We start from the raw sequence: 51,939 nt of genomic DNA on the forward strand, positions 1-51,939 counted from the left end.
CGGGCGCGGTTGTAGCGATACGACAACCTGGGCAGCAGGCCAGCGCGACCGATCGCCAGGTTTTCGAGCCCGGCCTCGCGCTCGGCGATGGAGCCCTGCCAGGTGGGATCGTTGCGCAGCGCCAGGGCATAGGCGTCACCCAGGTCCAGGGCCTGCGCCGACAGGCTCGTGAACAACAGCAGCGGGCAGGCGGCACGCAGTAGCACGGACATCCCCTTATTCCTCGGTCAGCGCGACATGCACCCGGTCGGCCAGTGGCTTGAACAGGTAGTTGAGCAGCGAGCGCTCGCCAGTCCGCACGAAGGCCTCCACCGGCATGCCTGGGCGGATATCCAGGCCGGCCAGTTGGCCGAGGCCCTGGTCGCTGACCTTGATGCGCACCTGGTAGTAGGGCTGCTGGGTCTTTTCGTCGATCAGGCGATCGGCCGAGACCAATGTCACCTCGCCATCCACTCGTGGCGTGGTGCTCTGGTTGAAGGCGACGAACATCAGCTCCACCGGCAACCCAGGGCGCAGGCGGTCGATCATGTCCACCGAGGCGCGGGCTTCGACCAGCAGCGGCGCATCGCGCGGCACGATCTCCATCAGTTGCTGGCCCCGGGCGATGACGCCACCGTCGGTGAACACGCTCAGGCCCACCACGGTGCCGGCCACGGGGGCCCGCACCTGGGTATGGGCCAGCTCGAACTCGGCGCTGCGCAGGCGGTTGTCCAGGTCCTCTGCGCTGGCCTGCAGCTCGGTGAGCTGCTGACGCACTTCGTTCTGGTACTCCTGCTGGCGCTGGCCGATGCGCAGCTTGAGTTCCAGGACCTGACGCCGGGCGCGGCCGATGCTGCCGAAGTCCTCGGCAATCGAGCCGTTGACCTGGGCCAGCAGGCGCTCACTGTCGAGCAGGCGATTGCGGGCGATGTAGCCATCCCGAGCCAATTCGCGCAGGCCGCGCAACTGTTCGTCCAGCGCGTCACGCTGGGCCTGTTTGCTGGCCAGCGAGCCTTGCAGGCCCTGCAGCGAGGCTTCGGCGCCAGCGATGCTCTCGCGCAGGCCGCCAAGCTCCATCTCCAGCGCCTGGGCGCGGCTGCTGCGCAGTTGCCGCTGGCTCTCCAGCACCGTGGCCACCCAGGCACTGGCGGCCTGGTCACGCAGGCCTTGGGGGAAGTCGATCGAAGCCCTGCCATCGCGCTCGGCCAGCAGGCGCGCCTCGGCGGCGCGGGCGTTGACGTACTGTACCCGTAGCGAACCGACCTGGGCCTGGGCCTGGGTCGGATCCATGCGCAGCACGACCTGGCCGGCGCTCACCGTGTCGCCGTCACGCACCAGCAACTGCTCGATCACCCCGCCCGTGGGGGGCTGCACGGCCTGTCGGCTACCGGCGACCATCACGCTGCCGCTGACCGGCACGCCTTTGTCCAGCGGCGCCAGCGCGGCCCACAGGAGGAAACCGCCGAAACCTGCCAGCACCAGCCAGCGGCCCACCCGGCCCGGGCGGTGTTCGTCGAGGCTGAGCAGGCTCGCCTCGGTCTTTTGCGTGGAGAGGGCGTGTACGCTCATGGTGTCAGGCTCTTGGCTGGCCGAAGGTGACGCTCAGGCCGATGGGGTTGCGTGTGGAGGATGGCGCGACGGGGGCGGGCGCCGGCCGAGCGGCCCGCTGTGCGTCCTGCAGCACCCGGGCGGTGGGGCCGAAGGCCTGCAACTGGCCGCCCTTGAGCATCAGCAGGTTGTCCAGGCCGGCCAACAGCGAGGACTTGTGGGTGATCAGGATCAACGTGCGCTTGTGCTCGCGCAGCCTGGCAATGGCCTCGACCAACGCCTGCTCCCCGGCCTCATCGAGATTGGAATTGGGCTCGTCGAGCACGATCAGCGCCGGCAGCCCATACAGCGCCCGCGCCAGGCCGATGCGCTGGCGCTGGCCGCCGGACAGGCCCAGCCCGCCCTCCCCCAACAGCGTGTCATAGCCGCCCGGCAGCTTGAGGATCATGTCGTGCACACCCGCCAGCTGCGCCGCGGCCACCACTTGCTGGGCATCCACCGCGCCGAGCCGGGCGATGTTATCGGCGATGCTGCCGGCGAACAGCTGCACATCCTGGGGCAGGTAGCCGATATGCTGCCCCAGCGCGCCACGGTCCCAGACCCTCAGGTCCGCGCCATCCAGGCGGACCTTGCCGCTCGCCGGAACAACGGCGCCGACCAGCAGCCGCGCCAGGGTCGACTTGCCCGAGCCGGACGGGCCGATGATTCCCAGTGACTCGCCCGCCGGCAGTTCGAAGCCCAGGTTGTTCAGGCACAGACGGCTGCTGCCCGGCAGCGTCGCGCCCACCTGCTCGACCGCAAGCTTGCCGAGCGGCGTCGGCAACGGCATGCCCGCCGGGCGCGGCGGCTGGGCCTGCAGCAGCGCATTCAGGCGGTGGTAGGCCAGGCGCGCACCACTCCATTGGCGCCAGGCGCCGATCAACTGGTCGATCGGTGCCAGCACCCGGGCCATGAGAATGGAACCGGCGATCATCATTCCTGGCGTGATCAATTGCTCGATGGCCAGCCAGGCGCCCAAGCCGAGTACCAGCGACTGCAGAGCCAGGCGCACGGTCTTGGTCAGCGCGGTGACTGCCGCGGTGCGCTCGCTGCCCAGGTTCTGCCGGGCCAGGAAGCCGTGGTGCAGGCGCGCCCAGCGCTGGCGCACCGCCGCCAGCATGCCCATGGCCTCGATCACCTCGGCATTGCGCAGGTTGGCGCTGGCCTCCAGGCCGGCCTGCTGCGACAGCTGGCCGGCCTCGGCGAACGGCGCCTGGGTCAAACGTTCGTTGACCCAGGCCAGCAGCGTCAGCAGCACCGCCCCCAGCAGCGCCATCAGGCCGAGCCATGGGCTGAACAGAAACATCACCAGCAGGTACACCGGGAACCACGGCGCGTCGAAAAATGCGAACAGGGCCTGGCCGGTGGCGAACTGGCGCAGCGCGGTCAGGTCGGCAAGCATCTGCCCCGCCGCGCCCCGGTGCCCGGCCAGGCTGGCCTCGTAGGCGGCCTCGAACACGCGTGGGTTGAGGTTCATGTCCATGCGCGTGCCCAGGCGGATCACCACCTGGCTGCGCAGCCACTCCAGCAGACCCATGAAGGCGAACACCCCAAGCACCATGAGGCTGAGCATCAGCAAGGTCATCTCGTTGCGCGACGACAGGACCCGGTCGTAGACCTGCAGCATGTACAGCGCCGGGGCCAGCATCAGCACGTTGATCACCGCGGTGAACAGCGCAACGTTGCCAAGCCCGGCACGGCAGGCCCTGAGCGCCCGCAGCACTTCGTTGGCCGCGGTGGGAGCGGTTCGCATTGGTTGGAAACCTCGTAGAAGGCGCCGACCGGCGATTGCATTCGCCCTGTCGTCGCCACAGAATTCGCACCGCCGCAGCCTGGGCCCGGCAAAGACACGGGCTGCGGGGTAAGTGCATCAGATCAGCGATTGGCGGGGTAACCTTCCATTCGCTTTTTCATGCCTGTGCTCAGGCCGCCAGGGCCAGGTCCTCGGGCAGCGCCTGCACGCCGACCGCTTCGGCGGCAGCGGCGTGAGCCGGGCCGGCGGCCAGGGCCGCACCAATCTCGGCGAACGTGTTGTTGGTGGAGACGCCATAACCGGCCAGCAGGGTGTCCAGCACACCTTCCAGGGCCGAGGTGTTGCCCTGCATCAGGCCGTAGATCACACCCTGTACTTCGTTGCCGGCACGCCCGGCGCCCTGCGCGGCATCCAGGTCCAGGCCGTTGAAGCTGACCACGTAGTTGCCCAGGCTGAAGTCGCTGCCGCTACCACCACCGAGCACTTCGCCCAGGGAGACGTTGTCCAGCGAGCCCCACAGGTAGTGGTTGAGGTTGTCGCCCGGGGCCTTGGACGGGTCGAACACATAGTGCAGACCGTTGGCGCTGTCGCTGTCGGCGATGAAGGCGTAGTCCGAGTTGTTGCGACCGTGGGTGGCGTACTGGTCGCCATCGAAGGTGCCGTTGCTGAAGCCACCGGTGTTGCTGTAGCCATGGCCGGCAGTGACGAAGCCGGCACTCCAGAAGGCCAGGTAGTCGTCGACGGTCGAGCTGGCGAAGGCGGCGTCGTAGTTAACGGAAAGGGTCATGACGGTTCCTCGTTGTTGCACAGTGATGACGAAGGCGCGTTCCGTGCCTTCGCGTCGCCCGGAATGGGCAAACCCGGTTGATTCAGAAGCGGTACTCGAGCATGCCGCTCAAGGTACGGCCGCGGGCCAGCGACAGGTTGTTGCCGTCGCCCATGGCCACGAAGTAGGCCTCGTCGGTGGCGTTCTCCAACGACAGGGCCAGGTTCAGGCTGGGGGTCATCCAGTAGCTGGCGTAGAGGTCGTAGACCGTGTACTGCGGCCACTGGGCCTGGTCGATCTGGTTGTAGGTATGGCTTTTGAGGTTCTCGCCGTTGCCTTCGCTGTAGCGCACCCGCATGCCCACATCCAGGGTGCGCTCGAGCAGGCGCATGCCCAGGGTCAGGGCGCCACGGTCGGCGGGCATGTACGAGGCGTTGCCCATGATGTCGCCGCAGCTGACGATGTTGTTGGTGTCGCTGGCGCCCTCGGCGCGTGAGACCCGCACCGGCAACATGATGATGCGGCTGCCCACCCGCACCGGGCGCATGACGGTGCCAGCGCTGACCAGGCGCTGTGCGCCCCCCATGTAGAACTGGTTGGAACAGAACTCGTTGCTGCCGATCATGTGGGTGTAGCTGAGCTGGCCGTAGTAGGCGCCGGCGTCGTAGTCCAGGCTGTACTCCACCCCACGAAAGCGCGTGGTTTCCAGGTTGTTCTGGTAGGCCGAACGCCCCAGGGCAATACCCGCCACGCTGCTGCCGGGCAGCGAGACGTTGGTGTCGAGGAACGAGAAGTTGTCGATGCGTGTGTCGAAGTAGGCGACCTTGGCGCCGAAGCGATCCCCGTCGCGCAGCAGCGACTCCTTGAAGACGTTCAGCCCCAGCTCCCAGTTGTGCGACTCCTCGGCCTTGAGGAACGGGTTGGGGTAGACCATCTCGGCACTGCCGCCGGCATGCGGGCGGCCGCTCATGAACACTTCGGTCACCGCTGGCGGCCGCCAGCCACGGCCCCAGCGGGTGTAGACCTGCAGCCAGTCCGGTCCGGGCTTGAGCGCGATGCCGAAGGTCGGCGAAAAGCGCCCCTCCTCGGTGTCCTCGTCAAAGATCATGTGGGTCTGCTGGCGGGTAAGGCCGACCTCGGTGACGCCTTCGGGGTACATCCAGGTGGTGACCCCGGTCTTGCCGCTCAGACGATAACGGTCGTAGCGCAGCCCGGCATCCAGGGTGAGCCAGTCGTCATGCTCATAGGTGAGCTTGCCGAACAGGCTGGCCATCACCCGCTTGCCCTTGGGATTGGCACCCTGCACGTAGGGTAGCGACTCCACCTCGTTTGCCGCAGCGATGCGCTCGGTGCTGGGGCGGAAGCTGTCCTGGAACAGCTCGGTGCCGTAGTTGAAACTCAGGGTGTCAGCCTGTCCCAGGTGCCAGCGCGAGGTGTTCTGCAGCTGCAGGCCCCAGGTGTCGGTCTGGAAGCGGTCGGTGTAGGCCTCGACGCGGTTGCCGGTGGCGGCGCTGGACAGGTTGTCGGCGTTCCAGCGGTCCTGGCGGGTGGTCACGTAGTACAGCTTGACCTTGAAGTCGATCAGGTCGTTGTCCGGGGTGAAGCTGTAGTCCAGTGCGGCATTCTTCGCATTGATGTCGTTGGTGCCGGTGACCCGGTAGTAATAGCGGTTGGCATTGCTGTCGTTGTAGGTCCAGGCGTCCTTGCTGTCGGTGTCGGTCTCGATGTAGCTGAACTGCAGGCGCTGGTCGTCGGCGAGGTTGAGGCCGAGCTTGAACAGCTGCGAACGGGTCACGCTGTCCATCGCCCCCACTTCGCCGTGCAGCCAGCTCTTCCAAGCCTCGCGGTTCTCCAGCTTGCCGCGGATCTGCGTGCCCAGGTTGTCGGCGTTCTGCGTACCGCTGCGGTAGTTGCCGAAATGCCGCTCGCTGTGGCCAAGCAGGATATCGCCGGCTTCATTGCCGACGGCGAACAGCGCACTGCCATTGAAGTAGGTGCCGTTGCCCAGCTCGCCGATACCGTGGCCGGCGCGCAGGCGCCCCCCCAGTTCCTTGCCCGGACCGAGCAAGTCGCGGGCATCGACGGTGTTGAAGCTGGCGATGCCGCCGATCACCCCGGCACCGCCCATGCCGGCCGAGGTGCCCTTGTCGATCTCGACACCCTGGATGAACTCCGGGTCGATGAACATCACGCCGTTGCGCTGCTGGTGGCCGTTGACGTTGAAGTTCTGGCGCATGCCGTCGATGTTCATGTTGACCCGACCATAGTCCTGCACGCCGCGGATGTTCACCGACAGTCCGGGGTCACGCTGGTTGACGGCGGTGTACACGCCCGCGGTCTGTTCGAGCAGGTCGGCGGCATGGCGAGGGGCGCGCTGCTCAATCTGCTCACGGGTAATGACACTCACCGATCGCGGGGCCTGGTACACCCAATCGCCATCACGCTGCGAATCGATATGGGTCGCGCCCAACTCAAGGGCCTCGCCGTCCTGAACGAGACGCTCCAGGCCGACCTGGCCGGCGGCGCTGAAGTGGTAACGCACCGGCGTGCCGCGCAGCAGCTGGCGCAGGCCCTCTTCGGCCGGGTAGCTGCCGTGCAACCCTTCGCTGCGCAGACCGGCCAGCTTGCGGCTGTCGAAGAACACCTGCACACCGGACTGCTCGGCATAGGCCAGTACGGCGCTGTCGAGCGACTGGGCCGGAATATCGAAACGAACCAGGTTGCGGCTGGCGGTGCTTGGCGAATCGGCGGCGTGTGCCTGGCCGATCCCCATCGGCAATGCACAGCTGCCCAGGACCAGGCTGCCGGCCAGGGCGAGGCGGCCCAGAGGGCGCAGGGGTTGTAGTCGTGGCGTGCTCACTGCGATTGCTCGTCCGTTGTTGATGTTTTCTAGTAATGAAAATCAATCTCAACAGTCAGACGCGCGATGCAGAAGAAGTCAGTAAATAAAATTGAAAGTTTTTTTGCCGAAGCCGGGTTCAGTAGAGCACGGCCACGCCTGGAAGCTCGATCAGCCGGGCCTTGAGCTCTTCACCGAGCACCACCGGGGCGGTGCCTAGCTGGTCGAGGCGGAAGACGCCGCTGACCTCACGCCGAGCCAATACGTCACTGGCGACCACTAGCTGACCTGCGCGGTAGCGATTGAGCCGGGCGACCACCTCGGCGAGCGGCTGGCGTTCGAACACCAGCACCCCGCGCTGCCAGTCCGTGGCCCGCCGCAGGTCGTGACCCGGCCAGGGCCGCACCCCCTTGCGCTGGTCATAGCGCAGACTGTCGCCCTGCTCCAGCACCTGGCCGGCCTGCCCTTGCAACGGCGGCGCCTGCAGCTCGACCGCAACACTGTGCTCCAGCATGCCGACCCAGCCCCCTTCGCCCGCAGCGCCAACCACGAAGCGAGTGCCGAGGGCGCGGCTGGTAGCCCCGGCGTACTCGACCACGAACGGGCGTGCGTCCTGGGCCGTGACCGGTGCGGCAGTGAAGATGGCTTCACCGGCCAGCAGACGCACGCGCCGTTCCCGCTCATCGAAGGCAAGCTGGAGGGCGCTGCGGCTGTCCAGTTCCACCTGACTGCCATCGGGCAGGGTCACCCGGCGCACTTCGCCGATCCCCGTGAGGTAGTCCGCGCGCCAGCCCAGCCATGCCTGCGGCCCCTGTTGCACGGCCAGCACTGCCAGCAACAACGCCGCCGCGCTGGCAACAGCCCGGCGCAACCGAGGTCGCCGTCGCCGCATCGGGCTGCCCTGGAGGGGAGTCGTGGGGCGAGCGCTCGAGACGGCGGGCAAGCGTGCCAATTGCCCAAGGTCAGCCCAGGTGGCCTGGGCAAACCCATAGGCACGGGCGTGCCGGGGATCGCTGGCGCACCACTGGTCCAAGGCGTGCTGCTGCGCCGGGCTCAGGGGACCGGCCTGCTGCAGCACCACCCACTCGGCGGCCTGCTCGCGGATGGCTTGCTCGTTCTGGCTGCTCACACGGTTCTCTCGCGATCTGGTTATGTCTGGGCTGACGTCTGAAGCGGCATTTGTCAGTAAACCGTTGGTCATTCGGTTTCCTGCAGGCACTGCATCACATAGGCCAGGGCCTTGGCCAGATGCTTTTGCACCGAGCTGTCGGAGATCCCCAGGTGCCGGGCGACCTCGGCGTGGGTCATGCCCTCCAGGCGGTTCAGGCGAAAGATTTCCCGGGTGCGCTCGGGCAGCTCACCGAGGATCGCCTGCAGGCGGCGCAGGTGCTGTTCGCGCACGGCCTGCTCCTCAAGCCCAGGGGTGTCCTCGACGATCGCCTCGAAGGCCTCGTGGGGCACCGTGTCAGTCTTGCGTCGCTGCTGCTGGCGCACGTGATCGATCATCAGGTTGTGCGCCGTGCGGTACAGGTAGGCCTGGGCGTTTTCGATGGGCTCGTGACGCTGCTGCTCGGCCAGGCGCAGGAAGCTGTCCTGCACCAGGTCGGCCGCCAACTGCGGGTCGCGCACCTTGCGCGAGAGCAGGCCCTGAAGGTTTTTCGCGTGCTTTGTGAACAGCCGCTTGAGGTCGAACTCCGCCACACGCTCTCCATGGGGTGGTCGCAAGGTGGCGGTATGCTACTGGTTATTGAGAATCACTTGCAAGAAACGGCATCACTCGAAGAGTGCATCCAGCGCCTGTTCCAGACGGGTCACGGCAATCACCTGCAAACCGGCGGGTGCCTCCTTTGGCGCGTTGCCCTTGGGCACGATGGCGCGCTTGAAGCCATGCTTGGCCGCCTCCTTCAGGCGCTCCTGGCCACTGGGCACCGGCCGCACCTCGCCCGACAGGCCGATCTCGCCGAATACCAGCAAGCCATGGGCCAGCGGACGGTTGCGCAAGCTCGACATCACCGCGGCCAGCAACGCCAGGTCGGAGGCGGTTTCCAGCACTTTCACACCACCGACGACGTTGAGGAATACATCCTGGTCATGGGTGGGGATGCCGCCGTGCCGGTGCAGCACCGCCAGCAGCATGGCCAGGCGGTTCTGGTCCAGGCCCAGGGTCACCCGGCGCGGGTTGGCCAGGTGACTGTCGTCGACCAGCGCCTGGACCTCCACCAGCATCGGCCGGGTCCCCTCCCAGGTGGCCATGACCACGCTGCCGGGTACTTCTTCCTGGGTGCGGTTGAGGAAGATCGCCGAGGGGTTGGAGACTTCCTTGAGGCCGCGGTCGGTCATGCCGAACACGCCCAGTTCGTTGACCGCGCCGAAGCGGTTCTTCACTGCCCGCAGCAGGCGCAGGCGACCATCGGACTCCCCCTCGAAATACAGCACGGTATCAACCATGTGCTCAAGCACCCGGGGCCCGGCCAGCGAGCCTTCCTTGGTGACGTGGCCGACCAGGAAGATCGCCGTGCCGCTCTGCTTGGCGTAACGCACCAGCAACGCCGTACTCTCGCGCACCTGGGCGACGCCGCCCGGGGCCGACTGCAACTGCTCGGTGAAGATGGTCTGGATCGAGTCGATGACCATCACCCGCGGCTTTTCCTGGCGCGCGGTGGCGATGATGGTCTCGATGCAGGTTTCGGTCATGACCTTGAGCTGGTCCTGGGGCAGGCCCAGGCGCCGGGAGCGCATGGCCACTTGCTGCTGCGACTCCTCGCCGGTGACATACAGCGCCGGCATCTGCGTGGCGATGTTGCACAGGGTCTGCAGGAGGATGGTGGACTTGCCGATCCCCGGATCACCGCCGATCAACACCACCGAGCCGTCCACCAGGCCACCGCCGAGCACGCGGTCGAGTTCGGTGCTGCTGGTGGTGAAGCGCGGAATCTCCTCGACACTGACTTCGGCCAGGGTCTTGATCTGTGCCTGCTGCCCGGTCCAGCCGGCCCGCCCGCTCGGCGCCGCGGCGCCGCCGCTTTCGATCATGGTCTCGACCAGGGTGTTCCAGGCACCGCAGTCACCGCACTGGCCGGCCCATTTGGGGAAGGTCGCGCCGCACTCTGTGCAGCCATACAAGCGCTTGGCCTTGGCCATGGGCGGGTCTCCTGGGAAAAACCGCCATGATAGCCGAACACGGACGTGTCCCGGAGGCAGCGGCAGGCGACAAAACTATTCGCTCTAAACACAGTCTGTAGCTGCGAACGTCACGCATGAAGCGTTTTAGTGGCTTACACTGCGGTTACCTCTCCATTCGTAACAAAGGAATACAGCATGGGCATGCTCAGTGAATTCAAGGCCTTCGCGGTCAAGGGAAATGTCGTCGACATGGCGGTAGGTATCATCATCGGCGCGGCGTTCGGCAAGATCGTCTCTTCCTTTGTCGGCGACGTGATCATGCCCCCCATCGGCCTGCTGATCGGCGGGGTGGACTTCAGCGACCTGGCCATCACGCTCAAGGCCGCCGAAGGCGATGTGCCCGCAGTGGTGCTGGCTTATGGCAAATTCATCCAGACCATTCTCGACTTCATCATCGTCGCCTTCGCCATCTTCATGGGCGTGAAGGTGATCAACCGCCTCAAGCGCGAAGAAGCCGTGGCCCCGACCGCACCGCCGGTGCCAAGCGCCGAGGAAACCCTGCTGACCGAGATTCGCGACCTGCTCAAGGCGCAGAACCGACAGCCCTGAAGCACAAAACGACTGGGGCCGCTTCGCGGCGGCCCCAGTGACGACGATCCTTAAGGCGCCGTTGATCCTTACCAGTAGTTCTCCACCGCCACCTGCCCCGGTCGCTTGCTCAGGCTCAGCTGCAGGTCGCGCGCCTTGAGCACCTTGCGTGTCTCGTCGATCATTTCCGGGTTGCCGCACAGCATGACCCGCGAATGCTCCGGCGACAGCGCCAGCCCCGCCGCCTTTTCCAGCTCACCGTTCTCGATCAGCGTGGTGATCCGCGCATTCAACGCGCCCGGGTGTTGCTCTCGGGTCACCACCGGGATGAACTGCAGCTTGCCCGCAAACTCCGCCAGGTAGTCGCGCTGCTCCAGCGCGGCGATCTCGTCCACATACGCCAGCTCCTTCGCCTCGCGCACCGAGTACACCAGCTTGATGTTGTCGAAGCGCTCCCAGGCCTCGAAGTCCTGCAGGATCGACATGAACGGCGCAATGCCGGTGCCGGTGGCCAGCAACCACAGGTCGCGCCCCCCCACGAAACGGTCGAGGGTCAGGTAGCCGAAGGCCTGACGGTCGATCAGCAAGGTATCGCCTTCACCCAGGCGGCTCAGTTCGCTGGTGAATTCACCGCCCGGCACCACGATGGAGAAGAAGTCGAGGAACTCGTCATGGGGCGCACTGACCATGGAATAGGCACGCCAGGCCACGCTGCCATCGGCCTTGCTCACCCCGAGGCGGGCGAACTGGCCGGCGCGGAAACGGAATCCGGCATCGCGAGTGACACGCAGGGAAAACAGGTTGGGCGTCAGGGGCTGGACGTCGAGCAGAGTCTGGCGGGTGAATTTGTCGGCGCTGGCGGTCATGACGGGCTCCATGGATCAGATGCGCACAGTTTCGCGCAAAGTGCCCCAGATAAACACCGTCGGTTTGTAAGGTATCGCTTATGAGTGATCGCAATCAGCTAAAAAAGCGTAACAGCTATAGCAAAAAAAACCAGCGCAGACTTAGGAGATTTCCTACACTTCGTTCCGTGAAATGCCGATATTGGATCCAGCGCCAAGCGACGGGAGCTTCATCGATGCCACATTGGAAAAGCGAGCAGCTCCAGCAACTGCTGGATGAACAAGAACCGAAGGAGCTGTTCGGTCAAGCGGTGAAACTGGCCCAAGCGCTCAACATGGAGTTCGTTGGTTTGGCACTGCACCTGCATGTGGCAGCCCGTGGCCCACAGGTGATCCTCTACAACAACTATCCCGGTGCCTGGAATGAGCGTTACCAAGCTGAAGACTTAATCAAGATAGACCCAACAGTATCAAAATGCCACCATACAACACTGCCACTGGTCTGGAACGACGATCTCTACTGTGAGGTGCCACAACTGCGCGAAGCCGCCACCGCGCTTGGCATGACCCATGGCTGGAGTCAGTCGGTACATGACCAGCAGCACAACGAGAGTCAGTTGAGTGTCTCCAGGCCCCTGGGGGTAGTCACCCGCGAGGAACTCTTCGCGAAGAGTGCCCAGGTAATGTGGCTGTGCAACACCTTGCACGCCGTGCTCAGCACACATCATCTGCAGAAGTTCAGCCCGGTGCCGCAACTGAGCGAACGCGAACTCGAAGTGCTCAAGTGGTCCGCAGCGGGCAAGACCGCCGCCGACGTGGCGATGATCCTCTCGCTGTCGACCAGTACCGTGAATTTCCATATCCGCAGCGTGATCACCAAGACCAACGCCTCCAACAAGGCCGGCGCCATCGCCATCGCCGCCCTGCGCGGCCTGCTCTGACAGCCCGTCCCCCACCCAGGCGCAAAGCCCTGTAGAATCACCCGCCGCAAGCCCGCCGCGCAGCGCGCCGGGCAGGATTCGCAGCAGAGCCCCACGTCATGCCCCTGTTCAACAGCCCCTTCGCCGACCTCGACCTGATCCGCCAGCCGGCCCAGGCCAATGACCCGCTGCTGGCCTTCGACGCCGCCGACCAGTACCTGCTGGAACACCTGGCCGCCCAAGTGCCACAGGCGAGCTGCAGGGTGCTGGTGCTCAACGACAGCTTCGGCGCCCTTGCCGCGAGCCTCGCGGGGCATGTGCAGGTGACCAGCAGCGGCGACTCGCACCTGGCGCACCTGGCCCTGGAGAAAAATCTGGCGGGTAACGGCAGGCCGTTCGACAGCGTGCCTTTCATCCCCGCCAGCGAGACCTTCCCTGGCCCGTTCGACCGCGTGCTGGTGCGCGTGCCCAAGACCCTGGCACTGCTCGAGGAACAGCTGATCCGCCTGCAGGGCCAACTGGCGCCCGGCGCCCAGGTGATCGCCGGGGCCATGATCAAGCACCTGCCCCGCGCCGCCGGCGACCTGATGGAAAAGTACATCGGCCCGGTCCAGGCCTCGCTAGCGCAGAAGAAGGCGCGTCTGCTGATTGCCAGCGTCGGCGAACGTCCGACCGCACGCTCGCCCTACCCCAGCCGCTACCGCCTGGACAGCCCGGCCCTTGAGTTGGTCAACCACGCCAATGTGTTCTGCCGCGAAGGCCTGGACATCGGCACCCGCGCCTTCCTGCCGCACCTGCCACGCGACCTGGGCCGTGCCCGGATCGCCGACCTGGGCTGCGGCAATGGCGTGCTGGCGATCGCCTGCGCCCTGGCCAACCCGGATGCGCAATTCACCCTGGTCGACGAGTCGTTCATGGCGGTGCAGTCGGCGCGGGAGAACTGGCAGGCGGCGCTGGGCGAGCGCGAGGTCACGATCAGGGCCGCGGATGGCCTGGCCGGCCAGGAGAAACAATCGCTGGACGTGGTGCTGTGCAACCCGCCGTTCCACCAGCAGCAGGTGGTGGGCGACTTTCTTGCCTGGCGCATGTTCCAGCAGGCCCGGGAGGCGCTGGAAGTCGGTGGGGCGCTGTACATCGTCGGCAACCGCCACCTGGGCTATCACAGCAAGCTGGCGCGGTTGTTCCGAGGGGTCGAGCAGGTGGCGGCGACACCGAAGTTCGTGGTGCTCAAGGCCCGGAAATAAACATCCAGTAGAAAACGAGAAAAGCCCGCTCCTACTGGTCCTGTAGGAGCGGGCTTGCCCCGCGACCGGGCTGCAACGCAGCCCTCGCAACCTAGTGGGTACTAAGGCCGGCAGCACTCATGAACATGCGCATGCCATAAGCCACCACCCCAAGCGCCGCCACGCTCAGCCCCCAGATCAGCACCAGCCAACCCAGGCGTTGCCAGAGCGGCTTTTTTTCTTCGACGTTCATCACGATGCGCTCCTAGTGATAGCCATCTTCATGGGTCACCTTGCCGCGGAACACGTAGTAGCTCCAGTAGGTGTAACCAAGAATGAACGGCAGGATGAACAGCGTGCCCACCAGCATGAAGCCCTGGCTCTGCGGTGGCGCCGCAGCGTCCCAAATGCTGATGGACGGCGGGATGATGTTCGGCCACAGGCTGATGCCCAGTCCGCTGTAGCCCAGGAAGATCAGCACCAGGGTCAACAGGAACGGCGTGTAGTGGGCATCGCGTGCCACCGCCCGCAGCAGGCCGTAGAACGTCACCAGCACCAGGATCGGCACGGGCATGAACCAGACCAGGTTGGGCATGCTGAACCAGCGCTCGGCGATCTGCGGGTAAGCGATCGGCGTCCACAGGCTGACCACACCGATGACCGCCAGCAGCACCAGCGCCAGTGGCCGAGCGATGTCATGCATCTGCTTCTGCAATGGCCCTTCGGTCTTCATGATCAGCCAGGTGCAGCCCAGCAGAGAGTAGGCGACGATCAGGCCCAGTCCACTGAACAGCGTGAACGGCGTCAGCCAGTCCAGGGTGCCGCCGACGAACTTGCGGTCGACCACCTTGAAGCCCTCGATGAACGCGCCCAGGGCCACGCCCTGGAAGAAGGTCGCCACCAGCGAACCCCAGATGAACGCCTTGTCCCAGATGTGGCGTTTGTTGGCCCGGGCCTTGAAGCGGAACTCAAAGGCCACGCCCCGGAAGATCAGCCCCACCAGCATCAGGATCAACGGCAGGTACAGTGCTTCGAGCACTACTGAGTAGGCCAGCGGGAAAGCGCCGAACAGTGCCGCGCCGCCCAGCACCAGCCAAGTCTCGTTGCCGTCCCATACCGGGGCGACGGTGTTCATCATCACATCGCGGTCATGCTCGTCCTTGACGAAGGGGAAGAGCATGCCGATGCCCAGGTCGAAACCATCCATCACCACGTACATCATGACGCCGAAGATGATGATCACGGCCCAGATCAGCGGAAGATCGATACCCATCTCAGTTCCCCTTGCTCAGGCTGGCGGAGTCGGCCTCATGGCCGTCATCGGCGGCGGACAGCGGCCGCGCTGGCGTGCGTTTCTGGCCAGGGCCTCCGGGGGGCTGCGTGTCGCCCTCGCCTGTGTGCGGACCTTTGCGCACCAGACGCATCATGTAGCCGAGCCCGGTGCCGAACAGGGCGAAATAGACCACAACGAACATCACCAGGGTGAAGCCGAGTTGCGCATAACTGTGGTTGGACACGCCGTCGGCGGTACGCATCAGGCCGTAGACAACCCAGGGCTGACGACCGACCTCGGTGGTGAACCAGCCGGCGAGGATGGCGATCAAGCCAGACGGGCCCATCCACAAGGTCAGGTAGAGGAACGGACGCGAGCTGTACAGCGTGCCGCGCTTGCGCAGCCAGAGGCTCCACAGGCCAACGAAGATCATCAGCATGCCCAGACCGACCATGACCCGGAACGACCAGAACACGATGGTCGAGTTGGGCCGGTCCTCGGGCGGGAAATCCTTCATCGCCGGGACCTGCTTGTCCAGGCTGTGGGTGAGGATCAAGCTGCCAAGCGCCGGGATCTCGATCTTGAAGCGGGTGGTCTCGGCCTGCATGTCGGGAATGCCGAACAGGATCAGCGGGGTCGGCTCGCCGGGCTTGTTCTCCCAGTGGCCTTCGATGGCGGCGATCTTCACCGGCTGGTGCTTGAGGGTGTTCAAGCCATGGAAGTCACCGATCACCGCCTGCACCGGCGCGACGATCAGCGCCATCCACATGGCCATCGACAGCATCTTGCGCACCGCCGGGTTGTCGCGCCCGCGCAGCAGGTGCCAGGCCGCCGAGGCGCCGACGAAGAACGCGGTGGCGACGAAGGCCGCGGTGGCCATGTGCATCAGCCGGTAGGGGAACGACGGATTGAAGATCACCGCGAACCAGTCCACCGGGATCACCTGGCCGTTGACGATCTCGTAGCCCTGGGGCGTCTGCATCCAGCTGTTGGAAGCGAGGATCCAGAACGTCGACACCAGCGTGCCGAGCGCCACCATGCACGTGGCGAAGAAGTGCAGGCCACGCCCGACACGGTTCCAGCCGAACAGCATGACGCCCAGGAAACCGGCCTCGAGGAAGAAGGCGGTCAAGACCTCGTAGGTGAGCAAGGGACCGGTGATGGAGCCGGCAAAGTCGGAGAACTGGCTCCAGTTGGTGCCGAACTGATAGGCCATGACCAATCCCGAGACCACGCCCATGCCGAAGTTGACGGCGAAGATCTTCGACCAGAAGTGGTAGAGGTCACGGTAGGTGTTGTCGCCGGTCTTAAGCCAAAGGCCTTCGAGGACCGCCAGGTAGCTCGCCAGGCCAATGGTGATGGCCGGGAACAGGATGTGAAAGGACACGGTAAAGGCAAACTGGATTCGGGCGAGCTCTAAGGCTTCCAATCCGAACATGGTGCTTCCTCTTCAGGTAATCCGGCGACCGGGCTCATGGCCTGTCGCCCACTGCCCCCACGGGTATCGAGTGCGGCGCGTTGGAATTGTTCTGTTCGATCGCGGGGATTCCGGCCCAAGGGCCAAGATCGTTGCATCTGGAACGATTGATCCAGATCAACGACTGAATGGAAGCATAGTCCCGAATGACCCATCCGGATGTGTGGTTGATTGCCGCGTGACCGGTTGCCTCACCCTCTTTCTTCGTAGGTGAAACGTTGATCCACGCCGCTTTCAGCAACCATTTGTTACAAACAGATGTTACGCTGCAGCCCCCTCTATTTCCGAGGTCGCAGGCCTAGCGATGTCCGATTCCGCCCCGCAACTGCTGCGCCATCACCGCCCCTTCCTCGCCTTCTGGCTGGCCCGCGTATTCACCGCCAGCGGCTTCCAGATGCTCACCGTGGCCATCGGCTGGCACCTCTACCAGCTCACCGGCAATGTGCTCGACCTGGGCCTGGTCGGGCTGGTCGAGTTCGCCCCGCGGGTACTGTTCATGCTGCACACCGGGCATGTCGCCGATCGCTATGACCGACGCAAGGTCGCCGCCCTGTGCCAGACCCTGCAGGCGCTGATCGCCCTGGCGCTGGCCGTGGGCAGCTTTACCGACAACGTCAGCCGTGAACTGATCTTCGTCCTGGCCTTCCTGCTGGGTGCCGCCCGCTCGTTCGAGATGCCGGCGACCCAGGCGCTATTGCCCAACGTGGTGCCGCCCGGACTGTTCCCCCGCGCGGTGGCGGCCTCGGCCTCGGCGACCCAGGCGGCGACCATCGTCGCCCCGGCGGTGGGCGGCCTGCTCTACGCCCTCGGCAGTACCTGGGTGTACGGTCCGACCGTAGCCCTCTATCTCATTGCCTGCCTTTTGACGCTGAGCCTCGATGCCCGTCGGCAGCAGCCGCAGCCAGGCAGGGCCAACCTCGACTCGCTGCTGGCCGGGATCCGCTTCATCCGCAGTCGTCCGGATATCCTCGGCGCGATCTCGCTGGACCTGTTCGCCGTTCTGCTCGGCGGCGCCACCGCGCTGCTGCCGGTGTTCGCCAAGGACATCCTGCTCACCGGCGCCTGGGGCCTGGGCCTGTTGCGCTCAGCGCCCGCCGTCGGGGCATTGCTGATGTCGCTGTGGCTGGCGCGCTTCCCGGTGGAACGCAAGGTGGGTCTGACCATGTTCACCGCAGTGGGCATATTTGGCGTGGCGACCATCGCCTTCGGCCTCTCGACCTCGTTCTGGTTATCATTGGCGGTGCTAGTGGTGCTGGGCGCGGCAGACATGATCAGCATGGTCATCCGCAGCGCATTCGTGCAGTTGGAGACGCCGGACGAGATGCGTGGCCGGGTGAGCGCGGTGAACGGATTGTTCATCGGTGCCTCGAACCAGCTCGGCGAGTTCGAGTCGGGCGTTACCGCGCACTGGTTCGGCACAGTGCCGGCGGTGGTGCTCGGTGGCGTGGGCACGCTGGTGGTGACCGGGGTGTGGATGAAGCTGTTCCCGACGTTGACTCACCGCGACCGGATGCATAACGGCTGATCGGTTGCCTGTGCCGGTCTATTCGCGGGCTTGCCCGCGAAAGGGCCGACACAAGCTACAGAAAGCCCTCTCCCCAATGGCCATAGGCCCCCGCCATCCTTGCTGGTATGATGCGCGGCTTTTTTCCGCCCCACACAAAACCACGGTATCCGGTACGGTCTGTGCTTTGCTGTTGGGGTCGATACATTCACGGCGCGAGGGCGCCCGGGGAGCAGGCATGCTGGAAAGGCTGTTTCAACTAAAAGCACACGACACCAATGTGCGCACCGAGATTCTCGCGGGCGTCACCACCTTCCTGGCCATGGCCTACATCCTGTTCGTCAACCCGAGCATCCTCGGCGAGACCGGCATGGACAAGGGCGCGGTGTTCGTCGCCACGTGCCTTGCCGCGGCCATCGGCTCGGTGACCATGGGCATCATCGCCAACTACCCGATCGCCCTGGCGCCGGGCATGGGCCTGAACGCTTTCTTCACCTACACCGTGGTCCTGCACATGGGCCACACCTGGCAGGTGGCGTTGGGGGCTGTATTCCTCTCGGCAGTGCTGTTCTTCCTGCTGTCGATCTTCCGCATCCGCGAGTGGATCGTGAACAGCATCCCGCTGCCGCTGCGCTCGGCCATCGCCGCAGGCATCGGCCTGTTCCTGGCGCTGATCGCCCTGCATAACGCAGGTATCGTCGTCGATAACCCAGCAACCCTGGTGGGCCTGGGCGATCTCAGCAAACCGGCGCCGATCCTCGCCACCCTGGGCTTCTTCCTGATTGTCGCCCTCGAGTCGCTGAAGGTACGCGGCGCGGTGCTGATCGGCATCCTGGCCGTGACCGTGGCCTCGATCGTGATGGGGGTCACCCCGTTCGGCGGCGTGGTCTCGATGCCGCCGTCGCTGGCCCCGACCTTCCTGCAGCTGGACATCGCCGGCGCCCTCGACGTTGGCCTGATCAGCGTGATCTTCGCCTTCCTGTTCGTCGACCTGTTCGACAACTCCGGCACCCTGATCGGTGTGGCCAAGCGCGCCGGCCTGATGGGCAAGGACGGCCACATGCCGAAGATGGGCCGCGCCCTGATCGCCGACAGTACCGCCGCCATGGCCGGGTCCCTGCTGGGTACCTCGACCACCACCAGCTACATCGAGTCGGCGGCGGGCGTGAGCGCGGGCGGGCGCACCGGCCTGACCGCCATCGTGGTCGCCGTGCTGTTCCTGCTGGCGCTGTTCTTCGCCCCGCTGGCCGGCAGCGTGCCGGCCTTCGCCACCGCGCCGGCCCTGCTGTTCGTCGCCGTACTGATGGCCTCGGGCCTGGCCGAGATCAACTGGGACGACGTCACCGAAGCCGCGCCGGTGGTGGTGACCGCCCTGGCCATGCCACTGACCTACTCGATCGCCAACGGCATCGCCTTCGGCTTCATCGCCTGGACCGCCATCAAGCTGATCTCCGGCCGTCACCGCGACCTGAACCCGGCGTTGGTAATCCTGTCGATCCTGTTCGTCATCAAGCTGGGCTGGTTCCCCGCATGAGTGCTGTCCTGGATCCTTCACAATACGACGCGCAACTGGCGGCCAAGGCCGCCCGCCTGCGCGAGCTGCTGGCCCCGTTCGGCGCGCCGGAGCCGGCGCTGTTCGACTCACCGCGCGAGCACTATCGCCTGCGCGCCGAATTCCGCCTGTGGCGCGAGGGCGGTCAACGTCACTACGCGATGTTCGCCCCGGGCGAGAAGCACAAGGCAATCCTGATCAACGATTTTCCCATCGCCAGCGAGCGCATCAATGAACTGATGCCACGTCTGAAGGCCGCCTGGCAGGGCAACGAGGCACTCGACAATCGCCTGTTCCAGGTCGAGTTCCTCACCACCCTGGCCGGTGACGCGATGGTCACCCTGTGCTATCACCGCCCTCTGGACGAAGCCTGGGAGGCTGCCGCGCAGCAACTGGCCAGTGACCTGAACGTCAGCGTGATCGGCCGCTCCAAGGGCAAGCGCGTGGTGATCGGCCGCGACTACGCCGTGGAAAAACTCGACATCGCCGGACGCACCTTCAGTTATCGTCAGCCCGAAGGCGCCTTCACCCAGCCCAACGGCGCGGTGAACCAAAAGATGCTCGTCTGGGCCTTCGAGGCCATGGGCGAGCGCCAGGACGACCTGCTGGAGCTGTACTGCGGCAACGGCAACTTCACCCTGCCGCTGGCGACCCGCGCGCGCCAGGTACTGGCCACCGAGATCAGCAAGACCTCGGTCAACGCCGCCCTGCATAACCTCGACGAGAACGGCGTGGATAACGTGCGCCTGGTGCGCCTGTCGGCCGAGGAGCTGACCCAGGCGCTGAACGAGGTCCGCCCGTTCCGCCGCCTGGAAGGCATCGACCTGAAAAGCTACGACTTCGGCACCGTGTTCGTCGACCCGCCGCGCGCCGGCATGGACCCGGACACCTGCGAGCTGACCCGTCGCTTCGAGCGCATCCTGTACATCTCGTGCAACCCGGAAACCCTGGCGCAGAACATCGCCCAGCTGCACGATACCCACCGTATCGAGCGCTGCGCGCTGTTCGACCAGTTCCCGTATACCCATCACATGGAAAGCGGCGTCCTGCTGGTTAGGCGCTGACCTTCAGATCGCCGGGGCTGGTTTGCAGCCCATCCGACCGGTCCGACGCCTCGGCAAGGCCGCTCCTACAGGGAATCGCGTACTCCTGAGCGGCCTTGCCGAGGCGTCGGACCGGTCGGATGGGCCGCAAAGCGGCCCCTGAAGCTTCAGTCAGAAATCGAAGAACACCGTCTCCCCTTCCCCCTGGATACGGATATCGAAACGATACGCCGTCTTCCCCTCTACCTCGCAACGCCTGGCGATCAGCGTCTCGCGCCGCTGCGGCTGCTCGATCAGGTTGAGCACCGGGCACCGGGCGTTCGCCTCACCCTCGTCATCGAAGTACAACCGTGTATGCAGGTGGATGTTGATCCCCCGGGCAAACAGGCTGATGTTGATGTGCGGCGCCATCGGCACGCCCGCGGCATTGTTCACCACACCCGGCTTGACCGTATGCAGGGTCCATTCGCCGGCATCGAAGGTGGTCGCGGTGCGGCCGAAGCTGTTGAAGGCGTTCTCGTGGTTGAACTCATCCTGGTAGCGGCCATCGGCATCAGCCTGCCAGACCTCCAGGAAAGAGTCGCGCACCAGGTGGCCGTTGCCGTCGTATACCTGGCCGAGCAACAAGATTTGTTCGCCCGGCGCCTCGGGGGTGGCCAGGCGGTTCCAGATTTCCTGGTCGCGGGTCGGGTTGCCTGCGGCTTCCAGGGCCAGGCCGATGTGCACATAGGGGCCGGCGGTCTGCGAAGGGGTTTCCGGCAGCAGTTCGATAGGCATCACGGGCCTCCTCAGCGGTTTTCGAAGTGGGTCTGGCGCTGGCCGCGCAGGACAATGTCGAAGCGGTAGGCCAGGCAATCCATGGGGTTGGCGTGGCTCATGTCGAGCCTGGCGATCAGCCGCTGGACCGCGTCGGGGTTGGCGATCGACTTGACGATCGGGCACAGCGGAATCAGCGGATCGCCCTCGAAGTACAACTGGGTGATCAGCTTGGTGGCGATCGACGGTCCGCTGATGGAGAAGTGGATATGTGCCGGGCGCCAGTCGTTGGGGCCGTTGCGCCATGGGTATGGACCGGGCTTGATGGTACGAAAGCTGTAGTAGCCGTCGCGGTCGGTCAGGCAACGGCCGACACCGCCGAAGTTCGGGTCCAGCGGCGCCAGGTAGCGGTCGTTCTTGTGCCGGTAGCGACCGCCGGCGTTGGCCTGCCACATCTCCACCAAGGTGTTGGCCACCGGCTTGCCGTACTGGTCGACAACGCGGCCGGCGACGATGATGCGCTCGCCGATCGGCAAGCCGCCGTGGTTGAAGTTGAGCAGCAAGTCATGGTCGTGTTCGCCGAAACGCAGATGGGAAAAGTCCGGGCCGGTACTTTCGCTGATCGACTGTGGGATGCTGACCAGCGCCTGGCGCGGCGAGCGCGCCACCGAGGTCTTGTAGTCGGGGGTGAAGGCCTTGGGGTGCCAGTTGCGATCACGGATCACGAAGCGGCTGGTGTCCTGGGCGGGCATGCCGGTTTCCTCTCTTGGAATTGTCGAACGCCTGGGCGTGGCAGGCGGAGTTGCAGTTTCCAGCAGGCCAATCGGGATGAATATTGAATTCAGCAGTCTTAGCCATAACCATTTGGTTATGTACAAGCGACCAAGGCGACGCCGAGGGCAGCGCTGGACTAATCTTTGACTTCTTGTTTCACGAACCGGAGAGCTCTACATGGAATGGCGAAAAGGCCGACGCAGCGACAACGTGGTCGATGCCCGCGGCGAAGGGGGCGGCGGCATGCGCTTCGGCGGCGGCAAGGGCCTGGGGCTCGGCGCCATCCTGTTGATCGTCGGCATCGGCTGGCTCACCGGGCAGGACCCGTTGCAGATCCTCGGCCAGCTGGCCGGACAGATGGAGCAGCAGCAGACCGCCCCGGCCAACGTTGGCAGCAAGGCGCCGCCGGCCAACGACGAGCAGGCCGAGTTCGTCGCCTCGATCCTCGGCGACACCGAGGACACCTGGAAGGCGCTGTTCGCCCAGGCCGGCAAGCAGTACCGCGATCCCAAGCTGGTGCTGTTCAGTGGCCAGGTCAATTCCGCCTGCGGTTTCGCCTCATCGGCGGTCGGACCGTTCTACTGCCCGGCCGACCAGCGCGTGTACCTGGACATGACCTTCTTCCGCGAAATGGAAACCCGCTTCAAGGCAGCCGGGGATTTCGCCCAGGCCTACGTGATCGCCCACGAAATCGGCCATCACGTGCAGACCCTGCTCGGGGTCTCGGCCAAGGTCGACGCCGCACGCCGCAACGGCCAGCGCATGGAAGGCGACAACGGCCTGCTGGTGCGCCAGGAACTGCAAGCCGACTGCCTGGCCGGGGTCTGGGCCTACCAGGCACAGAAACGCCTGAACTGGCTGGAGCCGGGGGATGTGGAAGAGGCACTGAACGCCGCCAATGCCATCGGTGACGATCGCCTGCAGCAGCAGGGGCAAGGACGGGTGGTGCCCGACTCCTTCACCCATGGCACCTCGCAACAGCGCGTGCGCTGGTTCAAGGCCGGTTTTTCCAGTGGCGACGTAAATCAGTGCGATACCTTCAGCGCGCGTAGCCTTTGATAGCCCCATCAGAACAGTGCACGCCCGTCGGTGTGCACTGGGTCTGCACCCGCAATTGACCACATCAAAAAACAAACGTATTCAACAAGTTATAAATTTGCTGAAAAAGCGTTTCAGCTTCTCGCCGCTTTGCCGATAAGTCCTACACAAATCTGCGGGCTAACTGACAACAACAACGCCCAGCTTTTGAGATCAAGTGAGCGAAATCATTTTCTGGGAGAGCGTGCATGAACAGTTGGTTCGCTAATATCAGCGTCAACCTCAAACTCGGCCTGGGCTTCGGCCTGGTCCTGGTCCTGACCGGCCTGCTGGCCCTGACCGGCTGGAACAGCCTGGGCAGCCTTATCGACCGCAGCAACTGGATGAGCGACATCACCCAGCTCAACAGTGACCTGACCAACCTGCGCGTGGCCCGCCTGCAGTGGATGCTGACCAACGGCGACGATGCCTCGGCGGCCAACGTCCAAGCCAAGCTCGATGCCTTCGGCAGCCAGCAGCAGCACCTGGTCAACACCTTCAAGAGCCCCGAGAACCTCAAACTGCTGCGCGAGCAGGGCCAGAGCATCAGCGAGTACCGGGTCTCGCTGGAGAAGATGCGCCAGGGCTACAAGACCACCCTCGCCGCCCGCGAATCGATGAACCAGACCGCGTCCCGCGCCAATGACGCCATCGAGGCGATCAGCGCCGCCGTGCTGTCCAGCGCCGAGAGCGATGCCAGCCGCCTGGCCCAATACCTGCTGATCAGCAAGGCCAAGCAACAGCTGGTGCAGGTGCGCCTTGACGTACGCAGCTACATCGCCGACCTGACCAGCGAAGCCGAGCAGGCCGCCCTGCGCCAGCTGGAAAACGCGCTGAATGAAATCGACAGCCTCAAGCGCCAGCTGCCGGGCGAAGCCTCACGCATCCAGCAATTCGAAAACGCCGTGCTGGCCTACCGCGACGCCGTGCGCCAGTTCCGCGACGCTACCGCAGCCATCGGTGTGGCCCGTGCCGAAATGACCGTGCAGGGCGCCGACATCGTCAAACGCAGCGACGAACTGTACAAGATCCAGATCGAGCGCCGTGACGCCGAAAGCGTCCAGGCCCGCACCCTGCAGACTACTGCCACCCTCCTGGCGCTGCTGGTCGGCGTACTCGCCGCATTCCTCATCACCCGTCAGATCACCCGCCCGCTGCGCGAGACCATGGACGTGGTCAACCGCATCGCCAGCGGCGACCTCACCCAGGAACTGCGTGTCACCCGTCGTGACGAGCTGGGCGCCCTGCAGCAGGGCATCGCTCGCATGGGCACCACCCTGCGCGACCTGATCACCGGCATCCGCGACGGCGTTACCCAGATCGCCAGCGCCGCCGAGGAACTGTCGGCGGTGACCGAGCAGACCAGCGCCGGCGCCAACAGCCAGAAGGTCGAGACCGACCAGGTGGCCACCGCCATGCACGAGATGGCCGCCACCGTCCAGGAAGTCGCGCGCAACGCCGAGCAGGCCTCGCACGCGGCGACCAACGCCGATGACGAAGCCCGGGTCGGCGACAAGGTGGTCGGTGAGGCCATCAGCCAGATCGAACGCCTGGCCCACGAAGTGCACCGCTCCACCGAGGCGATGACCCTTTTGCAGCAGGAAAGCCAGAAGATTGGCAGCGTCATGGACGTGATCAAGTCGGTGGCCGAGCAGACCAACCTGCTGGCGCTCAACGCCGCCATCGAGGCGGCCCGTGCCGGCGAGGCCGGTCGTGGCTTCGCCGTGGTGGCCGACGAGGTCCGTGGCCTGGCCCAGCGCACCCAGCAGTCCACCGAAGAGATCGAAGGCCTGATCGCCAGCCTGCAGCACGGCACCCAACAGGTCGCCGAAGTGATGAACGGCAGCCGCAGCCTGACCGACAGCAGCGTCGAGCTGGCGCGCAAGGCCGGTGGTTCGCTGGAGAGCATCACCCGCACGGTGTCGAACATCCAGTCGATGAACCAGCAGATCGCCGCCGCCGCCGAGCAGCAAAGCGCCGTGGCCGAAGAGATCAGCCGCAGCATCCTCAACGTGCGCGACGTGTCGGAGCAGACCGCCGCGGCCAGCGACGAGACCGCCGCCTCCAGCGTCGAGCTGGCGCGCCTGGGTGGTCACCTGCAGACACTGGTCAGCCAGTTCCGCGTCTGACCCTGTAACGCATCGCGGGGCAAGCCCGCTCCCACCGGTCGTGGGAGCGGGCTTGCCCCGCGATCATTTCACCCCAGCCTTATTTGACGATCATCCCCACCCCACGCCCACGCGGATCGGAAGCGGTCTCCAGCTTCTCCCCGGTGACCCGGATCGCCTGGATATCGCCCATCTCCCAGCCCTGGTCCTCCAGCACGTAGCCCATCTTCTTCAGGTCGTCGGCCACTGCCCCCTTGAGCGGCGCGTAGCTGTCGAAGTAGATCGTATCCTTGGGCAGCAACTGGTGATGCACGCGCTGCGCCGCCACCGCCTTCTCCAGCGGCATGCCGTAGTCATACAGGTTGTTCATCACCTGGAAGATCGAGGTGAAGATCCGCGAACCGCCCGGCGTGCCCAGTACCAGGGCCACCTTGCCATCGCGGGTCACCAGGCTAGGACTCATCGACGAGAGCATGCGCTTGCCCGGCGCGATGGCGTTGGCGTCGCCGCCGACCACGCCAAAGGCATTGGCCGCCCCCGGCTTGGCGCTGAAATCGTCCATCTCGTCGTTGAGCAGGAAGCCCGCGCCCTTGACCACCACGCCACTGCCATAGTCGAGGTTGAGGGTGTAGGTGTTGCTCACCGCGTTGCCCTGCTTGTCGACGATGGAGAAGTGCGTGGTCTGGTGCGGTTCCAGCCCCGGCTTGACCTTGTCGGTCTCGGAGATCGCGTTCGGGTTGACCTGGGCGGCGCGCTTGGCCAGGTAGTCCTTGGCCACCAGCTGGTCGACCGGGACCTTGGTGAAGGCCGGATCACCGAGATAGTCGGCGCGGTCGGCGAACACGCGTTTCTCGATCTCGGCCAGCAGGTGGATGTACTTGGCCGAGTTGTGCTCGACGCCCTTGAAGTCGGCCGCGCGGTCTTCCTTGATGCCCAGCAGCTGGGCCAGGGCGACACCACCGGAGCTTGGCGGCGGCGCGGTGTAGACCACATTGCCGCGCCAGTTGATGGCGATCGGGTCACGCCACACGGCCTTGTAGTCCTTGAGGTCGTCCTTGGTGATCAGGCCCTTGTCGGCCTGCATCTGCGCCACCAGCAGGTCGGCGGTCTTGCCCTGGTAGAACTCGCTCACGCCCTGGTCGGCGATGCGCTCCAGGGTCTGCGCCAGCTCCGGCTGCTTGAACAGCTCGCCGACCTTCATGTGGCCGAAGTAGTCGTTGAAGTTGGTGGCGGTCTTGAACAGGCCCTGGGCGTCGTCGCGGTACTGGTACTGCTTCTGGGCGATCTTGAAGCCGTTCTGCGCGTAGCCGATGGCCGGCGTCAGCAGCTCGCTCCACTTGAGCTTGCCGAACTTCTGGTGCGCCTCCCACAGCCCCATCACCGTGCCCGGCACACCGGCGGCGCGTACGCCGACCAGGCTGAGGTTCTCGATCACCTCGCCCTTGTCGTCCAGGTACATGGTCTTGGTCGCGGCCTTGGGCGCCACCTCGCGGTAGTCGAGGAAGTAGGGCTTGCCGTCGACGAACAAGGTCATGAAACCACCGCCGCCGATATTACCGGCCTCGGGGTAGGTCACGGCCAGGGTGAAGGCGGTGGCGACGGCAGCATCCACCGCGTTGCCGCCTTTCTTGAGGATATCGGCGGCCACCTGTGCGCCATATTGATCAGGGGCGGCCACCGCGCCGCCTTCCAGCGTCACGGCAAAGGCGGAGGAGCAGCTCAGGATCGCGGCCCCGAGGGCCAGTGGCTGGAACATGACGATACGCATGCGCACTTCCTTGGTGTTGTTTTTGTTGATCAGTCATTAAGGCCGAAGCCACCCGACTAAGCAAACACCATGGCAGGATTGCGCCGCCAATGGGCAGACACTGTCGCGTTCAGGCAACTCAGCAGGCGTAGGCGGCCAGCTTCTTCTGGATGAAATCGAGGAAACACTGGATCCGCAACGCCAACTGGGTGTTGCGGTAGTAGACCGCGTGGATCGGCTGGCGATAGCCGTTATTGTGCTCTGCGAGCAGCACCTGCAGGCGGCCGGCGCGGATGTCCTCGTGGGTCATGAAATGCGACAGGCTGACAATGCCTTCACCGGCGATGGCCAGCTGGCGCAGGGTTTCGCCACTGGAGGCAAGCAGTTGCGGGCGGATTGCCCAATGGTCGCCCTGGGCGTGGCGCAACGGCCAGCGGTTGAGCGATTCCAGGGTGCTGAAGCCGAGCAGGCAATGTTGGTCGAGATCCTCGACCTTGTGCGGCATGCCGTGCTGCGCCAGGTAATCGGGGCTGGCGAGGACCTGCACCGGGCTGCAGCCCAGCGAGCGGGCATGCAGGCTGGAATCGGACAGCTCGCCGATGCGGATGGCCACGTCGGTGCTCTGCTCCAGCAGGTCGATAATCAGGTCGTCGGTATTCAACTCCAGCTCGATACCAGGGTATTGCCGGCGGAACTCGCCGATCCACGGCAGGATCGCGTGCAGCATGAACGGCGCGGCGGCATTGATGCGCAGGCGCCCGGACGGGGTCTGGCGGTTCATCGACAGGCGCTCTTCCATGTCGTCCATCTGCTCGAGGATCAGCCGCGCGCGCTCTAGGAAGAAGCGCCCTTCCTCGGTCAGGTCCATGCGCCGGGTGGTGCGGTTGACCAACGTCGTGCCGAGCTTGCCCTCCAACCGCGACAGGGTGCGGCTGACGGCCGACGGCGTCTGGCCGATCTGCTCGGCGGCGGCGGAGATCGAGCCGCTGTCGATGACGGCGACGAAGACCTGGAGTTCTTCGGAGCGAGTTTTCACACGAATGACCTTGGCAGGGGTATGCCGTGATTGATAACCGCTGGGCGAAGCCTGTGCAAGCCGGCCCCACGATGGGGCGGACTCAATGGCCCTTGCCGAACACTTCATCCAGGTGCTGCTCGTACGCCGCCAGCGCCGCAGGCACATCCGGCCGCTTCATCACATCGACGGCGAGGAAGGTCGGCAGTCCGCTCATGCCGAGGAACTGGTTGGCCTTATGGAACGGGAAGTACACCGCATCCACGCCCTTGCCTTCGAAGAAGTCGCTCGGGTCATCGAACGCCTGCTGCGGCGCGTTCCAGGTCAACGACAGCATGTACTGCTTGCCCTGGACCAGGCCACCGCTGCCGTACTTCTGCGAGGCATCGGAGCGGGTGCGACCATCGTTGGCGTACAGGCTGCCATGGCCGGCGGTGAACACCTCGTCGATGTATTTTTTCACCGTCCACGGCGCGCCCATCCACCAACCGGGCATCTGGTAGATCACCACGTCGGCCCAGAGGAATTTTTCCACCTCGGCCTGGACGTCGTAGCCGCCGTCGATGAAGGTTTCCCGCACATCGAAGCCGGCACGGTCCAGGTGGGCCAGCGCGGCGTCGTGCAGGGTCTGGTTGAGGCGGCCTTCGGAGTGGGCGAAGCGTTTGCCACCGTTGAGCAGGAGGATCTTTTTCATGGGAGGGTCAGCCCTGTAAGTGAAGTTGCCGGCAGGTTAGGCACTCACCGGGCATGGAAACAGCTGTCCCAGGGCAAAATACATTTGTCTTAAAATCACGAATGACAAACATATTGTTGATTTAAGATCTGATCACTCACTTCACTTACCGAGATCTCCCATGAGCGAGCAGTACGCCTTCATCCTCAAAGCCAAGACCCGCCCGGAACAGGCCGAAGCCTTCGAGCAACTGTTCCGTCCCTACGTCGAACCCAGCCGCCAGGAGCCGGGCTGCATCGAATACCATATGCTGCGCGACAAGGCAGACCCGAGCCTGTTCGTGTTCTTCGAGGTCTGGGCCAGCAAGGCGGCTCTGGACGTGCACTCGGCACTGCCGCACATGGCCGCATTCTTCGAAAAGCGCATGGATTACCTGGAGCGCGACTTTGATATCCAGATGATCGATATGCTCAGCGCCTCTTCCGCTAACCGCTGATCAACAGGTGCGTGCCCAGTACCGCCAGGCCGATGAAGAAGCAGCGTTTGAACAGCGCTGCGCTGATCCGCTGGTGTTGGTAATGCTCCTGGTACATCCGCTGGACACCCATGATGAGGCAGGTTTCAACGCCAGTCTGGACCATGAGGATGTGTCTGAATATGATCGGGGCGCGCAGGCTCAGTACACCTCAGCCAGTTCGCGCAGCGCCGCCGAAGCCAGGAATGCGGAGCGTGAAGCGTAGCGATTGTCCTGCTTCACCCTGTCGTCGATTCGTTGCAACAGGTTCCTGGGCAATGTCGCACTGAAACGTACCGCCGTCCCCAGGTATGGCGTTGCGTCGAAGTCCACCAACGCCCAGAGGCCGCCTGCATACTCTGGGTTGTCCACATGCACATCCATTTCCTGCACCTGCGGCAGGGGCGCGCCATCGGCCACCAGCCCTTCATAATGCAGCGCCAGCGCCTCCTGAATGTTCTCCAGTGCCTGGGGGACCGTGGCGCCTGCGGAAAAACAGCCAGGTACATCGGGAATGGTGACGCCGTAATAGGTCTCACGGGACTTGTGCAGGACAACAAGCAGGTTCATCGGCTCTCTCGCTTTGTCGAGCTGCCCTGGTTGGGCATCTGCCGGGCAGCGTTTCCGGTCGGTGGACTGCGAAACTAGAACGTTCAGCCGCCCCCTCGCAATGTGCCAGGCGGCAGTGAAACAAGTTTCGGAAATGAACTACAGCCGAGTACCGAAACGCGCTGTGCGGCCCCTCGCAGGGCAAGCTCGCTCCTACAACGGTTACGCCAAATCTGTAGGAGATCGCCCAGCCTTTCGGGCTGCGCAGCAGCCCCGGCAATTTCAAGGGCGGCTCAAAACCTGGGGCCGCTTTGCGGCCCTTTCGCGACGCAAGGCCGCTCCCACAGGGACCAGCTAAATCAATGAGTCAAGGCTAGTACCATGAGAGATTGTCCTGCCTATTGCACAACCCTGCCTTCGCGGGAAACAGTGTAGGAGCGGGCTTGCCCCGCGATCAATGCCGGCAAAGCCACCGCAATTACCTCGCCCTCCTCACAACTCCACTACGCGCCCCTTGCCGCCCCCCCGCCTGATTCCCCACAATCGCGTCCATGCCGCGCCACGACAGGGAATTCAACGTGCCATCGATCTATCAGCTCAAACCCCGCTTCCAGGCGTTCCTACGCCCTGCCGTCCAGCGCCTGTTCGACCGCGGCGTCACTGCCAACCAGGTGACGGTCACCGCTGCCGTCGTTTCCGTCCTGCTGGGCCTGTTGCTGGCCTGGCTGCCCCAGGTCACCTGGCTGTTCCTCCTGATCCCGGTGTGGATGCTGCTGCGCATGGCACTGAACGCAGTCGACGGCATGCTTGCCCGGGAGTTTGGCCAGCAGTCCAAACTCGGCGCCTACCTCAACGAACTGTGCGATGTGATCGCCGACACTGCTCTCTACCTGCCCTTCGCTCTGCTGCCAGGCGTTTCGCCGACACTGGTGGTGCTGGTGGTGGTGTTCGCGGTGATCAGCGAATACGCCGGCGTGATGGGCCCGCTGGCCGGCGCGTCGCGCCGCTACGACGGGCCGATGGGCAAGAGCGACCGGGCCTTCGCCTTCGGCGTGCTGGGTACCGGCGTGGCGTTCGGTCTGCTGGGCGCGGCCTGGATCAACGGCCTGCTGCTGGTCATCCTGCTGCTCTCGCTCTATACCCTCTACAACCGGGTTCGCCACGGCCTGGCCGAAACCCGCTGAGCCCCTCGCTGCCGGACAAGGATATTCGCCATGCGCCAAGCGCAATCACTGCACTTCTGCACCCATGACGGCGTCGAGCTGCACTATCGCCACTGGCCCGCCACGCGCAACGAACACCAACCGCGCCGGGCCGTGGTGATGTTCCATCGCGGCCACGAACACGGCGGGCGCATGGCCCACCTGGCCGATGAGCTGGACATGCCCGGCTACGACTTCTTCGCCTGGGACGCCCGTGGCCATGGCCAGTCGCCAGGGGCTCGCGGCGACAGCCCGGGCATTGCCACCAGCGTGCGCGACGTGCAGACCTTCATCGAGCACATCCAGGCACAGCACGGCATCGCCGAGGCCGACATGGTGGTGCTGGCACAGAGCGTTGGCGCGGTACTGGTCGCCACCTGGGCCCACGATTATGCGCCAAAGGTACGTTGCCTGGTGCTTGCCTCGCCGGCCTTCAAGGTCAAGCTCTACGTACCCTTCGCCCGCCCCGGGCTGAAGCTGATGAAGGCCCTGCGCGGCAACTTCTTCGTCAACAGCTACGTCAAGCCGCGCCTGCTGACCCACGACCCGGAACGGGTCATGTCCTATGTCGCCGACCCGCTGATCAGCCGGCCCATCTCCGTCACCATGCTGCTGGGCCTGTACGACGCCGCCGACCGCGTGGTCGCCGATGCCCAGGCGATCCAGGTGCCGACGCAGCTGCTGATCTCCGGCGCCGACCTGGTGGTCAAGCGCAAGCCGCAAGAGCAGTTCTTCGACCGCCTGGGCAGTACGCGCAAGGAAAAACACATCCTCCCCGGCTTCTTCCACGACACCCTCGGCGAACGCGACCGCGCCCATGCCCTGGCGCGGATCGAGCGCTTCGTCGCGCACTGTTTCAACGCACCGCAAGCGCAGCCCTCGCTGCTCGATGCCGACAAGAGCGGCGCCAGCTGCGCCGAGGCCGAGAGCCTGGCCGCGCCGTTGCCGCGCCATTCACCACGCGACCTCTACTGGCGTGCCACCCGCGCCGGCCTGCGCTTGGGCAAAGGCCTTTCCGAGGGGGTGAAGCTGGGCTTCGACACCGGTTTCGACTCGGGCTCGACCCTCGACTATGTCTACCGCAACACCCCGACCGGCAAGGGCAAGCTGGGCGGGCTGATCGACCGCAACTACCTGGATGCCATCGGCTGGCGTGGCATCCGCCAGCGCAAGCTGAATGTCGAGGAACTGCTGCGCCTGGCCATCGCCCGCCTGCGTGAACAGCAGCGCCCGGTGCATATCGTCGATATCGCCGCCGGACATGGCCGCTACATCCTCGAGGCGCTGCAAGGCCTGCAACAACTGCCCGACTCGATCCTGCTGCGCGACTACAGCGAACTGAACGTGGAACAGGGCAATGCCTTGATAACCGAGAAGGGCCTGGGCGAGATCGCCCGCTTCGTCCAGGGCGATGCCTTCGACCGCCCGAGCCTGGCCGCTCTCACCCCGCAGCCGACACTGGCGGTGGTCTCAGGCCTCTACGAACTGTTCCCCAGTAACCAGCTGGTCGGCAACTCGCTGGCGGGACTGGCCGATGCGGTCGAGGACGGTGGCTACCTGGTCTACACCGGTCAGCCCTGGCACCCGCAGCTGGAGATGATCGCCCGTGCCCTGACCAGCCACCGTGGCGGCCAGGCCTGGGTGATGCGGCGGCGCAGCCAGGCGGAGATGGACCAGTTGGTGGAGGCGGCAGGGTTTCGCAAGATTACCCAGCGCATCGACGAGTGGGGCATTTTCAGCGTCAGCCTGGCACAGCGGGTGCGCTGATGGCCCGTGAAACCGGGCTGATCCGCCGTGGCATCCTGTGGCTGTTGCTGCTCGGACCGTTCTTCTTTCTCAGCTATGGCATGGCCAATACCTACACCGCTGGCCGCGAGGACATTGGCAGCCTGGTGTTCGCCTGGGAACGGCAGATGCCGCTGTGGCCCTGGACGATCATCCCGTACTGGTCGATCGACCTGCTGTACGGTTTGTCGTTCCTGCTGCCGCGCTCGCGTTCGGAGATGGACCGCCATGCCCTGGCGCTGCTGACGGCGCAACTGATCTGCGTGGCCAGTTTCCTGTTCTGGCCGCTGCGTTTCACCTTCGAGCGCCCCGAGCTGTCGGGGCTGTTCGGCTGGCTGTTCGATGTGCTGATGGGTTTCGACAAGCCCTACAACCAGGCACCGTCGTTGCACATCGCGTTGCTGGTGATCATCTGGACGATGTTTGCCCGACATACGCAGCATCCTGCCTGGCGCTGGGTGGTGCATGGCTGGATGGGGCTGATCGGCCTGTCGGTGCTGACCACCTGGCAGCATCATTTCATCGATGTGCCGACCGGCGCGCTGGCGGGGTTTGTGTGCCTGTGGCTGTGGCCGCATAGCGGCCCGTTGCCCTGGCGACAGGCACGTCTGGCGCAGGACCCGAAACGTTGGCGCCTGGCGCTGCGCTATGGCCTGGGGACGGCCGTGCTGACGCTGTTGGCGATGAAACTGGGTGGTGGCGGGTTGTGGTTACTGTGGCCGGCGCTGTCATTGCTGCTGGTGGCGCTGAACTATGCCCTGTTCGGCGCCGCAGGTTTCCAGAAAGGCGCCGATGGGCGGCTGTCCGTGGCCGCCACCTGGCTGCTGGCGCCCTATCTGCTGTGCGCCTGGGTCAATTCGCGGCTTTGGACCTGGCGCCATCCGCAGGCGGATGAGGTGGCCGATGGCGTGTATCTCGGCAGAGTGCCGGGGCGCACTGAAGCATCTGCGTTCGCGGCGATTGTCGACCTGAGCGGGGAACTGCCCTGCCCCGCGATGACGACGCTGGAAACGCCGCAGGACTACCAGAGCCTGCCGACCCTGGACCTGATTGTCCCAGACCGGGAAATCCTGCAACAGGCCGCCAAGGCCATCGAACACCATCATCAACAAGGCCCGGTGCTGGTCTGCTGCGCCTTGGGCTACTCGCGCAGCGCCAGCGCCGTCGCCGCCTGGCTGCTGCTCAACGGCCATTGTGCCAGTGCCTCCCAGGCCGAAGCGCTGATTCGCCAGGCGCGCCCCGGTGTGGTCCTGCACCCGGCCCATCGCCTGGTATTGCATAACTTGGAGGCCCAGCCATGAGGCTGCTCCTCGTCGCCAGCCTGCTCGCCCGTGGCCGCCAGCTGGAGCGCCTGTCGGATGGCCTGACCCTGCTGGCCCTGGCCTGCACCCTGTCTCCTTTGCTCGGCCTACCATTGGCGCCGTTGCCGCACCTGCTCTGCGGCCTCTCGCTGCTGCTCGGCCTGGCCCACAAGTATTGGGCCCTGCGCGTCGCCCTGGACGCCGACCTGTTCGCCCGCATCGGCGCCAGCAGCGACCTGCCCGGCGACACCCAGGCCTTGGACCACGCCCTGTTCGACCTGCGCCTCAAGCCTGCAGCCAGCGACCCGCGCGACTGGCCGACCCGCAGCCGGGCCGCCCTGGCCCTGCTGCGCCGCCAGGCCCTGTGCCTGACCCTGCAGGTCGCATTAATGCTAATCCTCCCCTTCACCGGATAAGACCAATGCCATGCTCGCCAGCCTGACTGCCTTCGTCATCACCTCCGCCGCCCGCCTGATCACCGGCGCCCGCGCCTTGTGGCTGGGCTGCACGCCGCAGCCGGTACAGCGCCTGTACTTCGCCAACCACAGCAGCCATGGCGACTTCGTGCTGCTGTGGGCCGCGCTGCCCGAGCCGCTGCGCCGCCGCACCCGCCCCGTGGCGGGCGCCGACTACTGGTGCAAGCCGGGCATCCGCGACTTCCTGATCCGCCAGGTGTTCAACGGCGTGCTGATCGACCGCCAGCACGGCGCAAGCGAGGGCAACCCGCTGCAACCGGTGCTCGAGGCCTTCGCCCAGGGCGACTCGCTGATCTTCTTCCCGGAGGGCACGCGCAACCTGACCGACGACCCGTTGCTGCCATTCAAGAGCGGCCTGTTCCACCTGGCCTCGGCCAACCCGCAGGTCGAGCTGGTGCCGGTGTGGATCGCCAACCTCAACCGGGTCATGCCCAAGGGCCGCGCCCTGCCGCTGCCACTGCTGTGCACCCTGAGCTTCGGCGAGCCGCTGCACCTGCAGCCGGACGAGGGCAAGCACGCCTTTCTCGAGCGGGCCCGACAAGCCCTGCTGAACCTGGCCCCGAAGGAAGCCTGAGATGGATCACAACACCCTGTCGCTGTTCGCCGGCATCGGCGCCCTGCTGCTGCTCGCCAGCCTGGTTGGCCGCCTGCTCAAATGGCGCGCCGGCCCCGCGCCGCACGCAGTGATCGACAACCTCAACGCGCGCATCAACGCCTGGTGGGTGATGGTGCTGGTGATCGGCATCGCCTTCCTGTTCGGCAAGTACGGCGTGATCGTGCTGTTCTACGGCGTGTCGTTCTATGCCCTGCGCGAGTTCATGACCCTCACCCCGACCCGACGCAGCGACTACCCGGCGCTGGTGGCGGCTTTCTATGTGGCGCTGCCGGTGCAGTACCTGCTGATCGCCATGGACTGGTACGGGCTGTTCAGTATCTTCATCCCGGTGTACCTGTTCCTGTTGCTGCCGATCCTGGCCAGCTTCGGCGGCGACACCACGCGCTTCCTCGAGCGCGCCTCCAAGGTACAGTGGGGCCTGATGATCGCGGTGTACTGCGTGTCGTCGGTGCCGGCGTTGATGACCCTGGACATTCCCGGCTACGAGGGTCGCAACCTGCTCCTGATCGCCTGGCTGATCCTGGTGGTGCAGATCAGCGACGTGCTGCAGTACGTGTGCGGCAAGCTGTTCGGCAAGCGCAAGGTGGCGCCGAACCTGTCGCCGTCGAAGACCGTCGAAGGCCTGGCCGGCGGTGTGGCGCTGGCCACCCTGGTCGGCGCCCTGCTGTGCTGGATCACCCCGTTCACCTTCTGGCAGGCGGCGCTGATGGCCTTGACTGTCAATGCCATGGGCTTCTTCGGCGGGCTGGTGATGTCGGCGATCAAGCGCGACCGCGGCGTGAAGGACTGGGGCCATATGATCGAAGGCCACGGCGGCATGCTCGATCGCATGGACTCGGTGTGTTTCGCCGCGCCGGTGTTCTTCCACTTCGTGCGTTACTGGTGGGCGTGAGCCACTGACAGTCCACAACCTGCAAGGCCCGAGCCCTGACATTGCGCGGGCAGACAGCTGGGCGTCGAGCCCAGGCAACTGCCCGTCTGGTGATGACTCTATGGTGACGCGTCATCTCACTTGTTGCCTGGAGCCACGCCATGTCCGATTTCATCACCGTCCTGCGCGAAACCTGCCCGACCCCGGTGGTCGACGCAACCAAGTGGAAGCGCATCGGCGGCGACCCGCACACCGTCAACCTCAATGCCTACCTGTCAGCCGACGGCAGCAAGATCATGGGCACCTGGATCTGCACGCCGGGCAAGTTCGAGGTCAACTATGAAAAGTGGGAGTACTGCCATTTCCTCGATGGCTATTGCATCGTCACCCCGGAAGGCGAGGAGCCGAAACACCTCAAAGCAGGTGATGTGTTCGTGATCGAACCGGGGATGAAGGGGACCTGGGAAGTGGTCGAGACGGTGCGCAAGTACTTCGTCTTCGCCTGACCCGCTCCCACGCTCACACAGTTTGCAAAAAAAATCGCGAACCCGATGTCCCTTCCCCAAGGTGCGCAGTTACAAGGGGAAGGGCCACCCGGCCCGCGATCAAGTCCACTCGCTCGTCAATCCTTCTTGCGGTACCCCTCGACGATCGCCGAGAAATCCTTGCCGCCTTCGCCGCGCAGGCTCATGGCCTGGTACAGCTGCTGGGCCACGGCGCCGAGGATCACCGGCTGGTGCGCCTGGCGCGCGGCCTCGGTGGCCAGCCCCAGGTCCTTGAGCATCAGCTCGGCACCGAAGCCGCCGGTGTAGCCGCGCGAAGCCGGGGCGGTCTCGATGATGCCCGGCCATGGGTTGTAGGTATCCGAACTCCAGCAACGCCCGGTGGAGCTGTTGATGATGCCGGCCAACACCTTGGTATCGATGCCCAGGGCATTGCCCAGGGCCATGGCCTCGGACACACCGATCATCGAGATGCCCAGCAGCAGGTTGTTGCAGATTTTGGCGATCTGGCCGGTACCGACCTCGCCGCAGTGCACGATATTGCGGCCCATCTGCTCCAGCACCGGCTTGAGCGTGGCGAACAGCTCTGCGCTGGCGCCGACCATGAAGGTCAGGGTGCCGGCCGCCGCGCCGCCGGTACCACCGGAAACCGGCGCATCGCCCATGTCGATACCCTTGGCCGCTGCAGCCTTGGAGACCTCACGGGCGGTCTGCGGGTCGATGGTGCTGCAGTCCACGGTCGGAGTGCCGGGGCGGATGCCAGCCAGCACGCCGGTTTCTTCATCCAGGTACACGCCGCGCACATGGGCGGCGGCCGGCAGCATGGTGATCACCAGCTCGCTGTTGGCGGCTGCGTCCTTGGGTGACGTGCTGACCTGGCCACCCAGCTCCGCGAGTTCGGCCAGCACGGTCTTGTTCAGGTCGAACAAGTTCAGTTGGTGCCCGGCCTTGATCAGGTTGCGGGCCATGGGCGCGCCCATGTTGCCCAGGCCGATGAAAGCGATACGCATGGCGTTCTCCTTAGCGCAGGCTGATGGTGGTGTTCACACCGTCATTGACGCTGTCGTCGTCGAACCAGCGGGCGGTGACGGTCTTGGTCTGAGTGTAGAACTGCACCACCTGCTTGCCGTACGGGCCGAGGTCGCCGAGCTTGGAGCCACGGGAACCGGTGAAGCTGAAGAACGGCACCGGCACCGGGATCGGGATGTTGATGCCGACCTGGCCGATATCGATCTCGCTCTGGAACTTGCGCGCCGCCGCGCCGCTCTGGGTGAACAGGCCGGTGCCGTTGCCGAACGGGTTGGCGTTGACCAGGGCGATGGCCTCGTCGAGGGTGTCGACCTCCAGGGTCACCAGCACCGGGCCGAAGATTTCCTGTGTGTAGACCTGCATGTCGGTCTTCACCCCGGAGAACAGGGTCGGGCCGACGAAGTTGCCCTGCTCGTAGCCCGGCACCTTCACATCGCGGCCGTCCAGTTCGAGCTTGGCGCCTTCCTTGATGCCGCTTTCGATCAGGCCCAGCACACGCTCCTTGGCACGCTTGGAAACCACCGGGCCGACATCGGTGCCCGGCTCGTTGCCGGCGTTGACCTTGAGCTTGCTCGCCGCTTCCTTGATATCCGGCAGCCATTCGCGGGCCTTGCCCACCAGCACCGCCACGGAGGTGGCCATGCAGCGCTGGCCGGCCGCGCCGAAGGCGGCGCCGACCAGGGCGTTGATGGTCTGGGTGCGGTTGGCGTCGGGCAGCACCACGGCATGGTTCTTGGCGCCCATCATCGACTGCACGCGCTTGCCGTGCTGGCTGCCCAGGTTGTAGACGTGGGTGCCGACTTCGGTAGAGCCAACGAACGAGATCGCCTTGATGTCCTGGTGGGTGCAGATCGTGTCGACCACCTGCTTGCCGCCGTGCACCACGTTGAGCACGCCGGCCGGGATGCCAGCTTCCAGCGCCAGCTCGACCAGCATCATGGTCGACAGCGGGTCCTGCTCGGACGGCTTGAGCACGAAGGTGTTGCCGCAGACGATGGCCATCGGGAACATCCACAGCGGGATCATCGCCGGGAAGTTGAACGGGGTGATGCCGGCGCACACGCCGATCGGCTGGCGCAGGGTGTAGGTGTCGACACCGCCGGCGACGTTCTCGGCGAACTCGCCCATCTGCAGGGTGCCGATGGAGGCGGCGTGCTCGACCACCTCCAGGCCACGGAAGATATCGCCCTCGGCGTCGGCGAGGGTCTTGCCCTGTTCGGCGCTGAGGGTCACGGCGATGCGCTTGCTGTGTTCGCGGATCAGCGCCTGCAGCTTGAGCATGATGCGCATGCGCGCGCCGATCGGGGTGTCGCGCCAGGTCTTGAAGGCGCGCTCGGCGGCGGCCACGGCGGCGTTGACTTCCTCGACGGTGGCGAACGGCACCCGCGCCAGCACTTGCTGGGTCGCCGGATTGACGATGTCGCGCCATTCGGTGGTCTTGGACTCGACCCATTGGCCGTCGATCAGCAGCTTGACCTGCTCGACCTTGGTCTGGTCGGGCGTCTGGGGTGCGTTCATCTGCGCTCTCCTTGGAATTATTGTCGGAACGAGGACGCCTACGCCGCAGCGAACGGGGTGGCGCTCAGGGGCTGAGTTCGAGTATAGATGTGCAAACATCCAACAAGAATGCACAAAAAAACCGGATCATCATGCAAAAAGACCTCACCTCCCTGAGCGCGCTGAACTGGGACGACCTCAAGTTCTTTCTTGAGGTGGCGCGCACCCGCAAGGCCAGCAGTGCGGCCAAGCGCCTGGCCGTGGACTACACCACGGTGTCGCGGCGCATCGGTTCACTGGAAGGGGCGCTGGGCACTTTGCTGTTCGAAAAATCACGGACCAACGGCTTCGTCCTCACCGCCGAGGGCCAGCGCCTGCTGGGCTATGCCGAGTCGATCGAGAGCACCCTGCACATGGCCTGCGAGCAGGTCTCGGGTTCGGGCGTGGCATTGTCGGGGCATGTGCGCATGGGCTGCACCGAAGGCTTTGGCAGCTTCTTCGTCACTGCGCAACTGAGCCACTTCGTCGATGCCTGGCCGGCGATCTCGGTGGATATCCTGCCGCTGCCGCACTTCATCAGCCTGTCCAAACGCGAGGCCGATATCGTCATCGCCCTGGAACGTCCGGAACATGGGCCTTATGTATGCTGCAAGCTGTGCGACTACCGCCTGCGCCTGTATGCGACCCAGGACTATCTGGACAACCACGAGCCGATTCGCGAGATCGCCGACCTGGGCCGCCATCCGTTCATCAGCTACGTGGACGACCTGGCGTTCAGCTCGGAGCTGCTGTACCTGGCCAACCTGATCCCCAACGCCAACGCGCACCTGCGCAGCACCAGCGTGATCGCCCAGTACACGGCGGCCTTGCAGGGACGCGGGCTGGCGATCCTGCCGTGCTTCCTGGCGGCGCAGGATCCGCGACTGGTGACGCTGCTGCCGGAGGAGATCGAGGTGACGCGGCAGTTCTGGATGTACTGCCGGGAGGATCTGCGCAAGCTCAAGCGGATCACCCTGTTGTGGGATTACATCCGCGAGGTGACCGAGGCCAATGCGCCGTTGCTGATGGGCGAAACCCGCGAGATGAAATTCGCCCAGGGTTGAACTTGAGGGCTTGCCCCGCGATGGATGGCATGCAGCACTCAGTCCGACGCCACCACGATCGACACCCGCCGATTCTCCATGCGCCCTGCCGCGGTGCGGTTGTCCGCCACCGGCTGGCTGCTGCCCATGCCGCGGGTCTGGATGTTCTGCGGCTGCATGCCGATGCCGATCAAGGCCTTGGCCACGCTCTGGGCACGGCGCTCGGAGAGCTGCTGGTTGTAGGCGGCCTTGCCCGAGGCGTCGGCATGGCCATCGATGCGCACACGCTGGATATCCACCGACAGCAGCGCCTTGCCGATACGCTCGACGATCGACTCGCTGGCGCTGTTGAGGCTGTCCAGGTCACTGCCGAACAGCACCTTGCCGGACAGGTCGAACGCCCAACCCTCGTCGGTCGGGGCGAAGCCCTCGCGCTTGAGCACGGCGACCTGCTCGGGGGTCAGCCCCTTGGGCGGCACGCTCTGGCAGCCGGCCAGAGCCAGTAGCGCCAGCAGCAGGGTGATTAACGGGAAACGCAGCACGGAAAAACGCTTGGTCACGGTTCAGCTCCTGTTCTTTGCATCAGTGGCGCAGCGTTCCGTCTGCGCCACTTGCCAATGGCCACGGCGATTGCGCTTGGCCTGGTACATCGCCGCATCGGCGGCATTGAGCAGACTGGCCGGGTCACGGCCATCGTCCGGGTAATAGGCGATACCGACGCTCAGCGAGGTGGTCAGGCTGGTGCCATCCTCAAGCTGCACCGGCAGCTTCATGCTGGCGACAATCTTCTCGGCGATGCGCTGGGCATCCTCGCGCGAGTGCAGCGGGGTCAGCAGCACGGCAAACTCGTCGCCGCCCAGGCGCGCCACCAGGTCATGCTCGCGCAGTTGCGCACGCACGCGGCTGGCCACGCTGATCAGCACTTCGTCCCCCACCGCATGGCCGAGGCTGTCGTTGATCTGCTTGAAGTGGTCGCTGTCGAGGAACAACAGCGCCAGATGGTCTTCGGTACGTGCGGCATTGCGCAGGCTGCGGCTCAGCCGCCCTTCGAAGAACGCGCGGTTGGGCAGGCCAGTGAGGCTGTCATGGCTGGCCTGGTGGGCGAGGCTTTCGTTCTCGCTCTGCAAATGGCTCTGCCAGACCTCCAGCTCATCGAGCAGGGCATTGAAGTCATTGCCCAGCTCGTTGAGCTCGGCGATTTGGGTCTGCGGCACCCGCCGGTCGAAACTGCGCTCGCGCCGCGCGGCGTGGGCAACGCTGGCCAGGTTACGCAAGGGGCGGATGATATCGCCGAACAGGCGTCGCGACAGGTACAGCGCCAGCACCGCGCTGAGCACCGTGCACACCAGAATGCCCACCAGCCCGCTGAGCAGGAAGCGCACCAGGCTGCCACCCTGCCCGGTCAGCTCGATATGGCCGACCCGCTGGCCCATGTGCTGCACCGGCATGTTGATCGGTTCCTCCAGCAGGCTGCGCGCCACCTGGGACTGCAACTGCGCCATTACCCCCTGCTCGTCGCGTTGCCAGTGGGCGAGCAGATCGCCATCGTTGTCGTACACCTTGGCGTCGGCCACTTCTTCGGTGGACGCGATCAGCGCCAGGGCCTCGTTGGCCGCGGCACTGTCGTCGAAGACCACGGCGGCCTCGACGGTGTAGTTGATGGAGCGGGCGATCAGGTGCAGGTTGTGGTTGGCATAGACGCGCAGCGCCGCCACCCCGAGCAGGGTCACCAGCACCCCGGCCAGGCCCGCGGCCAGCAAGGCCACGCTCAGGTGTCCCCGCCCGAGCACGGCGCGCAGGGTCGGCCGGCTGAAGCGCCTGGCTGAACGTTTCATGGCTGCCCCGCCCGCCGTCGCGACAATTGCAGCACGCTAGGGTGAATGCGCACGCCACTGCGTGCCACTGAGTCGAGGTTGACGTCGAACGCCACCTGCTGATCGCCGACCCGCAGGCAGAACAGGCTACCCACCGTGCACGGATCGTCGGCCTCGCTGATGCTCAGCACCGGGTGGCCGTTGATCCGCTGGAACAATCGCTCACGTTGCTGTTTGTCGAGCTTGCCGAGGTAGATGGCGTCGCAGGCACTGGCCACGCTCGGATCGTCGGCGAGCAGGCGGCGCACCTGCAGGGGTTGCCCGGACTGCTGCAGGTTGCCCTTGATCAGGTCGTCGGCGTATTCGGTCGGGCCGACCAGGCACAGGCGCAAGGGATTGGGGTCGGCAGGCCAGCGGGCGTAGCTGAGGATGCCCAGCACGACCTGGGTCACGGCCTTGGCCCGTAGCTTCACCTGCGCCTGCGATACGGCATTGTCCGCCCAGGCGGGCGCGCCGTTCGACAACAGCATGGCCATCAGCAACGAGAGCGCACAGCCCTTCACGCGTCCCAGGGCCGAGACAGCCACTGTCATGGGGGGAAATCTCACAAAATGTTTGCGGATAATGCCGCAACGATAGCATATCGGCGGCAAACTCCAGAGTCAGACTTGCTCCAGCATCAACCCCGAGACCCGCCGGACCTTGCGCCCCACCGCCTCCTCGAACACCCCGGCGCGCGGCTCGATGAGGCTGAAGCAATGCTTGGCGCGGGTGATGCCGGTGTACACCAGTTCCTTGGTCAGCACCGGGTTCAGCGCGTCGGGCAGCACCAGCGCGGTATGGCTGAATTCCGAGCCCTGGGACTTGTGCACGGTCATGGCGAACACCGTTTCCACCTCGCTGAGACGGCTGGGCAGTACGAAACGCACCCCACCGCTGCCATCGTTGCGCGGAAAAGCCACGCGCAGCAGCGCCTCGCCCTGCTCGTCCGGCAGGCGCAGGGCGATGCCGATATCGCCGTTCATCAGGCCGAGGCCATAGTCGTTGCGGGTGACCAGTACCGGACGCCCCTCGTACCAGGGTTGCTGGCTGTCGATCAGCCCGGCGTTGTGCAGCACCCGGGCGACCCGCTCGTTGAGGCCTTCGACGCCCCAGGCGCCCTTGCGCACGGCACAGAGCAACTGGAACGCCTCGAAGCTCTGCAGCACCTCGGCCGCCCAGCGCTCCCAGCGCGGATCATCGCCTGGCGCGCCTGGCGGCGGGCGCAGGCGTCCGATGGTTCGCAGGTAGCCGCGATACCCTTGTGGCCCCTCGGGGCCTTGGTTGAGGCCATCGAGCAGCAGGCGGTCGAAGCGTTTGTCGTGCTCGCCGCCCAGGGTCAGGCAATGGATATCCGCCGGTCGGGTCGCCAGCAGCGCTCGCGCCTCCAGGGCTTGCTGGCGATTGACCAGGCGCGCCAACTGGCCGATGCCGCTGCCTTCGCCGAAACGCCGCGAGTGGCGCAGCATCACGATCTGCTGGGCCAACGGATTGCGCTGGCCGTCGCCCGGCCTCAGGCCGATGTCGGCGAGCGACTGTCCGCCCACCTGCTCCAGCCAGGCCAGGGTCTGCGGCCAGTAGCCGCCATCCTCGGCGTCGCGGCACAGGTCGCCCAGCACCGCGCCGGCCTCCACCGAAGCGAGCTGGTCCTTGTCGCCCAGCAGCACCAGCCGCGCATTGGCCGGCAGGGCATCGAGCAGGTTGGCCATCATCTCCAGGTCGATCATCGAGGCTTCGTCGACTACCAGCACATCCAGGGGCAACGGGTTGCCGGCATGATGGCGGAAGTGCCGCGAACCCGGGCGGCTGCCCAGCAGGCGGTGCACGGTGCTGACCTCGGTGGGGATCTGCGCCCGCACCGCGCCATCCACCTGCAAGCGCTCCACCTGCTGGCCGATGGACTCGGTGAGGCGCGCCGCGGCCTTGCCGGTCGGCGCCGCCAGGCGGATGCGCAGCGGCCGGCCTTGTTCGACCGCAGGCCCCTGCAACAGCGCCAGCAGGCGTACCACGGTGGTGGTCTTGCCGGTCCCGGGTCCGCCGGTGATGACACTGAAGCCGGCACGAGTGGCCAGGGCGCAGGCCAGTTTCTGCCAATCCACCTCGCCTGCGCTCGAGCCACCTTCGAACAGTTGCGACAGACGTAGTGCCAGGTCGGCCGGCTGAGGCTGAAGGCGCGCCAGGCGCTCATGCAGGGCATTGTCGATGCGCCGCTCGTAGGTCCAGTAGCGGCGCAGGTACAGGCGCTCGCCGCTGACCACCAGTGGCCTGGCACGCTGCTCGACGGTATCGCCTGCGGCAACCAGGGGACTCTCGGCGATCCGTTGCAACCAAGTGCCCAGCTCAAGGCTGGCCAGCAGCTGCGAAGGCAGCAGCAACGGCCCGGCCAGGGCATCGCCTTCCGGTGGCAGGGACAGGGCGAAGTCCGGCTCGGCGAGGGTCTGTTGCAGGTCGAGGCAGACATGGCCATGACCCAGCTGGTGACTGGCCAGGGCGGCGGCCAGCAGCACCAGCGGATCGCTGCCCGGCGCCCGCTCCTCGAGGAAGCTCACGAAAGCTCGGTCCAAAGCCCGCAGCCAGCCGCGCTCGACCCAGCGATCGAGCAATGCCAGCAAGTCCTGGCTGTGGCGCAGCGGCGCCAGGGCGCTCAGGTGCTCGGCCTGCAAGGGCGTGGGCAGCAGGTCGTCGAGGTTGCGGCTCATGGCGTGGCTCCGGCAAACAGGTCCTGTTGGGCGGGTTCTTGCTCCCCCCGGAACATCGCGTCGAGCTGTTCGATCAGCGCCCGGGGAGGCCGCGCATGATACAGCCCGTGGCCGGCCGAGGTGACCCCACGCAGGAAGATGAACACGGCACCGCCGACATGCCGGTCGTAGTCGTAGTCGGGCAGGCGCGCGCGCAGCTGGCGATGCAGGGCCAGCAGGTAGAGCACGTACTGCAGGTCGTAACGGTGCTCGAGGATTGCCTGCTCCATGGCCAGGGCGCCGTAGGCCTCGGCGTCGGGGCCGAGCCAGTTGGACTTGTAGTCGGCCACGTAGTAGCGCCCGTCGAGTTCGAAGGCCAGGTCGATGAAGCCCTTGAACATGCCGTTGAGCACGGTCGGCTGGGCGGCCGCCCGCGTCATTCCAACGTGGGTGTGGCGCGCCACCAGATGGTCGAGGCGCACCGCGTCGACCTGATGGCTGGCGAACCAGAACTCCATTTCGACCTGGTAGCGCTCGAGGCCTGCGAGGGTCAAGGTGGCCCCTTGCAACGGCATGGGCTGGACCAGCAGTTGCTGCAGCCATTGGGTCAGCGTGGGAATCCAGCCTGTCCAGTCGCGTCGGTTGCAGCGCTGGCCCACGGTGCGTTCGATCACCGGCCCTTGGGCGGCGACCTCGGCGAACCCTTCGCGCCCCGCCCATTCGAGCAGGCCGTGGAGGAAAGTGCCCGGATTCGGCCCACGGGGGAAGCGGTGGATATCGCCCGCCTCGGCCGGCACCTCACGCAGCGACTGGCTGTCCAGCACCTCGTCGTCCAGCAATTGCTGGGCCTGGGAGCTGTCGGCGACCAGGGTCTGGTCGCCCACCCGCAAGGCACTGTACGAGGCGATCCACCAGTGTTCCGCAGCGGCCCGACGAGGCTTGCGCGGCGGCAGCAGCTCGCGCTGGCTGTCCGGCGTGCGGTAGCACAGGGCCTGAACCTCAGGCAGCGGACCATGGGTGATGGCCGGATTACCGGCCGCCAGGGTAGCGAGCCATTCGCCCAGCTGGCTGGAAGCCGCCAACGACAGGCCGCCACCCAGCAGGTAGCCCAAGGCCGAACGATGCAACTGCGAACTGCGCTGGGTGCCGCGCTTGAGGTCGGCAACGCCCAGCCAGCAGGCATGCTGGGCACGGGTCAGGGCAACGTAGAGCAGACGCAGGTCCTCGGCCAGGCGTTCGTCGTCGGCGCGCTCGATCTGCGCGGCGTCCGGTGTCAAGGTCAGGTGCGCCACGCCCTGGTCGTCGTGCCAGCCCAGGGGCAGGCGCTGGCCATCCACCGGCTTGCTGGTGCAGATGAACGGCAGGTACACCAAGGGGTATTCCAGGCCCTTGGACTTGTGGATGGTCACCACCTTGACCAGTTGCTCGTCGCTTTCCAGGCGCAGGATCTGCTCTTCTCCGGCTTGCCCTGCGTTGGCCAGGTGCTCGGTGAGATGACGGATCAGCGCCTGCTCGCCATCCAGCTCACCCGCGGCCTGCTGCAGCAGTTCAGCCAGGTGCAGCAGGTTGGTCAGCACCCGCTCGCCGTCGCTGCGGCCCATCAGCGCCCGCGGCAGCTGGAAGTCGTGCAGCAGGCGCCGCAGCATCGGCAGCACGCCCTGGCGTTGCCAGATGTCGCGGTAGCGGCGAAAACGCATAACCCAGTTTTCCCAGACCCGCTCATCCTGGTTCAGGCGCTCCAGTTCGATAAGCGGCAGGTCGAGGGTCAGGCTGGCCAGAGCGGCCTTGAGCATGCGCTCCGAGTCCGGCTCGGCGCAGGCCTTGAGCCAGGCCAGCAGGTCATGGGCCTCCTGGGCGGCGAACACCGAATCCTTGTCCGACAGGTATACGCTGCGTACATCGCGAGCCGCCAACTCGGCGCGGACCAGCTGGGCCTCGCGACCGTCGCGCACCAGGATGGCGATATCGGAAGGCAAGCAGGGTCGCAGCTTGCCGGCGGCATCGGCGAAACCGCTGACGCCTTGCTGACCACCTTCGAGCAGCTCGACGATATGGCTGGCGCAACTGGCCGCCAGTTGCTGGCGATACGTTGTGCTGGACACCGGCTCGTCGCTCTCCAGCTGCCAGCAATGCAGGGCCGCGCTGGGCTGCCCGGCGATCAGCAGTTGCTCGCCACGACCCTTGGCGCGCACTTCGACGAAGGGCAGCGGGTTGTCGCCCTGGGCACGGAACAGAAAGGCGCCACGGCCCTCGGCGCGTTCCTCGGCCTGCAGGAACACCCGGTTGACCGCCGCGACCATGGCCTGGCTGGAGCGGTAGTTGGTGTCCAGGCTGTGCAGGCGCCCGGCGGTGGCACGGCGCGCGGCCAGGTAGGTGAAGATGTCGGCGCCACGGAAGGCATAGATCGCCTGCTTGGGGTCGCCGATCATGAACAAGCCGGTGTCCGGGTTGTTCTCGGTGATGCGGTAGATGCGCTCGAAGATCCCGTACTGGACGGGGTCGGTGTCCTGGAACTCGTCGATCAACGCGACCGGGAACTGCTCACGGATCAACGCGGCCAGGCGCTGACCGGAGTCGCTGCCCAGGGCATGTTCCAGGCGCAGCAACATGTCGTCGAAGCCCATTTCGGCGCGGCGACGTTTCTCCACCTCGAAGCGCGCCGATACCCAGGCGGCGGCATGCTCCAGCAACCGTGCGTCGGGGCTGGCCAGCCCCTGCAACTGCTCGCGCAAGGACTCCATGGCCCGCAGCGCCGGGTGTTGCGGCGGCTCGCCGGACTTCCAGGCCTCGGCCAGGCCAGCGGGCGTCAGACGGGTGAAGCCGGTGCCCAGGTCCAGTTCCATGGCCTGCTCATCACCGGCCCAGGCCCGCAGCTTGTCGAACCAGGGCTCGAAATAGCGTGCCTGCAACTTGCGCCCGTCGGCCTGCTTGGCCGCCACGGCATCGCGGCAGATCTGCTGCAGCTCGTCGGCCCAGGCGCCCCAAGGCGCCTTGAGTTGGGCCAATTGCTCGGTGCGCTGGCGCAGGGTCGCCTCGATCAACGACTGCGGGTCTTGCTCGTCCTCCTGGCCACGGACACGGCCAAACAGCGGTCTGATCCTCGGCAACAAGGTATCGGGGCTGCCCCAGTTGCCACGCACCCAGGCCAGTGACTCGCCGCGCATGCCGTAGCAGAAGCGCCGCCAGTAGTCGCGCATGACCTGGCCCAGCAGTTCGCTGTGATCGGTCTCCAGGCTCTGGGTGAACAGGCTGCCACTGTCGAAGGCGTGCTCGCGCAGCATGCGCTGGCACCAGCCGTGGATGGTCGAGACAGCGGCCTCGTCCATCCACTGCACGGCGATCTCAAGGCGGCTGGCGCAGCGTGGCCATTGTTCCTGTGGGTAATCGTCGCGCAGCAGATGCAGCAGCGGGTCGGCACCGTCCAGCTCGCCGCGGAAGAAACGCGCCGCCTCGGCCAGGCGCGCGCGAATACGCTCGCGCAGCTCCTTGGTGGCCGCGTCGGTGAAGGTCACCACGAGGATCTGCGGTGGCAGCAGCTCGCGGCTGAAACCCTGCTCGCCGCCATGGCCGAGTATCAGACGCAGGTACAAGGCCGATATGGTGAACGTCTTGCCGGTGCCGGCGCTGGCTTCGATCAGCTGGCTGCCGTGCAGGGGGAAACTCAGCGCCAGGGGGCGGGCTTGGGTCATTGGGCGTTCTCCGGGTTACCCAGGGTCTGCCAGGGCGCTGCGAACAAGGGGCGATACAAGGCTTCGCACCAGCCTTCGAAGGTTTCGTCGAGGGCCAGCGCGGCGAAGTCACGATACTGGCGGGCCAGGGCCAGGCTTTCGCTGCGCTCGCCGAAGTTGTTCTGGCCGTCACCCTCATAGGCGCGGATCGCGGCGGCCGTCGCCTTGTCCGGGTCCTCCTGGGCCAGCCAGGCGAAGGCGGTCTTGGCCGCCACCGGCAAGGGCGCGCTCATACCCGCCTGGCGTGCCACCAGCAGTTCGCCCAGGCGCTCTGCCGCCTCGCCCTGAGGCAACGGGGCCAACAACAGGGTCAGGTCACTGGCCACCAGCGCGCTGTGCAACGGGTAGCCAGAAGCACAGGCAGCAAGGTGCATCACCCAGGTCGGCACCAGCCGGTGCCACTTCAGGCTGTTGCGTCCAGCACTGAGGGTATTGGGCACGGTGGCGATGCTCAACAGGCTCTGGTCCTCGGCCTGGTACACCTGGCCAAGCCAGCCCTCCAAGCGCAGCGGCCCCTGTTCGAAATGGATCGGCATGGCGCCCTCGACCCGGGTCGGCCAGCGCTGCAGCAGTTGCCGATGGCGTTGCAGCAAGTCCGGCAGCGGCTGAATCAACTCGGCCTGCAAGGCTTCGCCGAAGCCTGCCAGCGGCAACATCCCGCAGGCCTGGAGACGTCGGGCCTGGGCCTGCAACGCCCGCTCGGCGTTGTCCGGATCGGCCAGCGCGGCGCCGAGCAGGCTTTCGCTCAGGCCATAGCGTTGCAGAGCGTCCAGCACGAAGGGTTCTTCGTCCGGGGTCGGTGCCTCCAGGGCCTCGAAGAATACTTTCAGGCGCTGGCTGAAGAAATGCCGGACCGGATGGCGCAGGAAGTCCTGAAGCTGCACCAGGTTGAGCGGCTCATCACTGGTGTAGGGCGACAGTGCGACAGGCACTTGCGCTTCGTCCTCGGCCTGGTGCAACGCCAACCATTCATGGGCGAAGCTGAACAACGGGCTGCCCTTCTGGAAGTAGCGCTGGCTGAACGGCTGCAATGGGTGCTCCTGGGTCAGGGCATGCAACAGCTGCTGCCCAGGGTCGTCGCGTTGGCCGGTCTTGGCGCCGGCGAGCTGCCAGCCGGCGGCCAGGTGATCGCGCAACTGCCCGATCAGCACCGAGGACGGTCGCTCGCTGTTGTCGCGGATGCTGTGCCCGACCCAGCTGACATAAAGCTGGTCACGTGCAGAGAGCAAGGCCTCGAGCAACAGATAACGGTCATCCTCACGACGCGAACGGTCCCCTGGTCGGTAGTCGCTGGCCATCAGGTCGAAGTCGAGGGGCGGCTGGGCACGCGGGTAGTCACCGTCGTTCATGCCCAGCAAGCAGACCACCCTGAACGGGATGGCGCGCATGGGCATCAGCGTGCAGAAGTTCACCGAGCCGGCCAGGAAGCGCTGGGACAACTTGCCCTGGTCCAGCCCGGACAGCCAGGCTTCGCGCACCACGGTCAGTGGCAGCAAATCGTGCAGGCCGACCGCGTCGCAGGTTTCCAGCCAGGTGTCGCGCAGGTCCTGCAGCTGTACCAGGAGCAGTTCGTCATGCTCGTTTTCGGCCAGGAAGAAGATCTGCAGCAACGCATGCAGTCGTGCCCCCCAATCCGTCGCCGAGGCCGGCTGTGAGAGCGCCTGGCAGGCAATGTCCAGAGCATCGAACAACGCCACCAACGGGCCGATCAGCGCGGCGTCGAGGCCGCCGATCTCATCGTACGGCTCGATACCGTCACAGCCTTCGCCCACGCCGACTGCGTACCCCAACAGCATGCGCCGCAGGCCGAAGCGCCAACTGTTCTGCTCAAGACCCTCGGGCAGGCCAAGGCTGGCGCGTTGCTCGGCGCTCAACCCCCAACGGATACCGGCGCCTTCGATCCAGCGGTGCAGGGTTGGAAGGTCGCTTTCCTGAATGGCGAAGCGGGCGCGCACTGCCGGCACGTCCAGCAGGTCGAGCACTTCGCTGACGGCGAAACGGCTGTCGGGCAGCTTGAGCAGATGCTCCAGGGCGATCAGCAGTGGGTCGCGGCCACGCTGGCCCTGGTCGGTCAGGGTGAACGGGATGTAGCGCGGATCGTTGCGGTCGAGCTGGCCGAATACGGCACGGATATGCGGTGCGTAGGTGTCGATAGCCGGCAGCATGACAATGACGTCGCGAGGCCGCAGCGTGGGGTCGGCACTGAAGCGGGCCAGCAACTGATCGTGCAGGATTTCCACTTCGCGCTGCGGACTGTGGGCCAGGTGGAAACGTACGGAGCGGTCCTTGGCCGGGTCGACCGCCGGCCACTGCTCGCGGGTCTCGGCCAGGGGGCGCAACTCGAGGATATCGTCCTGCAGCTGGTTGAGCAGGGTCTTCGGTTCACCTTCACTGAACAGGTCGATGCGTCCGTCGCTGAACACGCCCTGGTAACTGCCGGGATCGTCGTAGCTGTCGAGCAGGTTGATGTAGTCGCGCCCCTGCTTGCCCCAAGCGGCCAACAACGGGTGTGCATGTTGGTGCAGCAGCTCGTCGTCCAATTGCAGGGGCATGCCCTGCTTACGTTGCTGACGCTTGTACTGGTGTCGCAGCAGGTCCTTGTCGGCGACGATATCGCCCCAGTGGTGGCGGCAGGGGTTGTGCACGCACAGCAACACCTGGCTGAAGCGGGCAAGACCTGCCAAAGCCTCGAGGATCTGGGCAGGCAGCGACGAAATGCCGAACACGATCAGCCGCGCCGGCAGCCCAGCGGGGGCCTGTTCCAGGCCGTTGATCCGCTCGATGAAACGTTGATGCACCCCGGCCCGGCTCTGGGCCATGCCCGCCTCGCCCACGTCTTCCAGCAGAATCCGCCACAGCTCGGCCTGCCAGCGATTGCCGGCGGCCAGCGGATTGCGCTCACCCCGTGCGGTGTTGAGCACATGGGCACCACTTGCCCAGTCCTTCAGCCAGTCGGCACGGTAGACCTGGTACTGGTCGAACAGGTCGGCAAGGCGCTCGGCCAACTGATAGCGCTTGCGCAGGTCGCTGTCATCGGTAAGGAAGCGGCGCAGGGGCTCGAAGTGCGGGCGTTCGATCACTTCCGGGAGCAGGCGCATCAGGCGCCAGGTCAGGGGCGCCTTGTCCAGCAGTGACACCTCGGGGATTTCGTCGCGCCCCAGCACGCGACGGTACAGCTGCCACATGAAGCTACCCGGAAGCTGCACATCGATGGCGGCTGCGATCCCGCAACCGCCCTGATCGTCGTCCTGTGGGTCCTCGGCCAAGGCCAGTTTCAGCCATTGGGCGATACCGTTGCTCTGCACCAGGGCGATTTCGTTTTCCAGCGGCGCCAGGGGGTAACGGCGCATCACGCTCACCACCAGATTGCGCAGGTCGTCCAGGCGGTTGCCCTGAACGATCATGAAGCCTGGGTGAAGTGAGGTGGTCTGGGGCATTGGCTGGTCTCGGGGAGCGGTTGATGCAGAGGAGAAACCTTATCACGGAGGCAGCCGACACGTTCCCCCTGTCGGAACGGCATTGGCTTTTGGGCAAGCGGAAAAGACAAAACCCCTACCTGCTCGCGCAGATAGGGGTTTTGCGAAATGAATCTTGACGATGACCTACTCTCACATGGGGAAGCCCCACACTACC

General features: G+C 65.5%; 43 protein-coding genes and 2 pseudogenes (1 of these 45 cut by a window edge). 18 read left to right on the forward strand and 27 right to left on the reverse strand.

Translation table 11 applies throughout. The features are described 5' to 3' along the window. The 8 genes from AC25MA_RS22435 to radA form a co-directional block, all read right to left on the reverse strand. Window positions 1–212 carry the start of a TolC family outer membrane protein gene (locus AC25MA_RS22435; RefSeq protein ID WP_232853737.1) on the reverse strand. It extends 1,126 nt beyond the left edge of the window, so the window shows 212 of its 1,338 coding nt (coding positions 1–212); it begins with the start codon at window positions 210–212; its stop codon lies off the left edge, out of view. 4 nt (window positions 213–216) lie between these two features. Continuing rightward, window positions 217–1,548: an HlyD family type I secretion periplasmic adaptor subunit gene (locus tag AC25MA_RS22440; RefSeq protein WP_236248672.1), complete on the reverse strand. Its 1,332-nt coding sequence runs from the start codon at window positions 1,546–1,548 to the stop codon at window positions 217–219. A 4-nt stretch (window positions 1,549–1,552) separates the two neighbouring features. Beyond that, window positions 1,553–3,319 (reverse strand): type I secretion system permease/ATPase, encoded by a 1,767-nt coding sequence (locus AC25MA_RS22445; protein WP_028691342.1) that lies wholly within the window; start codon window positions 3,317–3,319, stop codon window positions 1,553–1,555. A gap of 169 nt (window positions 3,320–3,488) precedes the next feature. Further along, window positions 3,489–4,106, reverse strand: a complete 618-nt coding sequence (locus AC25MA_RS22450) for a heme acquisition protein HasA (protein WP_213884076.1) — start codon at window positions 4,104–4,106, stop codon at window positions 3,489–3,491. 82 nt (window positions 4,107–4,188) lie between these two features. Next, window positions 4,189–6,858: a TonB-dependent receptor gene (locus AC25MA_RS22455; protein WP_241412311.1), complete on the reverse strand. Its 2,670-nt coding sequence runs from the start codon at window positions 6,856–6,858 to the stop codon at window positions 4,189–4,191. A gap of 205 nt (window positions 6,859–7,063) precedes the next feature. After that, complete coding sequence (locus tag AC25MA_RS22460) at window positions 7,064–8,053, reverse strand: FecR family protein (protein WP_069017053.1); 990 nt, start codon at window positions 8,051–8,053, stop codon at window positions 7,064–7,066. A gap of 68 nt (window positions 8,054–8,121) precedes the next feature. Then, window positions 8,122–8,625 carry an RNA polymerase sigma factor gene (locus AC25MA_RS22465; protein WP_028691338.1) on the reverse strand — a complete coding sequence of 168 codons (504 nt, stop codon included), beginning with the start codon at window positions 8,623–8,625 and terminating at the stop codon, window positions 8,122–8,124. A 72-nt stretch (window positions 8,626–8,697) separates the two neighbouring features. After that, on the reverse strand, window positions 8,698–10,065 hold the full coding sequence (radA, locus tag AC25MA_RS22470) for a DNA repair protein RadA (RefSeq protein WP_028691337.1): 1,368 nt from the start codon (window positions 10,063–10,065) through the stop codon (window positions 8,698–8,700). Between the two features lie 177 nt (window positions 10,066–10,242). Here radA and mscL point away from each other — a divergent pair, with 177 nt between their 5' ends. Continuing rightward, window positions 10,243–10,656 (forward strand): large-conductance mechanosensitive channel protein MscL, encoded by a 414-nt coding sequence (mscL, locus tag AC25MA_RS22475; RefSeq protein ID WP_011535791.1) that lies wholly within the window; start codon window positions 10,243–10,245, stop codon window positions 10,654–10,656. A 68-nt stretch (window positions 10,657–10,724) separates the two neighbouring features. Here the strand turns inward: mscL and AC25MA_RS22480 are convergent, their stop codons facing one another. Then, window positions 10,725–11,501 (reverse strand): ferredoxin--NADP reductase, encoded by a 777-nt coding sequence (locus AC25MA_RS22480; protein WP_069017054.1) that lies wholly within the window; start codon window positions 11,499–11,501, stop codon window positions 10,725–10,727. Between the two features lie 215 nt (window positions 11,502–11,716). Here AC25MA_RS22480 and AC25MA_RS22485 point away from each other — a divergent pair, with 215 nt between their 5' ends. Then, the gene (locus tag AC25MA_RS22485) at window positions 11,717–12,421 is read left to right on the forward strand and encodes an autoinducer binding domain-containing protein (protein WP_028691335.1); all 705 of its coding nucleotides are present in this window, start codon (window positions 11,717–11,719) and stop codon (window positions 12,419–12,421) included. Between the two features lie 98 nt (window positions 12,422–12,519). Further along, window positions 12,520–13,644 carry a methyltransferase gene (locus AC25MA_RS22490; RefSeq protein WP_069017055.1) on the forward strand — a complete coding sequence of 375 codons (1,125 nt, stop codon included), beginning with the start codon at window positions 12,520–12,522 and terminating at the stop codon, window positions 13,642–13,644. Window positions 13,645–13,735: 91 nt separating this feature from the next. On the opposite strand, the gene AC25MA_RS22495 is transcribed toward AC25MA_RS22490, so the two are convergent. From AC25MA_RS22495 to AC25MA_RS22505, 3 genes are read right to left on the reverse strand one after another with little or no spacing between them, the layout of a single operon-like run. Continuing rightward, window positions 13,736–13,876, reverse strand: coding sequence for a DUF2474 domain-containing protein (locus tag AC25MA_RS22495; RefSeq protein ID WP_036986195.1), 141 nt, complete (start codon window positions 13,874–13,876; stop codon window positions 13,736–13,738). 12 nt (window positions 13,877–13,888) lie between these two features. Next, window positions 13,889–14,896 (reverse strand): cytochrome d ubiquinol oxidase subunit II, encoded by a 1,008-nt coding sequence (gene cydB / locus AC25MA_RS22500; RefSeq protein ID WP_028691333.1) that lies wholly within the window; start codon window positions 14,894–14,896, stop codon window positions 13,889–13,891. A gap of 1 nt (window position 14,897) precedes the next feature. Then, window positions 14,898–16,334: a cytochrome ubiquinol oxidase subunit I gene (locus AC25MA_RS22505; RefSeq protein WP_028691332.1), complete on the reverse strand. Its 1,437-nt coding sequence runs from the start codon at window positions 16,332–16,334 to the stop codon at window positions 14,898–14,900. 343 nt (window positions 16,335–16,677) lie between these two features. Between AC25MA_RS22505 and AC25MA_RS22510 the strand changes: the two genes are divergently transcribed. The 3 genes from AC25MA_RS22510 to trmA all read left to right on the forward strand — a co-directional run bounded on the left by AC25MA_RS22510 (window position 16,678) and on the right by trmA (window position 20,493). Next, window positions 16,678–17,898, forward strand: a complete 1,221-nt coding sequence (locus AC25MA_RS22510; RefSeq protein WP_069017056.1) for an MFS transporter — start codon at window positions 16,678–16,680, stop codon at window positions 17,896–17,898. A gap of 217 nt (window positions 17,899–18,115) precedes the next feature. After that, entirely contained in the window at window positions 18,116–19,411 is a 1,296-nt protein-coding gene (locus tag AC25MA_RS22515) for an NCS2 family permease (protein WP_028691330.1), read from the forward strand. After that, entirely contained in the window at window positions 19,408–20,493 is a 1,086-nt protein-coding gene (trmA, locus tag AC25MA_RS22520; RefSeq protein WP_069017057.1) for a tRNA (uridine(54)-C5)-methyltransferase TrmA, read from the forward strand. The genes AC25MA_RS22515 and trmA overlap by 4 nt, the downstream gene beginning before the upstream one ends. Before the next feature lie 150 nt (window positions 20,494–20,643). Here the strand turns inward: trmA and pcaG are convergent, their stop codons facing one another. After that, window positions 20,644–21,249, reverse strand: coding sequence for a protocatechuate 3,4-dioxygenase subunit alpha (gene pcaG / locus AC25MA_RS22525; protein ID WP_028691328.1), 606 nt, complete (start codon window positions 21,247–21,249; stop codon window positions 20,644–20,646). Between the two features lie 11 nt (window positions 21,250–21,260). Further along, entirely contained in the window at window positions 21,261–21,980 is a 720-nt protein-coding gene (gene pcaH, locus AC25MA_RS22530; RefSeq protein ID WP_028691327.1) for a protocatechuate 3,4-dioxygenase subunit beta, read from the reverse strand. Window positions 21,981–22,179: 199 nt separating this feature from the next. Here pcaH and ypfJ point away from each other — a divergent pair, with 199 nt between their 5' ends. The 3 genes and pseudogenes from ypfJ (at window position 22,180) to AC25MA_RS22545 (ending at window position 25,208) form a co-directional block, all read left to right on the forward strand. Next, a complete protein-coding gene (ypfJ, locus tag AC25MA_RS22535; protein WP_028691326.1) occupies window positions 22,180–23,061 on the forward strand; it encodes a KPN_02809 family neutral zinc metallopeptidase in 882 nt (293 codons plus the stop codon). Between the two features lie 362 nt (window positions 23,062–23,423). Then, window positions 23,424–24,305: pseudogene (locus tag AC25MA_RS22540) on the forward strand (methyl-accepting chemotaxis protein); the annotation flags it as partial. Window positions 24,306–24,503: 198 nt separating this feature from the next. Further along, complete coding sequence (locus AC25MA_RS22545) at window positions 24,504–25,208, forward strand: methyl-accepting chemotaxis protein (RefSeq protein ID WP_371263159.1); 705 nt, start codon at window positions 24,504–24,506, stop codon at window positions 25,206–25,208. Between the two features lie 79 nt (window positions 25,209–25,287). Here AC25MA_RS22545 and ggt read toward each other — a convergent pair whose 3' ends face one another. The 3 genes from ggt to mdaB form a co-directional block, all read right to left on the reverse strand. Then, window positions 25,288–26,955 (reverse strand): gamma-glutamyltransferase, encoded by a 1,668-nt coding sequence (gene ggt / locus AC25MA_RS22550; protein WP_062362129.1) that lies wholly within the window; start codon window positions 26,953–26,955, stop codon window positions 25,288–25,290. Window positions 26,956–27,073: 118 nt separating this feature from the next. After that, a complete protein-coding gene (locus tag AC25MA_RS22555) occupies window positions 27,074–27,970 on the reverse strand; it encodes a LysR family transcriptional regulator (RefSeq protein ID WP_028691323.1) in 897 nt (298 codons plus the stop codon). Between the two features lie 82 nt (window positions 27,971–28,052). Further along, on the reverse strand, window positions 28,053–28,643 hold the full coding sequence (gene mdaB, locus AC25MA_RS22560) for an NADPH:quinone oxidoreductase MdaB (RefSeq protein WP_028691322.1): 591 nt from the start codon (window positions 28,641–28,643) through the stop codon (window positions 28,053–28,055). Window positions 28,644–28,803: 160 nt separating this feature from the next. Here mdaB and AC25MA_RS22565 point away from each other — a divergent pair, with 160 nt between their 5' ends. Further along, on the forward strand, window positions 28,804–29,118 hold the full coding sequence (locus AC25MA_RS22565) for a putative quinol monooxygenase (RefSeq protein ID WP_028691321.1): 315 nt from the start codon (window positions 28,804–28,806) through the stop codon (window positions 29,116–29,118). Here AC25MA_RS22565 and AC25MA_RS22570 read toward each other — a convergent pair. Beyond that, window positions 29,108–29,191 (reverse strand): annotated as a pseudogene (locus AC25MA_RS22570) (sulfite exporter TauE/SafE family protein); the annotation flags it as partial. The gene AC25MA_RS22565 and the pseudogene AC25MA_RS22570 sit on opposite strands and share 11 nt — an antisense overlap. Window positions 29,192–29,298: 107 nt before the next feature. After that, a complete protein-coding gene (locus AC25MA_RS22575; protein ID WP_028691320.1) occupies window positions 29,299–29,706 on the reverse strand; it encodes a type II toxin-antitoxin system HicB family antitoxin in 408 nt (135 codons plus the stop codon). 557 nt (window positions 29,707–30,263) lie between these two features. On the opposite strand from AC25MA_RS22575, the gene AC25MA_RS22580 reads away from it, so the two are divergent. The 7 genes from AC25MA_RS22580 (at window position 30,264) to AC25MA_RS22610 (ending at window position 36,442) form a co-directional block, all read left to right on the forward strand. Further along, entirely contained in the window at window positions 30,264–30,869 is a 606-nt protein-coding gene (locus AC25MA_RS22580) for a CDP-alcohol phosphatidyltransferase family protein (RefSeq protein ID WP_028691319.1), read from the forward strand. 30 nt (window positions 30,870–30,899) lie between these two features. After that, complete coding sequence (locus AC25MA_RS22585) at window positions 30,900–32,654, forward strand: bifunctional alpha/beta hydrolase/class I SAM-dependent methyltransferase (protein WP_486972390.1); 1,755 nt, start codon at window positions 30,900–30,902, stop codon at window positions 32,652–32,654. Beyond that, entirely contained in the window at window positions 32,654–33,973 is a 1,320-nt protein-coding gene (locus AC25MA_RS22590) for a phosphatase PAP2/dual specificity phosphatase family protein (protein ID WP_307944147.1), read from the forward strand. The genes AC25MA_RS22585 and AC25MA_RS22590 overlap by 1 nt, the downstream gene beginning before the upstream one ends. Beyond that, window positions 33,970–34,389 (forward strand): hypothetical protein, encoded by a 420-nt coding sequence (locus tag AC25MA_RS22595; RefSeq protein ID WP_307944145.1) that lies wholly within the window; start codon window positions 33,970–33,972, stop codon window positions 34,387–34,389. Before AC25MA_RS22590 ends, AC25MA_RS22595 begins: the two co-directional genes overlap by 4 nt. Before the next feature lie 10 nt (window positions 34,390–34,399). Then, window positions 34,400–35,023 (forward strand): lysophospholipid acyltransferase family protein, encoded by a 624-nt coding sequence (locus tag AC25MA_RS22600; RefSeq protein ID WP_062362143.1) that lies wholly within the window; start codon window positions 34,400–34,402, stop codon window positions 35,021–35,023. Between the two features lies 1 nt (window position 35,024). Beyond that, window positions 35,025–35,957, forward strand: coding sequence for a phosphatidate cytidylyltransferase (locus AC25MA_RS22605; RefSeq protein ID WP_023631694.1), 933 nt, complete (start codon window positions 35,025–35,027; stop codon window positions 35,955–35,957). A 140-nt stretch (window positions 35,958–36,097) separates the two neighbouring features. Then, window positions 36,098–36,442 carry a cupin domain-containing protein gene (locus tag AC25MA_RS22610; RefSeq protein ID WP_023631693.1) on the forward strand — a complete coding sequence of 115 codons (345 nt, stop codon included), beginning with the start codon at window positions 36,098–36,100 and terminating at the stop codon, window positions 36,440–36,442. Between the two features lie 116 nt (window positions 36,443–36,558). On the opposite strand, the gene mmsB is transcribed toward AC25MA_RS22610, so the two are convergent. Both mmsB and AC25MA_RS22620 read right to left on the reverse strand, forming a co-directional pair. Beyond that, entirely contained in the window at window positions 36,559–37,449 is an 891-nt protein-coding gene (gene mmsB / locus AC25MA_RS22615) for a 3-hydroxyisobutyrate dehydrogenase (RefSeq protein ID WP_028691313.1), read from the reverse strand. 10 nt (window positions 37,450–37,459) lie between these two features. Continuing rightward, window positions 37,460–38,986, reverse strand: coding sequence for a CoA-acylating methylmalonate-semialdehyde dehydrogenase (locus tag AC25MA_RS22620; RefSeq protein ID WP_028691312.1), 1,527 nt, complete (start codon window positions 38,984–38,986; stop codon window positions 37,460–37,462). Window positions 38,987–39,117: 131 nt separating this feature from the next. On the opposite strand from AC25MA_RS22620, the gene AC25MA_RS22625 reads away from it, so the two are divergent. Beyond that, a complete protein-coding gene (locus AC25MA_RS22625) occupies window positions 39,118–40,068 on the forward strand; it encodes a LysR family transcriptional regulator (RefSeq protein WP_028691311.1) in 951 nt (316 codons plus the stop codon). A 38-nt stretch (window positions 40,069–40,106) separates the two neighbouring features. On the opposite strand, the gene yfiB is transcribed toward AC25MA_RS22625, so the two are convergent. The 6 genes from yfiB to recC form a co-directional block, all read right to left on the reverse strand. Further along, entirely contained in the window at window positions 40,107–40,607 is a 501-nt protein-coding gene (gene yfiB, locus AC25MA_RS22630; RefSeq protein WP_028691310.1) for an outer membrane lipoprotein YfiB, read from the reverse strand. Window positions 40,608–40,610: 3 nt separating this feature from the next. Then, on the reverse strand, window positions 40,611–41,882 hold the full coding sequence (dgcN, locus tag AC25MA_RS22635; protein ID WP_028691309.1) for a diguanylate cyclase DgcN/YfiN: 1,272 nt from the start codon (window positions 41,880–41,882) through the stop codon (window positions 40,611–40,613). Beyond that, window positions 41,879–42,454, reverse strand: coding sequence for a regulatory sequestration protein YfiR (gene yfiR, locus AC25MA_RS22640; RefSeq protein ID WP_028691308.1), 576 nt, complete (start codon window positions 42,452–42,454; stop codon window positions 41,879–41,881). The genes dgcN and yfiR overlap by 4 nt, the downstream gene beginning before the upstream one ends. A 69-nt stretch (window positions 42,455–42,523) precedes the next feature. Then, complete coding sequence (recD, locus tag AC25MA_RS22645; protein ID WP_486972391.1) at window positions 42,524–44,599, reverse strand: exodeoxyribonuclease V subunit alpha; 2,076 nt, start codon at window positions 44,597–44,599, stop codon at window positions 42,524–42,526. Beyond that, window positions 44,596–48,267: an exodeoxyribonuclease V subunit beta gene (gene recB, locus AC25MA_RS22650; RefSeq protein ID WP_486972392.1), complete on the reverse strand. Its 3,672-nt coding sequence runs from the start codon at window positions 48,265–48,267 to the stop codon at window positions 44,596–44,598. Before recB ends, recD begins: the two co-directional genes overlap by 4 nt. Next, window positions 48,264–51,743 carry an exodeoxyribonuclease V subunit gamma gene (recC, locus tag AC25MA_RS22655; protein WP_486972393.1) on the reverse strand — a complete coding sequence of 1,160 codons (3,480 nt, stop codon included), beginning with the start codon at window positions 51,741–51,743 and terminating at the stop codon, window positions 48,264–48,266. The genes recB and recC overlap by 4 nt, the downstream gene beginning before the upstream one ends. Between the last annotated feature and the right edge of the window lie 196 nt (window positions 51,744–51,939).

Source organism: Pseudomonas sp. P65(2024), assembly GCF_057480955.1.

What these genes read in the sequence shown, in the direction of transcription:
- AC25MA_RS22450 (WP_213884076.1), bottom strand. Translation starts at nt 4,106, where the DNA reads ATGACCCTTTCCGTTAACTACGACGCCGCCTTCGCCAGCTCGACCGTC.
- AC25MA_RS22590 (WP_307944147.1), top strand. Translation starts at nt 32,654, where the DNA reads ATGGCCCGTGAAACCGGGCTGATCCGCCGTGGCATCCTGTGGCTGTTG.
- pcaH (WP_028691327.1), bottom strand. Translation starts at nt 21,980, where the DNA reads ATGCCCGCCCAGGACACCAGCCGCTTCGTGATCCGTGATCGCAACTGG.
- AC25MA_RS22585 (WP_486972390.1), top strand. Translation starts at nt 30,900, where the DNA reads ATGCGCCAAGCGCAATCACTGCACTTCTGCACCCATGACGGCGTCGAG.
- recB (WP_486972392.1), bottom strand. Translation starts at nt 48,267, where the DNA reads ATGACCCAAGCCCGCCCCCTGGCGCTGAGTTTCCCCCTGCACGGCAGC.
- AC25MA_RS22515 (WP_028691330.1), top strand. Translation starts at nt 18,116, where the DNA reads ATGCTGGAAAGGCTGTTTCAACTAAAAGCACACGACACCAATGTGCGC.
- AC25MA_RS22505 (WP_028691332.1), bottom strand. Translation starts at nt 16,334, where the DNA reads ATGTTCGGATTGGAAGCCTTAGAGCTCGCCCGAATCCAGTTTGCCTTT.
- AC25MA_RS22485 (WP_028691335.1), top strand. Translation starts at nt 11,717, where the DNA reads ATGCCACATTGGAAAAGCGAGCAGCTCCAGCAACTGCTGGATGAACAA.
- AC25MA_RS22600 (WP_062362143.1), top strand. Translation starts at nt 34,400, where the DNA reads ATGCTCGCCAGCCTGACTGCCTTCGTCATCACCTCCGCCGCCCGCCTG.
- trmA (WP_069017057.1), top strand. Translation starts at nt 19,408, where the DNA reads ATGAGTGCTGTCCTGGATCCTTCACAATACGACGCGCAACTGGCGGCC.
- yfiR (WP_028691308.1), bottom strand. Translation starts at nt 42,454, where the DNA reads ATGACAGTGGCTGTCTCGGCCCTGGGACGCGTGAAGGGCTGTGCGCTC.
- recC (WP_486972393.1), bottom strand. Translation starts at nt 51,743, where the DNA reads ATGCCCCAGACCACCTCACTTCACCCAGGCTTCATGATCGTTCAGGGC.
- AC25MA_RS22445 (WP_028691342.1), bottom strand. Translation starts at nt 3,319, where the DNA reads ATGCGAACCGCTCCCACCGCGGCCAACGAAGTGCTGCGGGCGCTCAGG.
- pcaG (WP_028691328.1), bottom strand. Translation starts at nt 21,249, where the DNA reads ATGCCTATCGAACTGCTGCCGGAAACCCCTTCGCAGACCGCCGGCCCC.
- mdaB (WP_028691322.1), bottom strand. Translation starts at nt 28,643, where the DNA reads ATGAAAAAGATCCTCCTGCTCAACGGTGGCAAACGCTTCGCCCACTCC.
- dgcN (WP_028691309.1), bottom strand. Translation starts at nt 41,882, where the DNA reads ATGAAACGTTCAGCCAGGCGCTTCAGCCGGCCGACCCTGCGCGCCGTG.
- ggt (WP_062362129.1), bottom strand. Translation starts at nt 26,955, where the DNA reads ATGCGTATCGTCATGTTCCAGCCACTGGCCCTCGGGGCCGCGATCCTG.
- AC25MA_RS22620 (WP_028691312.1), bottom strand. Translation starts at nt 38,986, where the DNA reads ATGAACGCACCCCAGACGCCCGACCAGACCAAGGTCGAGCAGGTCAAG.
- AC25MA_RS22610 (WP_023631693.1), top strand. Translation starts at nt 36,098, where the DNA reads ATGTCCGATTTCATCACCGTCCTGCGCGAAACCTGCCCGACCCCGGTG.
- AC25MA_RS22495 (WP_036986195.1), bottom strand. Translation starts at nt 13,876, where the DNA reads ATGAACGTCGAAGAAAAAAAGCCGCTCTGGCAACGCCTGGGTTGGCTG.
- AC25MA_RS22625 (WP_028691311.1), top strand. Translation starts at nt 39,118, where the DNA reads ATGCAAAAAGACCTCACCTCCCTGAGCGCGCTGAACTGGGACGACCTC.
- AC25MA_RS22480 (WP_069017054.1), bottom strand. Translation starts at nt 11,501, where the DNA reads ATGACCGCCAGCGCCGACAAATTCACCCGCCAGACTCTGCTCGACGTC.
- AC25MA_RS22595 (WP_307944145.1), top strand. Translation starts at nt 33,970, where the DNA reads ATGAGGCTGCTCCTCGTCGCCAGCCTGCTCGCCCGTGGCCGCCAGCTG.
- mscL (WP_011535791.1), top strand. Translation starts at nt 10,243, where the DNA reads ATGGGCATGCTCAGTGAATTCAAGGCCTTCGCGGTCAAGGGAAATGTC.
- cydB (WP_028691333.1), bottom strand. Translation starts at nt 14,896, where the DNA reads ATGGGTATCGATCTTCCGCTGATCTGGGCCGTGATCATCATCTTCGGC.
- AC25MA_RS22575 (WP_028691320.1), bottom strand. Translation starts at nt 29,706, where the DNA reads ATGAACCTGCTTGTTGTCCTGCACAAGTCCCGTGAGACCTATTACGGC.
- AC25MA_RS22440 (WP_236248672.1), bottom strand. Translation starts at nt 1,548, where the DNA reads ATGAGCGTACACGCCCTCTCCACGCAAAAGACCGAGGCGAGCCTGCTC.
- AC25MA_RS22510 (WP_069017056.1), top strand. Translation starts at nt 16,678, where the DNA reads ATGTCCGATTCCGCCCCGCAACTGCTGCGCCATCACCGCCCCTTCCTC.
- ypfJ (WP_028691326.1), top strand. Translation starts at nt 22,180, where the DNA reads ATGGAATGGCGAAAAGGCCGACGCAGCGACAACGTGGTCGATGCCCGC.
- AC25MA_RS22565 (WP_028691321.1), top strand. Translation starts at nt 28,804, where the DNA reads ATGAGCGAGCAGTACGCCTTCATCCTCAAAGCCAAGACCCGCCCGGAA.
- AC25MA_RS22490 (WP_069017055.1), top strand. Translation starts at nt 12,520, where the DNA reads ATGCCCCTGTTCAACAGCCCCTTCGCCGACCTCGACCTGATCCGCCAG.
- AC25MA_RS22605 (WP_023631694.1), top strand. Translation starts at nt 35,025, where the DNA reads ATGGATCACAACACCCTGTCGCTGTTCGCCGGCATCGGCGCCCTGCTG.
- recD (WP_486972391.1), bottom strand. Translation starts at nt 44,599, where the DNA reads ATGAGCCGCAACCTCGACGACCTGCTGCCCACGCCCTTGCAGGCCGAG.
- radA (WP_028691337.1), bottom strand. Translation starts at nt 10,065, where the DNA reads ATGGCCAAGGCCAAGCGCTTGTATGGCTGCACAGAGTGCGGCGCGACC.
- AC25MA_RS22545 (WP_371263159.1), top strand. Translation starts at nt 24,504, where the DNA reads ATGGCCGCCACCGTCCAGGAAGTCGCGCGCAACGCCGAGCAGGCCTCG.
- mmsB (WP_028691313.1), bottom strand. Translation starts at nt 37,449, where the DNA reads ATGCGTATCGCTTTCATCGGCCTGGGCAACATGGGCGCGCCCATGGCC.
- AC25MA_RS22455 (WP_241412311.1), bottom strand. Translation starts at nt 6,858, where the DNA reads ATGGGGATCGGCCAGGCACACGCCGCCGATTCGCCAAGCACCGCCAGC.